Annotated in this window: 53 protein-coding genes and 1 riboswitch (2 of these 54 only partly in view); of the genes, 31 read left to right on the top strand and 22 right to left on the bottom strand. The window is 61.0% G+C overall.

The features are described from left to right. The 5 genes from DVJ77_RS18105 to DVJ77_RS18085 form a co-directional block, all read right to left on the bottom strand. A protein-coding gene (locus DVJ77_RS18105; RefSeq protein WP_162791558.1) for a TonB-dependent receptor crosses the window boundary here: on the bottom strand, positions 1-761 show its 5' portion. The gene continues 2,302 nt to the left of window position 1, outside the view; only the first 761 of its 3,063 coding nucleotides appear in the window; it begins with the start codon at positions 759-761; the stop codon falls past the left edge of the window. Positions 762-1,292: 531 nt separating this feature from the next. Then, on the bottom strand, positions 1,293-2,216 hold the full coding sequence (gene grxD / locus DVJ77_RS18100; RefSeq protein WP_114846926.1) for a Grx4 family monothiol glutaredoxin: 924 nt from the start codon (positions 2,214-2,216) through the stop codon (positions 1,293-1,295). Positions 2,217-2,321: 105 nt separating this feature from the next. Next, positions 2,322-3,179 (bottom strand): UDP-2,3-diacylglucosamine diphosphatase, encoded by an 858-nt coding sequence (locus DVJ77_RS18095; protein WP_114846925.1) that lies wholly within the window; start codon positions 3,177-3,179, stop codon positions 2,322-2,324. Between the two features lie 192 nt (positions 3,180-3,371). Then, a complete protein-coding gene (locus DVJ77_RS18090; protein WP_114846924.1) occupies positions 3,372-3,971 on the bottom strand; it encodes an SGNH/GDSL hydrolase family protein in 600 nt (199 codons plus the stop codon). Continuing rightward, the gene (locus tag DVJ77_RS18085) at positions 3,968-5,212 is read right to left on the bottom strand and encodes an aminotransferase class I/II-fold pyridoxal phosphate-dependent enzyme (protein WP_114846923.1); all 1,245 of its coding nucleotides are present in this window, start codon (positions 5,210-5,212) and stop codon (positions 3,968-3,970) included. Before DVJ77_RS18085 ends, DVJ77_RS18090 begins: the two co-directional genes overlap by 4 nt. Positions 5,213-5,373: 161 nt before the next feature. On the opposite strand from DVJ77_RS18085, the gene rsgA reads away from it, so the two are divergent. From rsgA to aceE, 4 genes are all read left to right on the top strand, one after another. Beyond that, positions 5,374-6,429 carry a ribosome small subunit-dependent GTPase A gene (rsgA, locus tag DVJ77_RS18080; RefSeq protein ID WP_114846975.1) on the top strand — a complete coding sequence of 352 codons (1,056 nt, stop codon included), beginning with the start codon at positions 5,374-5,376 and terminating at the stop codon, positions 6,427-6,429. A 271-nt stretch (positions 6,430-6,700) separates the two neighbouring features. Further along, on the top strand, positions 6,701-7,963 hold the full coding sequence (locus DVJ77_RS18070) for a peptidase MATCAP family protein (RefSeq protein WP_114846922.1): 1,263 nt from the start codon (positions 6,701-6,703) through the stop codon (positions 7,961-7,963). A gap of 430 nt (positions 7,964-8,393) precedes the next feature. Beyond that, positions 8,394-10,685, top strand: coding sequence for an NADP-dependent malic enzyme (locus DVJ77_RS18060; protein ID WP_114846920.1), 2,292 nt, complete (start codon positions 8,394-8,396; stop codon positions 10,683-10,685). Positions 10,686-10,879: 194 nt separating this feature from the next. Next, entirely contained in the window at positions 10,880-13,573 is a 2,694-nt protein-coding gene (aceE, locus tag DVJ77_RS18055; RefSeq protein ID WP_114846919.1) for a pyruvate dehydrogenase (acetyl-transferring), homodimeric type, read from the top strand. Positions 13,574-13,631: 58 nt separating this feature from the next. Here aceE and DVJ77_RS18050 read toward each other — a convergent pair whose 3' ends face one another. Further along, on the bottom strand, positions 13,632-13,964 hold the full coding sequence (locus DVJ77_RS18050) for a hypothetical protein (RefSeq protein ID WP_114846918.1): 333 nt from the start codon (positions 13,962-13,964) through the stop codon (positions 13,632-13,634). A gap of 241 nt (positions 13,965-14,205) precedes the next feature. Between DVJ77_RS18050 and DVJ77_RS18045 the strand changes: the two genes are divergently transcribed. The 4 genes from DVJ77_RS18045 (at position 14,206) to DVJ77_RS18025 (ending at position 19,005) form a co-directional block, all read left to right on the top strand. Continuing rightward, positions 14,206-15,165, top strand: coding sequence for an alpha/beta hydrolase (locus DVJ77_RS18045; RefSeq protein WP_114846974.1), 960 nt, complete (start codon positions 14,206-14,208; stop codon positions 15,163-15,165). A gap of 75 nt (positions 15,166-15,240) precedes the next feature. Continuing rightward, entirely contained in the window at positions 15,241-15,900 is a 660-nt protein-coding gene (gene bluB / locus DVJ77_RS18040) for a 5,6-dimethylbenzimidazole synthase (protein ID WP_114846917.1), read from the top strand. Between the two features lie 302 nt (positions 15,901-16,202). Beyond that, a complete protein-coding gene (locus tag DVJ77_RS18030) occupies positions 16,203-16,973 on the top strand; it encodes a helix-turn-helix transcriptional regulator (protein WP_114846915.1) in 771 nt (256 codons plus the stop codon). A gap of 136 nt (positions 16,974-17,109) precedes the next feature. Next, entirely contained in the window at positions 17,110-19,005 is a 1,896-nt protein-coding gene (locus DVJ77_RS18025; protein ID WP_162791557.1) for a M3 family metallopeptidase, read from the top strand. On the opposite strand, the gene DVJ77_RS18020 is transcribed toward DVJ77_RS18025, so the two are convergent. From DVJ77_RS18020 to DVJ77_RS18000, 5 genes are all read right to left on the bottom strand, one after another. Next, entirely contained in the window at positions 18,953-20,305 is a 1,353-nt protein-coding gene (locus DVJ77_RS18020) for a sensor histidine kinase (protein WP_114846913.1), read from the bottom strand. The genes DVJ77_RS18025 and DVJ77_RS18020 overlap by 53 nt on opposite strands. Continuing rightward, positions 20,292-20,975: a response regulator transcription factor gene (locus DVJ77_RS18015; protein ID WP_114846912.1), complete on the bottom strand. Its 684-nt coding sequence runs from the start codon at positions 20,973-20,975 to the stop codon at positions 20,292-20,294. The genes DVJ77_RS18020 and DVJ77_RS18015 overlap by 14 nt, the downstream gene beginning before the upstream one ends. Before the next feature lie 82 nt (positions 20,976-21,057). Continuing rightward, entirely contained in the window at positions 21,058-22,620 is a 1,563-nt protein-coding gene (locus tag DVJ77_RS18010; RefSeq protein WP_225428075.1) for a glucosyltransferase domain-containing protein, read from the bottom strand. An 89-nt stretch (positions 22,621-22,709) separates the two neighbouring features. Next, on the bottom strand, positions 22,710-23,387 hold the full coding sequence (locus DVJ77_RS18005) for a glutathione S-transferase family protein (protein WP_114846910.1): 678 nt from the start codon (positions 23,385-23,387) through the stop codon (positions 22,710-22,712). A gap of 65 nt (positions 23,388-23,452) precedes the next feature. Further along, complete coding sequence (locus DVJ77_RS18000) at positions 23,453-24,379, bottom strand: LysR family transcriptional regulator (protein WP_114846909.1); 927 nt, start codon at positions 24,377-24,379, stop codon at positions 23,453-23,455. A gap of 107 nt (positions 24,380-24,486) precedes the next feature. Here DVJ77_RS18000 and DVJ77_RS17995 point away from each other — a divergent pair, with 107 nt between their 5' ends. From DVJ77_RS17995 to DVJ77_RS17970, 6 genes are all read left to right on the top strand, one after another. Further along, positions 24,487-25,722, top strand: a complete 1,236-nt coding sequence (locus DVJ77_RS17995; protein ID WP_114846908.1) for an MFS transporter — start codon at positions 24,487-24,489, stop codon at positions 25,720-25,722. A 13-nt stretch (positions 25,723-25,735) separates the two neighbouring features. Beyond that, entirely contained in the window at positions 25,736-27,010 is a 1,275-nt protein-coding gene (locus DVJ77_RS17990) for an SGNH/GDSL hydrolase family protein (protein ID WP_114846907.1), read from the top strand. Between the two features lie 44 nt (positions 27,011-27,054). Then, complete coding sequence (locus DVJ77_RS17985) at positions 27,055-28,086, top strand: aldo/keto reductase (RefSeq protein WP_114846906.1); 1,032 nt, start codon at positions 27,055-27,057, stop codon at positions 28,084-28,086. 91 nt (positions 28,087-28,177) lie between these two features. Beyond that, the gene (locus DVJ77_RS17980) at positions 28,178-29,056 is read left to right on the top strand and encodes a LytTR family DNA-binding domain-containing protein (RefSeq protein WP_114846905.1); all 879 of its coding nucleotides are present in this window, start codon (positions 28,178-28,180) and stop codon (positions 29,054-29,056) included. A gap of 75 nt (positions 29,057-29,131) precedes the next feature. After that, the gene (locus DVJ77_RS17975; RefSeq protein ID WP_425480388.1) at positions 29,132-29,875 is read left to right on the top strand and encodes a hypothetical protein; all 744 of its coding nucleotides are present in this window, start codon (positions 29,132-29,134) and stop codon (positions 29,873-29,875) included. 100 nt (positions 29,876-29,975) lie between these two features. Continuing rightward, the gene (locus DVJ77_RS17970) at positions 29,976-30,428 is read left to right on the top strand and encodes a DUF6491 family protein (protein ID WP_114846904.1); all 453 of its coding nucleotides are present in this window, start codon (positions 29,976-29,978) and stop codon (positions 30,426-30,428) included. A 59-nt stretch (positions 30,429-30,487) separates the two neighbouring features. Here the strand turns inward: DVJ77_RS17970 and DVJ77_RS17965 are convergent, their stop codons facing one another. From DVJ77_RS17965 to DVJ77_RS17955, 3 genes are all read right to left on the bottom strand, one after another. Continuing rightward, complete coding sequence (locus tag DVJ77_RS17965) at positions 30,488-31,309, bottom strand: ferritin-like domain-containing protein (protein ID WP_114846903.1); 822 nt, start codon at positions 31,307-31,309, stop codon at positions 30,488-30,490. A 201-nt stretch (positions 31,310-31,510) separates the two neighbouring features. After that, positions 31,511-31,927, bottom strand: coding sequence for a universal stress protein (locus tag DVJ77_RS17960; protein ID WP_114846902.1), 417 nt, complete (start codon positions 31,925-31,927; stop codon positions 31,511-31,513). A 75-nt stretch (positions 31,928-32,002) separates the two neighbouring features. Then, complete coding sequence (locus tag DVJ77_RS17955) at positions 32,003-32,407, bottom strand: glycine zipper 2TM domain-containing protein (protein WP_225428074.1); 405 nt, start codon at positions 32,405-32,407, stop codon at positions 32,003-32,005. A 171-nt stretch (positions 32,408-32,578) separates the two neighbouring features. On the opposite strand from DVJ77_RS17955, the gene DVJ77_RS17950 reads away from it, so the two are divergent. The 12 genes from DVJ77_RS17950 to dapB all read left to right on the top strand — a co-directional run bounded on the left by DVJ77_RS17950 (position 32,579) and on the right by dapB (position 42,851). Continuing rightward, the gene (locus DVJ77_RS17950) at positions 32,579-33,046 is read left to right on the top strand and encodes a hypothetical protein (RefSeq protein ID WP_114846901.1); all 468 of its coding nucleotides are present in this window, start codon (positions 32,579-32,581) and stop codon (positions 33,044-33,046) included. 118 nt (positions 33,047-33,164) lie between these two features. Beyond that, complete coding sequence (locus tag DVJ77_RS17945; RefSeq protein WP_114846900.1) at positions 33,165-33,710, top strand: peroxiredoxin; 546 nt, start codon at positions 33,165-33,167, stop codon at positions 33,708-33,710. Further along, positions 33,710-34,195: a hypothetical protein gene (locus tag DVJ77_RS17940; RefSeq protein ID WP_225428073.1), complete on the top strand. Its 486-nt coding sequence runs from the start codon at positions 33,710-33,712 to the stop codon at positions 34,193-34,195. The genes DVJ77_RS17945 and DVJ77_RS17940 overlap by 1 nt, the downstream gene beginning before the upstream one ends. Positions 34,196-34,335: 140 nt before the next feature. Continuing rightward, entirely contained in the window at positions 34,336-35,049 is a 714-nt protein-coding gene (locus tag DVJ77_RS17935; protein WP_114846970.1) for a DUF2884 family protein, read from the top strand. A gap of 106 nt (positions 35,050-35,155) precedes the next feature. Then, positions 35,156-35,596 (top strand): PA2169 family four-helix-bundle protein, encoded by a 441-nt coding sequence (locus tag DVJ77_RS17930; RefSeq protein WP_114846899.1) that lies wholly within the window; start codon positions 35,156-35,158, stop codon positions 35,594-35,596. Positions 35,597-35,677: 81 nt separating this feature from the next. Then, positions 35,678-36,235, top strand: a complete 558-nt coding sequence (locus DVJ77_RS17925) for a DUF924 family protein (RefSeq protein WP_114846898.1) — start codon at positions 35,678-35,680, stop codon at positions 36,233-36,235. A 50-nt stretch (positions 36,236-36,285) separates the two neighbouring features. Continuing rightward, positions 36,286-36,558, top strand: a complete 273-nt coding sequence (locus DVJ77_RS17920) for a DUF2845 domain-containing protein (RefSeq protein ID WP_114846897.1) — start codon at positions 36,286-36,288, stop codon at positions 36,556-36,558. A gap of 152 nt (positions 36,559-36,710) precedes the next feature. Further along, positions 36,711-37,043: a DUF2845 domain-containing protein gene (locus DVJ77_RS17915; RefSeq protein WP_114846896.1), complete on the top strand. Its 333-nt coding sequence runs from the start codon at positions 36,711-36,713 to the stop codon at positions 37,041-37,043. 340 nt (positions 37,044-37,383) lie between these two features. After that, entirely contained in the window at positions 37,384-38,235 is an 852-nt protein-coding gene (locus tag DVJ77_RS17910; protein ID WP_114846895.1) for a mechanosensitive ion channel family protein, read from the top strand. A gap of 359 nt (positions 38,236-38,594) precedes the next feature. Next, the gene (gene aceF, locus DVJ77_RS17905; protein WP_114846894.1) at positions 38,595-39,950 is read left to right on the top strand and encodes a dihydrolipoyllysine-residue acetyltransferase; all 1,356 of its coding nucleotides are present in this window, start codon (positions 38,595-38,597) and stop codon (positions 39,948-39,950) included. Positions 39,951-40,124: 174 nt separating this feature from the next. Further along, entirely contained in the window at positions 40,125-41,912 is a 1,788-nt protein-coding gene (gene lpdA / locus DVJ77_RS17900) for a dihydrolipoyl dehydrogenase (protein ID WP_114846893.1), read from the top strand. A gap of 138 nt (positions 41,913-42,050) precedes the next feature. Next, complete coding sequence (gene dapB, locus DVJ77_RS17895; RefSeq protein WP_114846892.1) at positions 42,051-42,851, top strand: 4-hydroxy-tetrahydrodipicolinate reductase; 801 nt, start codon at positions 42,051-42,053, stop codon at positions 42,849-42,851. Here dapB and DVJ77_RS17890 read toward each other — a convergent pair. The 6 genes from DVJ77_RS17890 to DVJ77_RS17865 form a co-directional block, all read right to left on the bottom strand. After that, positions 42,848-43,528 carry a hypothetical protein gene (locus DVJ77_RS17890; protein WP_114846891.1) on the bottom strand — a complete coding sequence of 227 codons (681 nt, stop codon included), beginning with the start codon at positions 43,526-43,528 and terminating at the stop codon, positions 42,848-42,850. The two genes, dapB and DVJ77_RS17890, sit on opposite strands and share 4 nt — an antisense overlap. A 104-nt stretch (positions 43,529-43,632) precedes the next feature. Further along, entirely contained in the window at positions 43,633-44,724 is a 1,092-nt protein-coding gene (dinB, locus tag DVJ77_RS17885) for a DNA polymerase IV (RefSeq protein ID WP_114846890.1), read from the bottom strand. A 295-nt stretch (positions 44,725-45,019) separates the two neighbouring features. Then, the gene (locus DVJ77_RS17880; protein ID WP_114846889.1) at positions 45,020-47,413 is read right to left on the bottom strand and encodes a Tle-like phospholipase domain-containing protein; all 2,394 of its coding nucleotides are present in this window, start codon (positions 47,411-47,413) and stop codon (positions 45,020-45,022) included. A 23-nt stretch (positions 47,414-47,436) separates the two neighbouring features. Beyond that, positions 47,437-48,330 (bottom strand): ankyrin repeat domain-containing protein, encoded by an 894-nt coding sequence (locus DVJ77_RS17875; protein WP_114846888.1) that lies wholly within the window; start codon positions 48,328-48,330, stop codon positions 47,437-47,439. Positions 48,331-48,625: 295 nt separating this feature from the next. Continuing rightward, complete coding sequence (locus DVJ77_RS17870; RefSeq protein ID WP_191983722.1) at positions 48,626-49,540, bottom strand: ATP-grasp domain-containing protein; 915 nt, start codon at positions 49,538-49,540, stop codon at positions 48,626-48,628. A gap of 15 nt (positions 49,541-49,555) precedes the next feature. Continuing rightward, a riboswitch (S-adenosyl-L-homocysteine riboswitch) is annotated at positions 49,556-49,633 on the bottom strand. 101 nt (positions 49,634-49,734) lie between these two features. Continuing rightward, positions 49,735-50,079: an NIPSNAP family protein gene (locus DVJ77_RS17865; RefSeq protein ID WP_114846886.1), complete on the bottom strand. Its 345-nt coding sequence runs from the start codon at positions 50,077-50,079 to the stop codon at positions 49,735-49,737. Positions 50,080-50,237: 158 nt separating this feature from the next. Between DVJ77_RS17865 and DVJ77_RS17860 the strand changes: the two genes are divergently transcribed. The 3 genes from DVJ77_RS17860 (at position 50,238) to DVJ77_RS21195 (ending at position 54,218) form a co-directional block, all read left to right on the top strand. Beyond that, on the top strand, positions 50,238-51,557 hold the full coding sequence (locus DVJ77_RS17860; protein ID WP_114846969.1) for an APC family permease: 1,320 nt from the start codon (positions 50,238-50,240) through the stop codon (positions 51,555-51,557). Between the two features lie 49 nt (positions 51,558-51,606). Continuing rightward, positions 51,607-53,772: a beta-agarase gene (locus DVJ77_RS17855; RefSeq protein WP_114846885.1), complete on the top strand. Its 2,166-nt coding sequence runs from the start codon at positions 51,607-51,609 to the stop codon at positions 53,770-53,772. A 275-nt stretch (positions 53,773-54,047) separates the two neighbouring features. Then, entirely contained in the window at positions 54,048-54,218 is a 171-nt protein-coding gene (locus tag DVJ77_RS21195) for a hypothetical protein (RefSeq protein ID WP_162791555.1), read from the top strand. A 269-nt stretch (positions 54,219-54,487) separates the two neighbouring features. On the opposite strand, the gene DVJ77_RS17850 is transcribed toward DVJ77_RS21195, so the two are convergent. Together DVJ77_RS17850 and DVJ77_RS17845 are read right to left on the bottom strand one after the other, a co-directional pair. Further along, complete coding sequence (locus DVJ77_RS17850; protein WP_114846884.1) at positions 54,488-54,907, bottom strand: hypothetical protein; 420 nt, start codon at positions 54,905-54,907, stop codon at positions 54,488-54,490. 527 nt (positions 54,908-55,434) lie between these two features. Next, entirely contained in the window at positions 55,435-56,421 is a 987-nt protein-coding gene (locus DVJ77_RS17845; RefSeq protein WP_114846883.1) for a mitochondrial fission ELM1 family protein, read from the bottom strand. Positions 56,422-56,560: 139 nt separating this feature from the next. Here DVJ77_RS17845 and DVJ77_RS17840 point away from each other — a divergent pair, with 139 nt between their 5' ends. Next, on the top strand, positions 56,561-57,154 hold the full coding sequence (locus DVJ77_RS17840; RefSeq protein ID WP_114846882.1) for a malonic semialdehyde reductase: 594 nt from the start codon (positions 56,561-56,563) through the stop codon (positions 57,152-57,154). A 64-nt stretch (positions 57,155-57,218) separates the two neighbouring features. Beyond that, positions 57,219-57,671, top strand: the 5' portion of a protein-coding gene (locus DVJ77_RS17835) for a YceI family protein (RefSeq protein ID WP_114846881.1). Its footprint extends 141 nt past the window's final position; the window shows 453 of its 594 coding nt (coding positions 1-453); its start codon is at positions 57,219-57,221; its stop codon lies beyond the right edge, outside the window.

Here is a 57,671-nt window from a genome sequence, read left to right as displayed (position 1 = left end):
CAATCATTGGTGCCGCGCTTGGTCACCACGTTGATGACGCCGCCGGTGGAGCGGCCGTACTCGGCGCCGTAGCCGCCGATCAGCACTTGCTCCTGGTCGATCGCATCGTACGGTAGCTGCCTTGAGCTCACGCCGGTCAATGGGTTGGTGACCGCGAATCCGTTGATGTAATAAGCGTTTTCTGAAGCCGATGAGCCGCCGAACGACAACGCGTTGCCGTAGCCGCGAGCGGCCGGAACGGTGCCGGGAGCGAGCAGGGCGACCGAGCTGATCGAGGTGCGCGCGATGGGCAGTTGGGACAACTGATTGGCGTTGATGACCGTGCGCGAGTCGACTGAGGACACGTCGATGGCCGGCAGCGCATTACCTACGACTTGCACGGCGCTCAGGGTTTTAGCGCCCGCCTGAGTGGCTGCGCTGGTCACGAACGATACGTCCGTGCCCTGGCTGATCTGGGTTTGTACGTTGTCGCGGGTGCCGACTACCGCGCCATCTTTGAGCAGGCTGACTTTATAGGTGCCGATCGGTAGCGATGCCGCGCGATAGCGGCCGCTGGAATCGACCGTAAGGTCGCGCTTGAGGCCGGTACCGATGCTTTCGACACGAACCGTCTCCCCCGGTTCGGCCTGGCCGAAAATCACGCCAGTGGCGTTGCTTTGCGCCAAAGCGGAGCCGGAGCCATAGCCCAGGCTCAGCGCAAGTGTTACGGCAAAGGCTATGGCGCGATGTTTTGGCACCGCCATATGGTTTTGAAGCTTCATTAACTCACCCTCCATAATAAGCGTTGGGCACAGATAGGCCGCGCTTCCCCGAGAAACAGCTGATAAAGGCAGGTTTTTCTATTTACAGACCGAATGGGTCCACATCGCCCGGCAAGGCCATGGCAATGGGTCAATTGGCTGATTTAGGTGTTGCTCCCCTGTGCGCGATTACTTGTCAATAGGACGCAAGTAACCGGGCACGAGATGACGTTACGCCCTTGACAAACGTTATGCAACGGTTATCAGGTCGTTTATTTTTCGCACGAAAATGCGCCCAGTGATGGGTCGCCATGGCGAAATGCCGGCTTTAATTTGCGATTAATGCCGAATTTTGTGAGGCAGCAAGCGCTTATGTGTAATTAATTGCGATTAATGCGCATGTTTAATGGTTACTGCTGAAATTAAATTGTTAAATCGAAATATAATGCGCCAGATATAGGAAAAACTCCTATGGGGTGTTCCGAGTGGCTTTTTTCGCCCAAAAAAACGCCCGCACAAGGCGGGCGTTTTTGCTCAGCCAATCATGCCGGCTTAGTAGCGCGGCACCGACGAGTCGATCTCGCGCGCCCATGCATCCATGCCGCCTTCCACGTTATGCACCTTGCTGAAGCCGTGCGCGGCGAAGCGTTCGGCAACGCCCTGGCTGGAGATGCCGTGGTGGCAGATAAAGGCGATGGGGGTGTCCTTGGGCAGGGCGGCGAGCGCGTCGTAGCCTTCAACTTCCAGAACGCGCGCTTGAGCCAATGGAGCGGCCTGGGTGAGGCCCGAGGCCGGGCGAACATCGATCAGGGTAATCGTGCCGGCGGCAAGGCGGGCCTTTAGCTCGTGCACGGTCAGCGAGGTGATCTCCTGCGCGCCGGGAAACTTCAGGCTCAAGCCCTCGCCCTGCACGGTGGAAACCCAATCGATCACGATGCCCTTGGCGCGCTGTGCGCTACCTGGGTCAAAGTGCACTTCGATGCCATTGGAGGTGACCACGATGTCGTGATCGCCGGCCGGGGCCAACTGAAAGCCGGCGCTGTGATCCGGGCCGATCTCCAAATGCAGCACCACGCCTTGCGCGTTGGCGATGCCTTGGCCGATGACTTCAGCGGCTTTGTCGGTAATGGTGATCTGCGGGGGCGTGCGGTCCGGTGCCGCCGCGCCAAAGAGCTGGTGCAACTCGCCGCTGGTGTACATCTGACGAATGATGTCCGAGCCGCCGACCAGTTCGCCTTCCACATACAACTGCGGAATCGTCGGCCAGTCGCCATAGGCCTTGATACCCTCGCGGATCTCCGGGTCATCAAGCACGTTGACGGTGTGGTATTCGGGCAGCAATTCATTGAGCGTATTGGTGGCGGCGGCAGAGAAACCGCACATCGGCTGCTGCCGATTACCCTTCATGAACAGCACCACGCGGTGCTCCTTGAGCAGGGTTTCAATACGTTCGCGAGTGGTGGCGTCGAGGGACATGGGAGGGGTTCCGGCAAAGGGAGTCAATGATACGCCGATATGCCGGCATAGCCCCCAGGCTTCAAGGGTATCGACTGTCGCATGCCCGCCGGATGGGTTAGCCCGTCAGGCCGCCGGCCGCAACTCGGCCAGATCCCGCCGACGTCTGGCTAGTGGCGCCAGCGCCAATGCACTGGCCGGCGAGGGCAGCACCAGTTCGCGGCTGGCCCGGCCCAATGCGGCTGGCTGCTCGCTCCAGTGCAGCAGTTCCATCGTGCCCATCGCATCCTCGATCAGCGCGGTGCAATGCTCGACCCAGTCGCCGTCGTTGAGATAGAGCACCCCGTCCATCTCCAGCACGTGACCAAAATGGATGTGCCCGCAGATATGCCCGTCGAAGCCGCGTTCGCGCGCGTCGTCCGCCACGCGTTTCTCGTAGGCTCGGATATACGCCAGCGCTTTGCCGATATGCGATTTGACGATGATCGAAAGCGGCAGATAAGGCAGCTCCAGCCGTCGGCGCATGGCGTGAACCCGGCGGTTGGTCCAGCAGATGAAGCGGTGCATCACTTCGCCTAGCTGCACTATCCAGGTGCGACCGAGCTGTTCGGGGTCGAACTCATCGCCGTGACTGACGTGGTAGCGGCGGCCGTCCGCACCTTCGTGCACTGCATCGAGTTCGATCCTCACCCCGCCAAACGACTGACCTGCGAGGCCGCGTAGCGGGGCATCGTGATTACCGGGGATATAGATGACATCGACCCCGCGACGGGCCATATCCAGTACCTCGGCCAACACGGCTCCATGATCTGGATGCCACCAGGTGCGGTGGGCCAGTGCTTCCATATCGATGATGTCGCCGACCAGATAAAGCTTTTCGCAGCGCAGTCGGCGCAGGAAATCGAGCAGATATCCGGCTTTGCAGTCGGGCGTACCCAGGTGCACGTCGGAGATGAAAGCGCTACGGCAGTGAAAGGTCGCCATGGCGTGTACTCCCGGTGGATGTCCGGGACGCCAGCTTGGTCCTGTTAGGTCACGGGAGGATGGCGGAATGGTTGCAGTGTGATTGCGGGAGGGGCTTCGCTAGGTTGTCGCCTGCGGCGGGCTTTCGACCTCCTGCCGGAGGCCGAAAGCCCGCCGCAGGCGAACAACCTAGCGAGATAGCCCAATAAAACGCTACCTAAACACCCCGCGCACCACCGGCAACGCCACATCAACCCACAACCCATACTGCTCCACCGAAGGATGCAACCCATCCTCAGCCAGCAACTGCGGCTGTTGCCGCGACAACCCCGTGACATCAACCCAGCACGCCCGCGCTCGCTGCACCTCATCGCGAGCGATAGCATTAAAAACGTCCAACGCATAAGCGACATGCGCGATATCGCGCCCACAGCCATGCCCAAACGTAGTCGCACCCCAATCGGGAATCGACAACACCAGCACCCGCTGCGGGCAGCCGCCCGCCAGACAGATCGCGCCTGCCAGCAAGCGCTGAAACTCCTGGCGGTATTCGCCGGCGCCGCGGCCGCGATACTGGTTATTGACGCCAATCAGCAGGCTGACCAGATCGTAGGGCGGTGCCAGCGTGGCATGGTCCATCGCCGCGCTTAGCTCGTCGGTAGTCCAGCCGGTGGTTGCGATGATCTGCGGATCGGCCAGCGGTATGCCTTCGCGTCGCAGCCGTGCAGCCAGTTGCATGGGCCAGCGGCCGCTGGCCGGGACACCTTCGCCGATGCTGTAAGAGTCGCCGAGTGCGAGGTAGTGCAGCGTCATGCGACGGCCGAGGCGCGTAGCGATGGTTCGGCGCTCATGCGCTCTAATACGCGCTCGATGCGTGTGAACACTTCGCGCAGTTGCTCGGGGGGTGGTAGCAGGGTCAGGCGCATATGGCGGCTATGCGGCACGTTGAAGCTGCTGCCTGGCACCACCAGTACGGACTCTTCTTCGAGCAGGCGTAGCGCGAATACGTTGTCGTCGAAATGTTCCAGGCGGTCGGCACGCACGTGTGGGAATGCGTATAACGCGCCGGCTGGGGCGGCGAGATCCAGGTAGGCGCTGGCGGCGACACCTTTCAATACTTCGCTGCGTGCTTGATGCAGGCGGCCACCGGGCTGAGTCAACGCGTTGATGGTGGGCATGCTTTCCAGGGCCGGGGCTACCGCCCATTGCGCGGTGACGTTGGCGCATAAGCGCAGTGCGGCTAGCAACTGCAGCGCATCGCGATATTCGGCGCTGCGCTCAGGCGCGCCCGACAAGCTCAGCCAGCCGACCCGATAACCGCAGGCGCGATGAACCTTGCTCAGTCCGCCGAAACTGATACAGGGGAGGTCGCCGGCGATTTCGGCCAGCGGCTGAAACGGGGTGTCGTCGTACAAGATCTCGTCATAGATTTCGTCGCTGAGCAGCAGCAGGCGATGACGGGCGGCGACCGCCACGATGCGTTCCAGCAGTTGCCGCGGATAGACCGCCCCGGTCGGGTTATTCGGATTGATAAGTACCAGGGCGCGCGTGCGCGGGGTAATCAGCGCTTCGATCTCGTCGGGGTCGGGCAGGTGCTGGTTTTCGGCGAGGCAGCGGTAATAGCGCGGTTTGCCGCCATTGAGAATGGTCGCGGCGCTCCATAGCGGATAGTCCGGGCTGGGTAGCAATACCTCGTCGCCGGGCTGCAGCAGGGCGCGCAGGCTCAGGTCGATCAGTTCGCTGACGCCGTTGCCGACGAAGATGCGCTCCACCTCCACCCCACGGGCGCCGCGTGCGCGTTGCTGTGCGGCGATAGCCTCGCGGGCTTGTTCCAGGCCTTGCTCGTGGCCGTAGGCCTCGCTGTCATGCAGGTGTCTGGCGATGGCTTCGCGTAGGTGCGCTGGCGTTTCAAAGCCGTAGCGTCCGGGATTGCCGATATTGAGCTTGATGATCGGCAGGCCGGCCGCTTCGAGATCGCGTGAGCGTCGGGTCAGGGCGCCACGGATTTCATAGCGCACGTCAGCCAGGTGCGCACTGGGCTTGATCGAGGCCAAATCTCGTCGTCCTTCATGCTGGTTGAGCCGGCGCCATGGCCGGAGTGGTCGGCATGCTAGCAGCGGATCAGCGTCGGGCGCGAGGCGAAAAAGGGCGCGATGAGGGCGCGGATCAGGGTGCGATTGCAGGCGAAGGGGGCAAGCAGGGCATAATCGGCCTCATGACGGACGCCGAAACGATAGAACGCCTGCGCCGCATCGGTTGGCGCGGCGATAGCCTGCCCACCGATGGGCTGCGCTTGGCCCGTGTAGTGGCTCAGCATCGCGCAGGCTATGAACTGCATGATGGCGAGGCATTATTCGGCGCACAGCCGGCCGGACATTTTCTCAAGCGCAGCCTGGACCCGACCGAGCGTCCTGCGGTGGGCGATTTCGTCGAAGTCGAGGCTGGTACGCCACCGCATATCGTGAAGGTGTTGCCACGACGCACGGTGTTGTCGCGTGCGGCGGCCGGCGAGCGCTACGAGCGTCAGTTGATCGCGACCAATATCGATTACGTGCTGGTGCTCACCGGTCTGGATGGCGATTTCAATCCGGCCCGGATCGAGCGTTATTTGTCGCTTATAGAAGGCTCGGGCGCACAATCGGTGGTGTTGCTGAGCAAGCTCGACACTCGCGAGGATGCGGAGGAATCGATTGCCGCCTTGCGTGAGCGCCTGGCCGAAGGCACGGCCATTCATGCCATCAATGGCAAGGATGCCGATTGCATAGAGCTGCTCGCGCAGTACTTGCAGCCGGGCGATAGCGCGGTGCTGGTGGGCTCTTCCGGTGCGGGCAAATCCACTCTTACCAATACGCTGCTCGGTACCGAGCGGATGGCGACCAAGGCCGTGCGCGCGCACGACAGTCGCGGCCGCCACACGACCACGCACCGCGCCTTGCTGCAACTGCCCAGCGGCGGTTGTCTGATCGATACCCCCGGCATGCGTGAGCTGAAACTCACCGGCGACGAAAATCTCGATTTGTTCGCCGATATCGAAGAACTGGCCGAACAGTGCCGCTTTGCCGATTGCGGCCATGGCAGCGAGCCGGGCTGTGCGGTGCAGGCGGCGTTGGATAGTGGGGAGTTGCTGGCCGAACGTTGGCGGAATTTCCTCAAGCTGCGCGACGAGCGCGAGGATCAGGCCGCCACCCTGGAGGCGCGCCTGCGCCGGCAGCGCGGTGGTCGCCCTCCGACACGGCCGCATGGGCCACGCGGGTCGCGCGAAAAAGAATAACGGCGCGGGATTTATCTCTCTTTGTCATATGAGTCTTGCCGAGGTCTTTCAGCAGCGGCCTCGAATGGGCCGTGCCGCCCAGCTTGGCGAGCGCTCGATCGGTGGGCTCGATGCGGCTGCGGCGTCGTGCTGCCTGATCCTCTGCAGCCTGGCCGGGTCGATCCAGGGGCGGTGGCGCTGATGTGATGCCGGGCGGGCCAGATGTGGCCTTCATGCCGGATTTTGGCGTCGACCACCGCGGCAAGCCTGGGCTTTGCAGTACGCTTGGCCGATGATCGTCCGCCCCTTTCCCCCTGAACTCAGTCACTTTGCAGCACTCGATCAGCGCATGCTGGCGGCTGTGCGCGGTATTCGCATCTTGCCCACCGTGGCTTGGCCGGCTTCGCTCGAAGACCGCATGATCGAGGCCTATAGCAAGGGGCAATACACCTTGCCGGTGGTGAGCTATCAGCGGCCGGACTTGTCCGAAGCGCGCGCCGAGTTGGCGGCGATCGAGCGAGAGGCGGGCGACGATGATCCGCTGGGCGACTATCTGCAGCGCACTGCCGAATCCTGGCGGATTGCCGCCGAACTGTTGGAGGCAGCGGGCACCGATGGGGTGACCGCACCTTCGGTCACACTCTACGGCAAGCCGGGCGACCCGATTCCCGGCAGCGATCGCAGCAATCTGGACGCCGCACGCTATTTCGTCGAACTATCCGATGAACTGGGTGCGGATCTGGACGACGACGATATCCGCGCCAATATCCCCGCTGAAACACTGCGTGCCGATCTGGCCAAGGAGCTAGACGCCTTTTTCGGCGCCGGCACGATTGCGGTAACGGTGGACAGCGAACTGACCGCCAAGGCCGCGGCCGGCGCCACCAGTGTCCGCTTGCGCGGCGGCACCCGTTTCAGCGAGTACGACCGTCATCAGTTGCTTGCGCATGAAGCTTTCGTGCATTCGTTGACCGCCTTGAACGGCCGGGCACAGCCGCTGCTGGCTTCCCTGGCGCGTACCTCGCCGCGGGTCACGGCGACTCAGGAAGGGTTGGCCGTATTCGCCGAGCTGATGTCCGGCGCCATCGACATTGCCCGGCTCAAGCGCATCAGCCTGCGTATTCTGGCGATCGACATGGCGCTCAACGGCGCCGATTTCGTCGAGGTCTACAAATACTTCAGCGATTGCGGGCAGACGCCGGGGGACAGTTTTCACTCCGCCCAGCGCGTATTTCGTGGCGTCCCGCTGACCGGTGGCGCGGCCTTTACCAAGGACAACGTCTACCTGTCCGGCCTGATTGCCGTGCACACCTTCTTTCGCTGGGCATTGAAGCAGCGGCGGATGGATCTATTGCGTCATCTGTTTGCCGGCAAGCTGGCACTGCACGACGTACTCAGCCTGGAGCCTCATTTTGCCTCGGGCGCCATTCTGCCGCCGCGCTGGCTGCCGCCGTGGATGCAACACGTGCATGGGCTGGCCGGCAAGCTGGCGTTTTCGTTGTTCGTCAATCGCATCCGAATGGGTAAGGTGCAGGGGGACGAGTTGGCGCTGTGATGAAGTGGGGAACGGGGGATGGGGAACGGGGAACATGCGGCTTGGTGGTGGCTGTGGTGTTGCGTTCTTTTTAGGCGGGGAACGGGGAATGGGGAACATGAAGTTCGAGGGGATATTGCGGATCCGCGTTCTTTTTTGATTTTTGTTTGTTTTTGCTCTTGCTTTTTTGCTTCTGCTTTTTAGGCTCTTCCCCGTTCCCCGTTCCCCGTTCCCCGTTCCCCGTTCCCCGTTCCCCGTTCCCCGTTCCCCGTTCCCCGTTCCCCGTTCCCCGTTCCCCGTTCCCCGTTCCCCGTTCCCCGCCATCACTCAATGCGCCCGCGCATGGCGCAGTGCAACGGCTGATACGGGCTGGCCCTGCTAACATGCGGCGCATGCCACGCGCGACCACCGTGCGCAGCGCCCTTCCCCGACGACTCCCAATACAACGCCCATGTCACTCACAGAAGAACTGCGTTTAGCCGCCCTCGAATATCACCGTCTTCCGCGACCGGGCAAGATCACGGTCAGTGCGACCAAACCCATGGTGACCCAGCGCGATCTCGCGCTCGCCTATTCGCCGGGCGTGGCCTATGCCTGCGAGGCGATCGTCGCCGACCCGAACGCCGCCAGCGAAATGACCGCGCGCGGCAATCTGGTGGCGGTTATCACCAATGGCACGGCGGTATTAGGACTAGGCGATATCGGCCCGCTGGCCGGCAAGCCGGTGATGGAAGGCAAGGGCGTGCTGTTTCAGAAGTTCGCCGGCATCGACGTGTTCGATATCGAGCTGAATGAGCGCGATCCCGACAAGCTGGTCGATATCATCGCCTCGATGGAGCCGACGTTCGGCGGCATCAACCTCGAAGACATCAAGGCGCCGGAGTGCTTCATCGTCGAGCGCAAATTGCGCGAGCGCATGAAAATTCCGGTGTTCCACGACGATCAGCATGGCACCGCGATCATCGTTGGCGCGGCCATAATCAATGCGCTGGAAGTGGTCGGCAAAAAGATCGAAGACGTGAAGCTGGCCACGGCCGGCGCCGGTGCGGCCGGTATCGCCTGCCTGGATATGCTGGTGGCGCTGGGTCTCAAGCCGGAAAACATTCTCGCGTTCGATCGCGAAGGTGTGCTCTACACCGGCCGCGGCAACATGGACCCGGACAAGCAGCGTTACGCGCGCGACACCGACAAGCGCAGCCTGGCCGAGATCGTCGCCGGTGCCGACATCTTCCTGGGCCTGTCTGCCGGCGGCGTGCTGAAGCCGGAGATGGTGGCGGGCATGGCCGACAAGCCGATCATTCTCGCCCTGGCCAACCCCAATCCCGAGATCTCGCCGGAGGACGCCAAGCGGGTGCGGCCGGACTGCATCATCGCCACGGGCCGCTCGGATTATCCGAACCAGGTCAATAACGCGCTGTGTTTCCCGTACATCTTCCGTGGCGCGCTCGATGTGGGCGCCACCGGCATCAATGAGGCGATGAAGCTGGCCTGCGTGCGCGCCATTGCCGAGTTGGCGCGGATGGAAGCTGGCGACCTCGCCAGCGCCTATGGCGGTGAAGTACCGATCTTCGGGCCGGAATACCTGATCCCGCGTCCGTTCGATCCGCGCCTGCTGGTGATGCTGGCGGCCGCCGTGGCTCAAGCGGCGATGGACTCGGGTGTCGCCACCCGTCCGATCGCCGATATGGACGCGTACAAAGAAAAACTCGGCCAGTTCATTTACCGCACCGGCCTGCTGATGAAGCCGGTGTACGAGCGCGCCCGCGCCGACCTCAAGCGTGTGGTCTACGCCGAAGGCGAAGAGGAAACCGTGCTGCGCGCGGTGCAGACGGTGATCGACGAGAAGCTCGCCTTCCCGGTGCTGATTGGTCGCCCGGATGTCATCGAGACACGCATCGAACGCCTCGGCCTGCGCATGCGCGTAGGTGTCGATTTCGAGCTGACCAATATCAACGACGACCCGCGCTTCAACGATTACTGGCAGCAGTACCACGCGCTCACCGAGCGGCGCGGAGTGTCGCCGGCAGCGGCGAAAAATCTGCTGCGCTCGCGGCCGACCCTGATCGCCTCGCTGATGGTCGAGCGTGGCGAAGCCGACGCGATGATAAGCGGCCTGGTCGGGCGCTTTCACAAAAAACTCGGCTATATGCGCAGCGTATTCGGTCTCGATCCCGGCGTGTCGTGCACGTCGGCGATGACCGGCGTCATCAACGACAAGGGCGCCTGGTTCTTCCTCGACACCCATGTGCAGGTCGATCCCACCGCCGAACAGATCGCCGAGGCCACTTTGCAGGCCAGCTACCGCCTGAAGCTGTTCGGCATCGAGCCGAAGGTGGCCTTGCTGTCGCACTCCAACTTCGGCAGCCACGACAACCCCAGCGCGGCAAAAATGCGCAAGGTCTATCAGTTGCTTAAAGAGCGTATGCCCAAGCTCGAAGTGGACGGCGAAATGCAGGCCGATGCCGCCTGGGACGAAGGCGTGCGTACGCGCTTGTTCCCCAATACCACACTGACCGGCCGGGCCAATTTGTTCGTCATGCCCAACCTCGACGCCGCCAACATCACCTACAACATGGTGCGGGTGATGACCGAGGGCGTGGCCATCGGGCCTATCTTGATGGGCCTGGACAAGTCGGCGCATATCCTTACCCCGGTGGCGACGCCGCGCCGCGTGGTCAATATGACCGCGATCGCCGCGGTCGATGCGCAGATTCGCGCGGCTCAGAACGAGCGGCGTTCGTAACTGACTATCCCCTCCCTTGCTCGCAGGGGAGGGGAGTCGGCGCGGCACTCAATGCGCTCGCGCATGGCACCGCAATTGGCGGCCCAGCCGTGCGAAGGCTAGAATCAGACGGCTAGTTCGTCATCCCGTCGCATCCCCGGCGACGCGACTTCACCTCAAGTCAGCGCTTGATCGGCGCCGCGGAGAATTATTCAATGGATCAGCTCGACGACATCCTGCACCAGGACCTCGACCCCACCGAAACCCAGGAGTGGGTCGAATCGCTCGATGCCGTGATTAATCACGACGGCACCGAACGCGCGCATTTCCTGTTGGAACGGATGGTCGACTCGACCCGGCGCGCGGGCGGCTACCTGCCGTTCGATCCCACCACCGAGTACGTCAATACCATTCCCGCCAGCCAGGAGGCCAAGTGCCCCGGCGATGGGGCGCTGGAATGGCGTATCCGCACCATCGTGCGCTGGAACGCCATGGCGATGGTGGTGCGCGCCAATCGCAAGCCGGGTGAACTAGGCGGCCATATCGCCAGCTTCGCCTCGTCGGCGACGCTGTACGACGTCGGCTTCAACCATTTCTGGCGCGCGCCCAGCGCGGAGCATCCGGGCGATCTGATTTTCCATCAGGGCCATTCCAGCCCCGGCATCTATGCGCGCTCCTTCCTCGAAGGCCGCCTCAGTGAAGAGCAGCTCGATCTGTTTCGCATGGAGGTGGCCGGTCACGGCCGTGGCCTGTCGTCCTACCCGCACCCGTGGCTGATGCCCGATTACTGGCAGGTGCCGACGGTGTCGATGGGCCTGGGCCCGATCCAGGCGATCTACCAGGCGCAGTTCTGGAAATACCTCGAACACCGTGGCCTGATTCCCAAGACCGACCGTAAAGTCTGGTGCTTCCTCGGCGACGGCGAGACCGACGAGCCGGAATCGCTGGGCGCGATCTCGCTGGCCGGCCGCGAGGGCCTGGATAATCTGATCTTCGTCATCAACTGCAATCTGCAACGCCTCGATGGCCCGGTGCGCGGCAACGGCAAGATCATCCAGGAGCTGGAAGGTGTCTTCCGTGGCGCCGGCTGGAATGCGCTCAAGCTGGTCTGGGGCAGCTACTGGGATCCGCTCCTCGCCCGCGACACCAAGGGTGTGCTGCGCAAGCTGATGATGGAAACCGTCGACGGCGAATACCAGGCCTGCAAGGCTTTTGGCGGCGCGTATACGCGCGAGCATTTCTTCGGCAAATACCCGGAGACGCGCGAAATGGTCGCCAACCTGTCCGACGACGATATCTGGCGCCTGAATCGTGGCGGCCACGATCCGCACAAGGTCTATGCGGCCTACCACTCGGCGGTGAACACCAAGGGCATGCCGACGGTGATCCTGGCCAAGACGGTCAAGGGCTACGGCATGGGCGCGGCCGGCGAGTCGCAAAACCCGACCCATCAGCAGAAAAAGCTCGACGCCGATGCGGTGCGTCACTTCCGCGATCGCTTCAATATCCCGGTCAGCGACGACCAGCTCAAAGACGTGCCGTACTACCATCCGGGCAAAGATTCCCCGGAAATGCAGTACATGATGGAGCGTCGCCGCGCACTCGGCGGTGCCTTGCCGCAGCGTCGCCGCAAGACCGACGTCAAGCTGAAAGCGCCTGAGCTGTCGGCCTTCGAGCAGATCACCAAGGGCAGCGGCGAGCGCGAAATCTCTACCACCATGGCGCTGGTGCGTGGCATGAACCTGATGTTGCGCGACAAGCAGATCGGCGAGCGCATCGTGCCGATCGTCGCCGACGAGGCGCGCACCTTCGGCATGGAAGGCATGTTCCGGCAGATCGGCATCTATGCGCCGTTCGGCCAGAAATACCGCCCGCAGGACGCCGATCAGCTTCTGTATTACCGCGAAGACCAGAAAGGCCAGGTGTTGCAGCAAGGTATCAGCGAAGCCGGCGGCATGGCCTCGTGGATGGCCGCGGCCACCAGCTACAGCCTCAGCAACCAGCCGATGCTGCCGTTCTTCATCTACTACTCGATGTTCGGTTTCCAGCGCATCGGCGACCTGGCCTGGGCGGCGGGCGACATGCGCGCGCGCGGCTTCCTGATCGGCGGTACCGCCGGCCGCACCACGCTCAACGGTGAAGGCCTGCAGCACGAAGACGGCCATTCGCACTTGCTGTCCGGGGCGATTCCGAACGTCAAATCCTATGACCCGACCTTCTCCTACGAAGTCGCCGTCATCATGCAGGACGGCACCCGCCGCATGCTGCAAGAACAGGAGGACGTGTACTACTACATCACCGTGATGAACGAGAACTACAGCCACCCCGATCTGCCTGTCGGCAGCGAGGAAGGCATCATCAAGGGCATGTACTTGTTCAAGGATGCCGGCAAGCCGAAGAAAGGCGAGCCGCGTGTGCAACTGCTCGGATCGGGCACCATCCTGCGCGAAGTGATCGCCGCCGCCGAGTTGCTGGAGAAAGATTTCGGCGTCAGCGCCGACATCTGGTCGGTGCCGAGCTTCAGCGAAGTGCGTCGCGATGGTTTCGACGCCGAGCGCTGGAACCGCCTGCACCCTGAGGCGCAGCAGCGCGTGCCTTACATCACCGGCTTGCTGCAGGATCGCCAGGGCCCGGCCATCGCCGCGACCGACTATGTGCGTGAATTCGCCGATCAGGTCCGCGCCTTCATGCCCGACGGTATGCGCTATACCGTACTCGGCACCGATGGCTTCGGCCGTTCGGACACCCGCGAGCATCTGCGTGGTTTCTTCGAGGTCGACCGTTACTGGATCGCCCACGCCGCGCTGGCTTCGCTGGCGAAAGAAGGCAAGGTCAACGCCAAGGACGTCAGCCGTGCGATCAAGACGTACAAGCTCGATCCCGACAAGCCCAATCCATTGACCGTTTAAGCATCAAAAGAAAACCCGCCACAAGGCGGGTTTTCTTTTATGTATCCATCGCAGGCTTTCAATCGTTGTCGCGGCTACGAAGCACGCTGAACAGCAACAACGCCGCGCCTACCGCACCAGCCACAATCGCCGCGGTGGCGACCGGATGACGGCGTGCCTGCCGGCGCAAGCGGTTATAGCGATAATTCGCTTCGTCGGCAAAATCCTCTGCCGCGTTAGCCAGTTGTCGGCTGTAGTCGCGGCCACGTTGGCCAAACAGACGCCGCGCTTCGCGACTGCGCTGCAGCAGTTCATTGGCCCGACCGGCGGCCCCATCGGCATAGCTGCGCACGCGTTCACCGATGCGCTCGCCACTGCCATTGCTTTCCTCGATGTCGCGATGCCTCGCCATGATCGTCTCCTTGAGTTGATAGGCGTTTAAGCTGCCAGGGTAACCGTGAGTGGGGCGTTAACAGTGCTGCACGCAAGCAGGCAGTAGCGCTTTTGCGACTCTGGCCTGACTTGATGCCGTGATTTTGCTCCAAATGGGCGGTGCTGGCGTTTAAGGACGTCTCGTTTCGTTGCTCGGCGCTTGCTAAAGCGCCGGCGCATATCGACACTTGGCGGCCGGGTAGGCTCAGGCGATGTTGTTGATGAAAGAACGGTTCGCATTTCCATGGTTAACAGCCTGCTTTATCGCGTTGTCAGCCTGTTCGGCGGCCCAGGCCCCGGTGCCGTCAGCGCAGCAGGCAGTCAAGCCGGCCGCGCCGGCATCGACTGGATACGTGCTGAAAAATACCGAAGTTCGCGATATCGCATCGGCGACGCTGCATCGTGACTACCAAGTGTTTGTCAGCTTGCCACCCTCCTATGAAGAGCAGCCCACGCGTCGCTTTCCGGTGGTGTTCGTTACCGATGCGAACTACGCATTCCCCTTGATACGCAGCATTGCGACCCGCGTGGGCGATCATGGCAGCGGCTTGGAAGAATTTGTTCTGGTTGGACTTTCCTACGCCAAGGACGAAACGCCGACTTATAGCCGCCAGCGCGATTACACTCCGACACCCAATGGCCCGACGTCTAAAGATGCCGTCAGCGACATGCCCGGTCGCAGCCCGGTATATGGCGAGGCCGAGGCGTATCGAAAGTTCATTGCCGATGAAGTCTTTCCCTTCGTCGCCAAAAACTACCGCGTCGATATGCATCGCAAGATATTCTCGGGGCATTCGTACGGTGGATTGCTCGGCGTCCAGATGCTGTTGACCGAGCCGACCATGTTTGAGCGCTACATCATCAGCAGCCCGTCGCTGTGGTTCGACAACAAAGTCATGCTGGCGCGCGAACGCGACTATGCCGCCGCGCACAAAGATATGCCCGCCGATGTTTTGATGATGACCGGCGGCTACGAGACCATCAATCCGGCATCCAAGGACAAGCGCTACAACCACACCAGGGACATGGTGCGCGATATGCAAACCTTCGAGGCGCAGTTGAAGTCGCGACACTATCCCGGCTTGCATATCGAGTCGCAAACCATCGCCGACGAAGATCACCTGACGGTGTACCCGGACGCCATCACCCATGGTTTGCTGTGGGCGCTGCCGCCGAAGTAACGTAGGTTGGGGTGTCCCCAACGGGGCCCTTGCATCCTGGATAATCCCGGCTTGCCCTGACATAGATTTCGCAATGTGACGCATCGTTTTGACGACACCGATACCGCTGCGGTTTATCGCGCCATTTTCGAACGGCGCGATATGCGTCACTTCGTGCCGGGAGCGGTGGAGCCCGCAACGCTGATGCGCTTGCTGCGCGCCGCGCACCATGCGCCAAGCGTCGGCTTTATGCAGCCGTGGCGCTTTGTCCGTATCACCGATCCGGCCTTGCGTATACGTTTGCACGCGGCGGTAGAGCGGGAGCGGCAAGTGACCGCCGCTGCCCTCGGCGAGCGTCAAGACGAATTCATGAAGCTCAAAGTCGAGGGCATGCTCGAATGCGGCGAGCTGTTGGCCGTTGCGCTGATGGATCGTCGCGAACGGCATATTTTTGGTCGCCGCACCTTGCCGGAAATGGATCTGGCCTCGGCGGCCTGTGCGATCCAGAACATGTGGCTGGCCGCGCGCGCCGAAGGTCTGGGTATGGGTTGGGTATCGCTGTTCGATGTCGACGAACTGCGGCAACTGCTGCGGATGCCCGATGACGCCAAGCCGATTGCCTTGCTGTGCATCGGCCATGTCGATGCGTTTTATGCGAAGCCCATGCTGGAAGAGCAGCGCTGGGCAACCCGTAAGCCGCTTGAATCGTGCGTGTTCGAGAACGAGTGGCGTGAGGATGAATTGCCGGATGATTGAGTGGCATCGATCGATCGCTAACGAGTTTGGATCTGGCGTTTAACTTCTTTTCAAAGCAGTTCCCGGCGCTTCCGCCGCCGCCAAACGTTCGGCTTCATAGCCACGCTGATCTTCGCTACGGCCTATATTCCTGCCGCGAAAATGGTCTGGCGCCTATTCACCTTTGGCTGCTGGCAGTCATCGTGGCGGTCGTCCTGGTCGGTGAGGGTTCCTTTGCGGTACCCAGGGTGCACTAGCTTCATCTACGCCTGAGTTACGTCTTAATATGCGGTCGTGCAAACCCGTTACTGAGATTGCTCGCCATGAACCATTCGCATTCGTTGCAGTTGCATGTCTCACGTTATTTGCCGAACAGCGCGATGGCGGCCCATCGGCATGACGAGGCATGGTTATGTCTGGTGCTGGGTGGCAGCTATCAAGAGCAAATTCATGCACGGCAGCAGGAGCATGGCCCTGGCGACTTGCTGTTCTGCCCGGCACACGCTGTGCATCAGCAGCGCTTCGGGGTAACCGGAGCGGTCAAGATACTGTTCTCGCCTAGTCCGCAGTCGCAGGAGTATTTGTTGGAGCGGGGCGTAGCCCTCGATTGCGCGCCCAGCTTGCGGGGCTCGCCGCAGTTGTTGCAAATCGGCACGCGACTGGCATGTGAGTTAAGCGTGGACGATATCTTTGCGCCGTTGGCGGCAGAGGGCTTGGCATTGGAGCTTTTGGCTGCACTGGGTCGTGGCGAAGAGCGAACGCTGGCTGCGCAACCACCGCCTTGGCTACGCCGGCTGCGTGAATGTATCGATGAAGGCCCGGCAGTCGCATGGTCGCTCGACGATCTGGCGCGGCAGGCCGGACGACATCCAGTGCATGTCGCTCGAAGTTTTCGCACGTGGTATGGCTGCACCATGGGCGAATATGTTCGGCGCATGCGCGCCGAGAAAGCGGCGTTGCTATTGCGCTTCACGCGCCGGCCTTTGCTGGACATTGCGTTTGAATGCGGCTTTGCTGGAGCGGCGCAGTTCTCTCGTTCTTTCAAGGCCGCTTTGGATATGACGCCTTCGGCGTATCGCCAAGCCATGCGCTAAACCAGGGTAAGGACGCTTATCGCGGTCAAGCACGACATCATCGCGACTGTTAGCTTGTCGTCGATGGCGTCATTGGGCGCCACGTCACGGGATCGGCATGAACAGAGCAATGGCGTGTGTAGGCTTGGCTTGGCTGATGAGTATGTTTCCGGCGATCAGTAAGGCTGAGCTGCCGGCCGGTGTTGGCGCAAGTGCAGCGACACATCATATCGATCAGACAGCTTATTTCGAGTCGTCAGCGGTCGAGCAGGCGCAGCGCGAGCATTTGCTCGCCGATATGGCTGCATTCGCCGCGCAGTCGTCAGCGGATGCGCAAGCACTTTTGAATTACCTGCATCATGCCGAGAGCTTACTGGTCGCTTGCCGGCGCCACAGCGCCTATTTGCATCTGCGATCGGCCATGGATATCGAGGATCGGGTTACGGCGGATGCGCTGGATCAAGTGGACAATGCCGCTGGCCGTTTGGCGACGGCAACGCGCACCACGCTGCGCGGACTCGGTACGGCGGGCTTTGCAAAAGTGGTGGCTGCCGAACCTGCCCTGGGCCGCTACGCCTATCTGCAGCAACAAGCCGTGCGCGGTTTACCGCACGAGCTTCCCGAAGCGCAGCAAACCATCTTGGACGAAGTGGCCGATCCGGCGACAACGGCATTCTGGACTCTGTATCAACAGACCCGGCGCAGTACCGATTTCGGCAAGGTGCGTATGGCAGACGCTGAATGGGATGTAGATAAGGATGCCAAGGCACTGGCGATCAACCCGGATCGAGCTGTGCGTCGAGATGCCTGGCAGCGCCGTTGGGACGGCTATGCCGGGCGGGCGGACATCTATGCGGGCATTCTATTAAGTGTTGTACGGATGAATGATCGAACCGCCCGCTTGCAGCATTACAAGGATGCCCCAAGCGCTGCCTATTTCGAGCGGCAGCTCAGTCGCGAGGCAGTGAACGACACTCTGATGGCGGTGGCCGCGCAGGCCAAGGTCATGCAGGCTTATCAGCGCTTGCGAGCCGCCAACGTGACAGCGATGACCGGTATCAGCGAGGTGCGCTCTTGGGACTTGGCGTTGCCGGCGCCTGGGTTTGCTGCCCCGCAGTTTACCTTCGAGCAGATTCGCGTGACTGCATTACAGGCTTTGACGCCACTCGGACAAGACTATGTGGCGGGATTCGGGGCGTTGCTCGATCCGTCGCAAGGGCGAATGGACCTGGTCGCCGAGCAGGGCAAGCGCGTTGACGATGGCTTCTCAATCAGTGCCCCCGGTGTTGCCACCGGTTTGTTCGTTGGCCGATACAGCGGCGATCTCGCTGGTGCGCGCGTGGTTATCCACGAGGGCGGCCACGCGATGCACGCCCAACTGATGAACGAGCAGGGTGTATCGCCGTTCTACGAACACGGGCCCAGTTGGATGTCCGAAACGATCGCCATCCTCAACGAGCTGTTGCTCTATGACCATCTGCATCGCAGCGCCAGCGATCCGCGGGCCAAAGCGTATTACTTGCAGGCCCTGCTTGACGACATGACGTTCCAGATATTTACCTCGGCCGAAGAGAGTGATCTGGAGCAGTCCATCTATGATGGCGTCGTGGCGGGAAAGCTCAAGAATGCGAGCGATCTCGATGCTCTCACGCTAGCGACGATGAGCAAATACGAGATATGGCCTGCCTACGAGCCGCAGCTTGCCCACACCTGGATGACCAAGCGGCTGATGTATCAAGACCCGCTTTATCTGGTGAATTACCTCTATGCCGGATTGCTGGCCACCAAAATGTTTGCTATGGCCCAGCACGACCCTGCCGATTTTCAGCGGCGTTACATGGCTTTGTTGCGCAACGGTTTCAATGCTCCACCTGAAGACATGCTGCGCACTTTCTTTGGCCGCGATGTGCTGCCACGCGAATGGGTGGCCGACGATATGGCTGTGCTCAAGCAAAAGATCCAGGTGCTAGAGCGGATCTACAAGCAGATCGAGCCCGGCGCTAACGCGCAGACCAGGATAACGACACCCGACACCCCGGCGCGGCATCAGTGATATCGATTTTCATATCGTGCAGGTGCGCGATGACAGCGACCAGACTTAGCCCGAGCCCGTTGCCTGGGGTGCTGCGGCTTGGCTCATTGCGGTGAAAGCGGTTGAGCACGGCCTTGCGTTCACTGGCTGGAATGCCGGGGCCGTTATCGGTGACGCTGATGGCGCGATGCTCCGCATCCAGTCGCACCTCGATGTGGCCGCCGGCTGGGACAAACTTGATTGCGTTGTCGATCAGATTGGCGCATGCGTCGAATAGCAGGCTGGCGTCGCCCCACAAGGTGATATCGGTGGGCGATGCGGTGCCGCTGAGTTGCAGGGTGAGGTTTTTCTCCTCCGCCAGCGGTTGATACAAGTCGACGACATCGGCCAGCACCTGCGCGAGCGCGACGTCGCTGAAACCGGCACGCCGGGCGCCGGCTTCAAGCTCCGAAATACGCAGCAGGGCGTTGAAGGTTTTCAACAGCGCGGCGATTTCTTCAGTCGCGCGGGCGGCCGCATCGCGGAATTCTTCAACGGTGGAGGCCCTGCGTTGGGCGCGTTCAAGGCCACCAAGCACGCGGGTCAGCGGCGTGCGCAGATCGTGAGCAATGCCGTCGCAGACACCTTTTACCTCGTGCACGAGGCGCTCCAGGTCATCGAGCATGCCGTTGACCTCCCGCGTGAGGCGATTCAAGTCGTCGCTACCGCCTTGTACCGGCAAGCGTTCAGTAAGCGCGCCGTTGACGATGCGCCGGATCGCCAGGGTAATGGCGTCGATACGGCGCATCGACGATGCGCCCAACGCCACCGCGCCGGCCAGGCCAAACAGCAGGGTCAGCAGGCCCGCGCTGAGCATCGCGCGCAATAGCAAGGCCTCGAATTCGCGTGGCTCGTGCACGTTTTGCGACACGGCCAGCCAGTGGCCATCCGGTAATTGGGTGGCATAGCCGCGAAACGGCACGGGGGCGCCGGCGCTGGGAAGTACGAAGTCCACCGGCTGATGGGCTTGACGCAACTCGGCAGGCAGCACGGAAAGATTGCCGACCAGCCATTGACCGTTGGCCGCGAATTCGCCGGAGGGGCGGCGGGTACCGGGATCGTTGCGTGGGTGCTCGCGCAGGCGCTGTACCCGATCAGCGGGTGAGAGCGTGCTGTAGAAGGTCAGTTGGCGTTGCAGAAACTCGTCCTGGTCGCGACGCATATAGCCCACGGTCTGCCAGTAGACGAACGCAAACAACAACAGCGAGCAGGTGCCGAATAGCGCCAGAAACATCAGCGCGAGGCGAAAGCTGGTGGTGCGCGGTAGCTCAGTCAGCCGCATGCAGGATGTACCCCGCGCCGCGCACGGTCTGGATTAGCGAGGGTTGTCCCGCCACTTCGATTTTTTGCCGCAGCTTGCTGATGTGCACGTCGATGACATTGGTGCGCTCTTCGGAGCGATAACCCCAGACTTCCTCGAACAACATAGTGCGGGTCACCACTTGGCCGGCGTGGCGCATCAAAAAGGCCAGCAGATCGTACTCGCGCGGCAGCAGGTTGATCGTTTCGCCGTTGCGCTGCGCGTTGCGGGTCAATAGATCGATTTCCAGCGAGCCTGCACGCAAGCTGGTTTCCTGCGGCAGCGGGTAGCGGCGACGCAGCAGCGCGTCGAGTCGTGCGGTGAGTTCGACCGCCTCGAAAGGTTTGGTCAAGTAGTCGTCGCCACCGGCGCGCAGTCCGCGCACGCGTTCGTCGAGCGCGGACAGGGCGCTGAGAATCAGCACCGGCATCGGGACACCGGTAGTGCGCAACGAAGCCAATACGCCGAGCCCATCGGGGGTGCCGGGCAACATCCGATCGAGCACCATGGCATCGAAGCCGCCGGCCATGGCCATCGCCAATCCTTGCCGGCCATCCGTTGCATGCTCAACAGTGAAACCATGATCGACCAGGGCATCGACGATTTCCGCAGCGGTCGCGGCGTCATCTTCGACCACCAGAATGCGTGACATCGCTATCTCCATCTGCAGGACGCCAGCGGCCGATTATCGGTGATGTTGCGCATGGCGTCGCGGAAAGCTCGGGTTCGCAGATTCAGGGTACCGCTTCAAGCGGTGGCGCACACGAAGCGGGGCGATCGGCCGGAAAAGTGACTATGGCGGCATCGCCGACTATTCGCAGCGTGTAGTTATTGCGGGTGAGCAGCGCTGGAAGTTTGCAGGCCTGCATCAATAGCGGCGCGGCCACCGCATTGGAATCGTCCAGCCAGCGGATGTCTTCAACACCGGTGGTGTAATGCGATATGAAATTTCTGGCATTGAAGCTGTATCCCTGCAGATAGGGATTGATGAGCTGACGGATCAGATGAAAGCGCTCCGCCGCATGAGCAGCTACCGGCGACAGCCCATTGCTGCCGTCCAGCAGCAGGCGGTGCAGGCCATGAGTGGTTTTCAGCTCGGCCAGGTCATCGGCGAGGCGGGCGCCGATGCGATCTTCGTATTGCTTCTGGCTGGCAAGCGCATTGCCGTAGACATTGGCGAATACCACCATGCCTGCCGTCCACAGTCCGGCGACGGCGAAACTCCAGCGCGGCGAGCGGCGCCAGGTATCCAAAGCGGCATGCATGATGATGAGCGCCGCGCTCAGTAGCGCGCCTACCCCGACGAACACGCGCGGTACGATAATCAGATCCCGCGCCAGGATCATCGGGCCGGCGATGCACGCCATCGCTGCCAGCGGCAGCAATCCACTGCAGAGGAGCAAGAGGGCGGTCAGCCAGAGCGGGCGCTCGCGACGGCCGGACATGGCATAACGAACGCCCACCACGATAGGGACCAGTAGAGCGAATACGGCCAAAGGCGCGAATATCAGCATCCAACTGGCGTCAAAGGCATTGGCGAGATAAGCGCCGAGGTTCACGACATTCGTACGCACGATACCTAGCTGCTGCGTACTGCTAATCATCACGCTGTGCATTTTTACCCAGCCGACGATCGATGGGGCAACGGTCAGTTGATAGGCCGCGACGGCGAGCATGGCCTGCAGGCCGCGAGATACCAGTTCAATAAGCAGCTCGCGCGGGCTGATCCGCTGGATCTGACCATGGACGATATTCAGCAATACGAAAATCAGAAAGATATTGATCGCCGGCTGATAAAAACACAGGCAGGCCAGCAGCGACAGCGCACCCAGCCACCATCCGTGACGACGAATAAGAGGCGTGGTCGTAATCGGCAGTAAGGCGAACAGCACGGCCAAGGCCATGGGCAACGCATCGAACCGGTACGAGATATTTTCGAGAAAGAACGGTTGCGCACCTAGCGGTAGCGCAATCATCACCCCCAGCGATAGCGAGCGAATGGCATAGCGTTGGGCGATCAGCACGCCGGTCCAGGCCAGTAGCGCTATGGCCAGTAGCTGCGGCAGCGGCGAAATATCGACCAATTGCGCGGCATTGAACTCCAGTGCCCGCATGACCAGGGCCGATAACGGTCGTCCGTTATCGATCCAGATATAAGGCCCCCATAGGGCTCGCATCAGGTCATCGTTGTTATAACGATCGGCGCGCAGGATGGGGTAGAGGACAAGTAGCAGATAGACGGTAAAAAGCGCGCCAAAGAGGACCTTTCGATTCAGTGAATCCGTTCGGCTCTGCATTAATGATGACTCACAGGGAGGGGCGCTTTGCTTGGCTAAGAGTGACGTTGATTTGCAACGTCGGCGTGACAGCGGGCAGCCAGGGAAGACTAACCCATGATCGCCATGGCGTATTCGCCACCGCGCTCGATCGCGCGTCGGTAGGCCGGCCGGGCATGGATGCGTTGCAGGAAGTTCCATAACTGCGGCCGGCTGGCATCGAGGCCGGCGCGGGCGGCTGCGGCTTCTAGCGGAAAGCTCATCTGGATATCCGCCGCGCTGAACTCATTACCGGCAAACCAAGCGGTCTTGCTCAGCTCGCCTTCGAGATAATCCAGATGCAACTGCAACTGCGGATCGACGAAGGCATGCTGCACCTTGCCGGCCATGCCGCGCAGTACGGGTTTGATGAAGAATGGCGCCGGGCTGGCCGCAACCCGCTGGAACACCAGCTTGAGCAGCAGCGGCGGCATGGCCGAACCCTCGGCGTAGTGCAGCCAGTAGTTGCAGCGCAGACGTTCGGGTGTGCCTGCTGCCGGTAGCAGGCGACCGTTGCCATAGCGGTCGGCAAGGTACTCAATGATCGCACCGGATTCGGCCAGAGTGATCTCGCCGTCGCAGATCACCGGCGACTTGCCCAGCGGATGAATCCGGCGCAGTTCCGGCGGCGCCAATAAGGTCTTCGGATCGCGCTGGTAGCGCTTGATCTCGTAGGGCAGGCCCAGCTCTTCCAGCAGCCACAGAATGCGTTGCGAGCGCGAGTTATTGAGGTGGTGAACAACAATCATGTGTGCGCTCCATGGGGTTGAGGAATAACTGCGGCGGCGGCCTACGCTGAACTGATCGAAGCATCCTAGGGCTTCAGCGACAGGTCGCGATCCCAAATGGGATGCTCACCGAAATGTTCGGCCAGGAAATCGGTGAAGGCACGCACGCGTTGCGGCACCAGTCGCCGCTGCGGCGTCACGGCATAGATACCGGTATCGGCGATCGGATAGTCGGGCATCACCACTTGTAACCGGCCGGCGCGCAGATCGTCGCCGACATGCCAGGTCGAGTGCTGGGCTATCCCCAGCCCGGCCACGGCGGCATCGCGCAGCAGTTCGCCGAAATTGCTTTCAAAGCGACCGTTGACACGCACCGCTATGGCCTTGCCTTCGGGGTCGGTCAGTTGCCAGACGTCTTGACGCCCCTGGCTGCCGACGAGCATCAGGCATTCATGCTGGGCCAGTTCGGCCGGAGTTTTGGGCGAGCCGTGCTGTCGCAGGTACTCCGGCGACGCGCACAACGCGCGCCGATTGGTCGCCAGGCGCCGCGCGATGAGGTTGGAATCGTCCAGGGCGCCGATGCGGATCGCCAGATCGAAACCGGAGCTGATGAGGTCAACCACTTGGTCGGTGAGATTCACATTGACGCGCACGCAGGGATAACGCGCCAGAAATTGCGGCAGCAGGGGCGAGACGTATTGACGGCCGAACGAGGCGGACAAGGTGACGCGCAAGGTGCCGGTGACACTGCTATGAGCTTTGCGCAGGCCGGAGGTCAGTGCGTCCAGATCTTCGATCAAGGCGCGCCCTTGTTCGGCCAGCACCACACCCTCGGGCGTGGCGTGTAGCTGACGCGTGGTTCGATGCAGCAGACGCACGCCAAGTTCGCGTTCCAGCCGTTTCAGGCGCTGGCTGGCGACGGCAACCGATAGATCCATGCCACGGGCGGCGGCGCTGATCGAGCCCAGATCGAGTACGCGTAGAAATAACTGGATGTCGGCGATGTGGTTCATGAATGCCACTATCAATGAAATATTGATAGTGATTATTCCACTTGATGGTTGTTGGATAATATAGGCAGGCCTACGCTGCGCCATCCTTTCTATACGAATGACGGCACATGGCCACCCTCGCCAGCCCAACCCCTTCCATCGCGCGCACGCCGCTGGCGCTGTATGCGCTCACTGCCGGTGCTTTCGGTATCGGCACCACCGAATTTGTAATTATGGGCCTGCTGCTGCAGGTAGCCGCTGATCTGCATGTAACGGTCGCCGTCGCCGGTTTGCTGATTTCCGGTTACGCCTTGGGCGTGTTCGTCGGTGCGCCGTTGCTGACTACCGCGACCAGCCGGATGCCGCGCAAGGCCGTATTGGTCGGCTTGATGGTGATCTTTACGATCGGCAATCTGGCCTGCGCCATGGCGCCTGGTTACGGCTGGTTGATGGCGGCGCGGGTAGTGACCTCATTGGCGCATGGCACCTTCTTCGGGGTGGGCGCGGTGGTTGCCACCGGCATGGTACCGGCCGAGCGCAAGGCATCGGCGATCTCCACCATGTTCACCGGACTTACCGTGGCGACCTTGCTTGGTGTGCCGGCGGGTGCGTGGCTGGGCTTGCACTTCGGCTGGCGTGCGACGTTCTGGGCGGTGGCCGCGATAGGCGTTATCGCCACGGTGATTATTGCGACCCTGGTGCCTGCCACACAGGGCGCGCGTGAGCGGGTGACCCTGGCCGATGAAGTGAAAGTGATCGCTCGGCCGCAGGTGTTGCTTGGCCTGTTGATGACGGTGCTTGGCTTTGCCGGCGTATTCACGGTGTTCACTTATATCCAGCCCATCCTGACTGAGGTGACCGGCTTTGCCCAAAGCACGGTGTCGCCGATCTTGCTGATCTTTGGCATTGGCCTGATTGTCGGCAATGTGCTCGGCGGTCGGCTGGCCGATCGCAAGCTGGTGCCGGCCCTGCTTGGTACATTGCTCGCGTTGGCGCTGGTGCTTGGTTTCATGACCTTCGCCTTGCATAACAAGTTTGCCGCGATAGTGTTTATCGGCTTGCTGGGGATTGCTGCGTTCGCCACGGTGGCGCCGCTGCAGTTACGCGTTCTGCACAAGGCCGAAGGCGCCGGCCAGAGCCTGGCATCGAGCTTCAATATCGCCGCCTTCAATCTCGGCAATGCGCTGGGTGCCTGGCTTGGCGGTGTGGTGATCGTGCACGGCATGGGCTTTGCCGCGCTGACCTGGGTGGCTGCCTTGGTGACCTCGACGGGGCTGTTGATTGCGTTGTGGAGTGTGCGCCTGGATCGTCGGCGCGCTGTCGAAACCTTGGCACCGCCTCTTTGCGTGGCCGGCCAGTCGTAACCGGAGCGACTTTATGTACAAAAACGCACGACATGCACTTTTTCTACGCCTGTTCGCGGCGCTGGCTTTCATGCTGATCGCCACCGCGCCGTTGCAGGCCGCTCAGCCGGTAGATAGCTCACGTTGGATCGCCACCTGGACGGCCAGCCCGCAGCCCCTATGGGAGGGTGATTTCGCGCTGCCGATCAATCTGCCTTCCAGTCTATGGAATCAGACGGTGCGCCAGGTCGCACGAGTCAGCGTGGGTGGCCGGCACGTTCGGGTGGTGCTGTCGAACGAGTACGGTTCACGACCGTTAGTGATCGGCGCCGCGCATATCGCGCTGGCCAGCGCAGGGGCAACGATCACGGCTGGTTCCGATCGCACGTTGACCTTTGGCGGCCAGTCGTCGGTAACGATCCCGCCAGGGGCGCCGGCGATAAGCGATCCTGTCGATCTTGACCTTGGGGCGCTGGGTAGCGTGGCGGTCAGTGTGTATCTGCCCGAGCCCACCGCCCCTTCGACCTTTCACTGGGATGGCCGGCAAACCGGTTATGTCATCGCCGGCAATCAAGTGGCTGCCGCTGCGATCAAGGCCGATGCCACGCTGACCACGCGGGTTTTTCTCAATGCCGTCCTCGTCGATACCGCAGTGAATACGCGCACCGTAGTCGCGTTCGGCGACTCGATCACCGATGGTGCTGGTTCCACGCCGGACCGCAATGCGCGTTGGCCGGACTTTCTCGCGCAACGCCTGGTCGGCGACCACATTGCGGTACTCAACGCCGGTATCTCTGGCGCCCGTGTGCTGCGTAACAAAATGGGCGTCAATGCATTGGCTCGCTTCGATCACGATGTATTGGATCAGCCGGGTGTCAGTACGGTGATCGTGCTGATGGGCATCAACGACATCGGCTGGCGCGACAGCGCGCTCGGGCCGCAAGAGCCGGCGCCGACAGCAGATGAACTGATTGCCGGCTATCGACAATTGATCGCTCGCGCACATGTACGTGGTGTGCGCATCGTGGGTGCCACGCTGACGCCGTTCGAAGCCGCGCTGCAAGACACGCCGATGAAGGGTTACTACAACCTGGACAAAGAGCGGGTGCGCCAAGCGGTCAATCGCTGGATACGCGAAAGCCATGAGTTTGACGCGGTAGTCGATTTCGATGCCGTAGTGCGCGACCCGGCACATCCGCAACGCTTCTTGGCGGCCTATGACTCTGGTGACCATTTGCATCCTGGCGATGCCGGTTATCAGGTGATGGCCGCGGCCGTCGACACGCAGGTATTGTTCGGCAGTCATTGAGGTATGGCGCGGTGACTCAACATTACGACTAGGAATCAAGACTCATGGAATATCGCTTTTTAGGCGCGTCGGGTTTCAAGGTGCCGGTACTCAGTTTCGGCGCGGGTACGTTTGGCGGCAAAGGTCCGCTGTTCAGTGCCTGGGGTAATACCGATGTGGCCCAGGCGCAGCGGCTGATCGACATCTGCCTCGATGCCGGCGTGAATATGTTCGATACCGCCGATGTTTATTCCGATGGCGTGTCGGAATCGATACTGGGCGCCGCGATCAAGGGGCGGCGCGATAAGACCATTTTGTCGACCAAGCTCACCTTGCGCGCGGGCGAAGGCCCGAACCAGGTCGGCGCCTCGCGCCATCATTTGATCGAGGGTGTCGACAAGGCGCTCAAGCGCCTCGATACGGACTATATCGACTTGCTGCAACTGCATCACTTCGACGCGATGACTCCGGTCGAGAGCGTGATGTCCACGCTGGACGATCTGGTACGTGCCGGCAAGGTGCGCTATCTGGGCGTATCCAACTTCTCCGGCTGGCATTTGATGAAGTCACAAGCCATCGCCGATCGCCATGGTTATTCCCGTTACGTCGCCAACCAAACCTATTACTCGCTGATTGGCCGCGACTACGAATGGGAGTTGATGCCCTTGGGTCAGGACCAAGGTGTGGGTGCCGTGGTATGGAGCCCGCTCGGCTGGGGGCGGCTTACCGGCAAGATTCGCCGTGGTCAGCCCTTGCCGGAAGGCAGCCGCTTGCACGACACCGCCAGTTTTGCGCCGCCGGTCGACGAAGAGCGCTTGTATCGCATCGTCGATGCGCTCGACGGCATCGCAGCGGAAACGGGTAAGACGATTCCGCAGATCGCCCTGAACTGGCTGCTGCAGCGCCCCACGGTTTCGACCATCCTGGTCGGCGCGCGCAACGAAGAGCAGTTGCGGCAAAACCTTGGCGCTGTCGGCTGGAACCTCACGCCGGAACAAGTCGCCAAGCTCGATGCTGCAAGTTATGTCGTGCCGCCGTATCCGTACTACCCCTATTGGAATGGGCAGTTCACCGAGCGCAACCCGCCGTTGGTGTAATCCATGCGTACGGGGGCGATGCGTGGATACGAATCGCCCAGGTACGCCTTACGCCAGTACGAATCCACTCCGGCGCCGATAGAATCGCCGCATGGCGAATCGCGGCGGTTTCGATTATCGGAATTTTCAACCCTGGCAACGGTCGTTCGAGATCGGCTATTGGGTGTTGATGCTTGTCCTCAATGCCTTGTTCAACAGCATCAATGCGCATATCGAGCATCCCGAACTACCGGCCTGGCGGCCCGCTGTATGGGAGTGCAGCAGTGCGCTGATGCTGTTGGCTTTGGTGCCCATGGTGGTGGCGATAGAGCGGCGCTGGCCGTTTCGCTTCGATAGCTGGCAGCGCAGCTTGCCGTGGCATATACCGGCCAGTGTGGTGTTCAGCCTGTTGCATGTCGGCGGCATGATTGCTTTGCGCGTACTCGCCTATGGGGTCGCTGGGTATCACTACCACTTTGGTCCGTGGTGGCCTGGCCTCGGCTATGAATACTTGAAGGATGTGCGCACTTACGCAGGTTTCATCGTCGCTATGTGTCTTTATCGGTTGGTGCTGATGCGCTTGCAGGGCGAGGCACGTTTGCTGGCGGAGCCCGATGAAGGTCCGCCGCTTGAGCCGGTGGAGCGGCCCGAGCGGTTTCTGGTGCGCAAGCTGGGCAAGGAGTTTTTGATTGCCGCGCGTGAGATCGAATGGGTGCAGGCCAGCGGCAACTATGTGAACTTGCATGTACGTGGCCGTGACTACCCGCTGCGCGCCACCATGGCTGGGATCGAGGGGCGATTGGACCCGGCGCGGTTTATACGAGTTCATCGCAGTTACTTCATCAATCTGGATTATCTGCTTGAGATCGAGCCGCTAGAGACCGGCGATGCCCGCCTGCAATTGCTCGACGGCACCAAGGTTCCGTGCAGCCGCCGTTATCGGGCGCAACTGCGCGAACGCTTTGGTGCGGTGCCGATCGTTACGGTATGAGTTGCATCGAGATGAGTTGCATCAAGCCACCGGCTCGTTCCACTCTAGGCGCCTATCCGTTGCCAGGTTCGACCGATGAAGCCGATGTCCCGCTGTACCGTCCTCGCCAGCTTGGTTGCCGCACTTGTGCTTGCCGGCTGTTCGCAGCAGGGCGACTCCGCTACCGATAACGCCCAGGCGCCTGCCCAGGCGCAGGCCGATGCGGCGGCGAAGAAACTCGACACGTATCGGCAGCTTGTGCGCATTAATAATGACGAGATGGCAGTGAGCATGGGCCATGACATCCTCGACCGCTTTGCGAACAGCGATGCGGCCAAAGAGGTGCAGCAGAGCCTGCCGGCGATCGAAAAGCGCTACAAGGAAAATAGCGAGAAAAACCGTCTGCAGGGCATGTGGCTTTATCAAGTCTCGCCGATGCAGGGCGGTACTCAATCCACCGCGACGGCCTATAACACCTCGCCCAGCAACCACCGCGTGCGGCTGGTATTGCGCCGGCATACCGAATGGGGTCAAAACGCTTTTTTGTATAGCGACGAGCGTGGCTTTGTCTGTAAAGCCAACTGCACGCTGGCGGCTACTGTCGATGGCAAGCCGACCGGCATCAAGGCGTTTGCACCGAGTACGGGCGAGCCGGCCTTGATGATACGCGACGACAAGGCGTTCATCGCGATGCTGGAAAAAGCGAAGAAAATCACCCTGGACGTGACCCTGCAAGATGGCGAGAAAAAGCTGCAGCTAGTGTACGAAGTCGGCGGTTTCGATGCGGCCAAGTGGGCGCCCGTAGGCAAGGGCGGTGCCGCCAAGGCGAAGAAGAAATAAGGCTTGGCAACGTTCGGGACGTCTACGCGGCAGGGGTTCGCGCGTTAAATATCAGTGCCATCAGGATGAACCCATCAAGATGGGCTCAGGAGGACAGATCATGTCGACATTACGTTTGATACTCGGTGGCAGCCTTGTCGTATGGCTCGCCGCATGCTCCAACGTCCCCTACGCCCAGCGCGTCAGCGAGCGTCAGGCGGCTTATGCGGCGGCGGCGGGTACGCCGCAACGCAGCTTCCGTTTTTTCAATCTGTATTCGTGGGAGCCGCTCGGTGGGGCTCAGTTGGCCGTCTATACGCGACCTAACGAGGCGTATCTGCTCGACCTGGATGGTGGCTGTCCGAATCTGGAGTACGCCAACAGCATCGGCCTCACTTCCAGCATCAACGAGGTTTCGGTTCGCTTCGACAGGGTGCTGACCGGGCCGGGTTATTTCCCCTGCACGATCACTCAAATTCGCCCGATCGATGTGACCCAGCTAAAAGCGCAAGAGAAGGCGCAGCGGAAGATCGAGGCCAAGCCTCGCCCGCCAGAGCATGCGGCACAGGGTTGACGCTGATAAGCATTATGCGCGGATCGCACACCGGTAGTGTGCGATCCGTGTCGTGGGCATCAGTGCAAAAGCAGTTTTTCGGCGATTTTCGCTATCGGCTTTTCCACCAGGTTTTGCATGCGCGGCGGTAAGTCCAGCGGTTTGAGCAGCATTTTCACCGTCATTTCGGCCGGTAGATGGCGACGCAGCAGCCCCTGGGCGCGACCGGTGATGCGCTTGAACTCGGCCTCGTTGCCCTTGTGCTGCGGGTAACACAGGTTGAATACATGGCGCAGCGCGATGTCGCTGTCTTCGCTCTTGATCTCGTTGACCCGGCGAAGCAGGGTGCGGAATACCTTGTAGCGGCCGAAGCCTTCTCGCTCCCGGTACACGCGAAAGTGCTGATAGAAGTGCTTGTAGTGCCGCACCTCGTCACTCTTGATGTGGTTGGTCAGTCGCCGCAATACGGGCTCGTCGGTGATCTCGTTGAGCGCGCGATACAGGCTGGCGGTGCTGGTTTCGACCACGCAGCGTGCGGCCAATTCAAGGCCGCGGCTGGGTTCTAGCTGCTCGGCGGTGCATACCGCGCCGTACTCCTGCCAGAACGCCTGAAAGCCGCGCTCCCAATCGAACTCGGGCCATACGGTTTTTACATAGGCCGCCAGGGCTCGGCCATGCTGCAGCTCCTCGTGCACCCAATGTTGACTGAGCCAGGTTTGCAGCGCTTCATCGCCAGCGAAATGGTCGACCAGGTTATAGGCGTAGAGATCAGACCCGCTCTCGACGAAGGAGGCGCCGCTGAGGAGAAAAAAGAGATCTTCATTGTGACGGACGCGCTCGATATCGATCCGATCGAGGTCCAGACTGTCCAAGGTCCAGGGCAACGATGTGGTGTAGCTCACTCGGGGGTTCCTGTGCGGGGCATCGCCAAGCCGTCGCAATCGCTCTGCCGGGCTACCATGACTTTATTGTGACAACAGGATACGACGGGTTTGCCGTGATGTGATTAATGCCGGCCGACCTGCCGAAAGGCAGGGCAGGGCGGGTACGCAAAACTTTGCGCGGCAGAAGGGTCGCGGGGCCAGGCCGGCGACCTGTCAGGGTCAGCGCACCACGGTCACAGGCACATGCGCGCGAGCCAGTACTTCATCGGAAACCGAGCCGAGCAGCCAGCGCGCAAGCGTGCCGCGTTCGGTATGGCCGATCACGATATGGTCGATGCCATATCGTTGCACCTGGCTTAGCAGCACATCGCCGGGGCCGCCGGGGACGACCTCCAGGTCGACCATGTTGTCCGGGTAAGGCACGATGGTCTTCAGTTCGGCCAACAGTTCGGTGGCGCGCTTGGCGCCGGAGTCGGCCATCAATAATGCACAGACGTCGGCTCCGGCCTCGGTGACCTGCAGGGCCGACACCACCCGCACCCGGCCATGGCAGGCGTGGGCCAGTTCAATGGCGACCTGGAACGCCCGCCGCGAAGAGTTGGAGCCGTCATAACCGACCAGTGAATACTTGAACATGTGGCCTCTGTTCCATAGCGGTGGCTGGTGACCGTTATGGGTGATTCTGCCCCATTCAAACCCCGGCGATAACAGTCAGCGGGTGACCTCGTGGCAACGCCGCTCGACGTGCGTATTCTTCGCCTGCTGATGCTCCTGGATGACCTTGCCGGCATAGCCGCCACCTACCGCGCCTGCCACCGTTGCCAGGGTGCGGCCTTTGCCGCTGCCGATCTGATTGCCGAGTAGTCCACCGGCCGCGCCGCCGGCCAACATGCCGATGATCTGATTGGAGTCTTTCGGTGCATCCTGCACGGTAACGTCTTCGCATACCGTTTGGGTTTGCGGCGTAGTGTGTTTGACGTGGTGTTTGGTTTTGGTGGTATGAGGGGTGCTGGTGGTGGAGTTTGTCGGTGCTTGGGGTGATGTTTGCGCGTATATCGCGGGACTCACCATCAACACACAGGTCAGGCCGACCATGAATGCCTTGTGCGTTTTCATCACATCACCTCAGTGTGCGATCAGGTGAATTAAGTTTGCGCGGTGATTTGTTAGATAAACATCAAAACTGAATGTGTTTATCGGTTTGGCCGGCCTGGACTTACGCGGTTCAGGTAAGAAGGCGAAAACTTGCGAGGCAGGATCCCCCAATCGGCAACAAAGGAGATGACGATGATTAAGCGCACCCTGGCTCTGGCTGCTCTAGTGGTTTGTGTAGGTGGCATGACGGCATTGCCGGTTGCCCAGGCACGGGCTGCCGAGTCGAAAGCCGTCGAGGCCAAAGTGGATTGCGAGCTGAAGTACAAGCTGGCTGGTTGGTCGATTCTCTACAAACATGCCGAAGGCTCCGGTGAGATCACCTGTAACAACGGTCAGCGCGCGAGTGTGAAGATCAAAGTGGTCGGCGGTGGTCTGACGGCCGGCAAGTACCGCATTGACGATGGTCGCGGTGCGATCAGTCACGTACGCAGCATCAGCGACGTATTTGGTGACTACGCTCAGGCCAGTGCCGAGGCCGGCGTGGTCAAGAGCGGCACCGCACAGGTGCTGACCAAGGGCACCACGTCGCTGGCGCTCACGGGTACCGGCGAAGGCGTGAACCTTGGCTTGTCGGTGGGTAAGTTCACGATCAGCAAGTAACCATCGGCAAGTAATACGTCGATCGTTTGGATTTGAGCAAAGAAGGGCGCCACATGGCGCCCTTCGTTTTGCCGGGGGTACACTCCATGCCTCTTGTTTCCCCACTCGGAGTATTTTCATGCGCCGTAACGTACTGCTGCTTACGCTTACCCTGTTGCTGGGGATGATCGCCCCGGCGTTCGCCGATGCTCCGGCGGCTACGACCCCGCAGGTCGGCCAGGCCGCGCCGGACTACCGTTTGCAGGATCAGAACGGCAAATGGCAAACCTCCGCCGACCATCGTGGCCGCTGGCTGGTGCTGTATTTCTACCCCAAAGACTTCACCCCCGGCTGCACGACCGAGGTCTGCACCTTTCGCGATGACGTCCTCAAGTTGCGTCAGGCTGGCGCTGATGTGGTGGGTGTGAGTCTGGACGACGTGAAATCGCACGCCGAGTTTGCCGCCAAGTACAAGGTGCCGTTTCCGCTGCTGTCCGATGCCGACAGCAAGGTGGCCCAGGCTTACGGCGTATTGGCCTCCAAGGTCGGCTTTCACTATGCCAAGCGCGTGACTTTTCTGATCGACCCGCAGGGCAAGGTGGCCAAGGTCTATCAGGACGTCGATCCAGAGAAAAATTCCGCTCAGGTGATGGCTGATCTGGCTACGTTGAAGGCTGCAATCTGATGCCGTTGATGGTGCGCCGCGATGCGGCGAAGCAGGGGCTTTTGGCGCGTAATTTTTCGGTCTGGGGCATCGCGCTATGGGTCGTGTTGTTGCTCGCTGCATTCGGCGCACTGCAGTATCTGAAAATTGCCGCCTACCTTTATCTTGCTGTGGCCTTCGCGATCATCGTGGTTTGCGCAGGCTGTGTTTTGCGGCAGGAATGGGCGCGTCGAACCATGTGCGTGCTGGCTCCGCTGATCGCGCTGTGGATGCTGGTCAGCGGCGGCCAGATGCTGGCGGCCTGGGGGCAATTCGCCGCGGCACGCGAGTCAGCCATGGCGCAACCGATGGCTGATGTGGTTATGCCGATGATCGATCAGGCGCAGCGTACCTATCTGCTCGGCTTGATCTTCAAAGGGCTGGAGATACCGTTGTTGTTGTGGCTGGCCTGGCGTCTCGGCCGGCCGGCGGTACGGGCGCAGTTTCATCAGCGACAGCGAGGCTGATTCAGCGGCGGTTGCCACGCGACAGGTTATCGCTGGCAACCTTAAGTTGTTCGGAGTACCTCATGCGTCGTTTTCTGTTGGCACTACCTGGCCTGTTTGCCTGCGTGGGTCTGTATGCGCAAGATTTGGGCAGGCCAGAGATGACCGGGCCGGATTCAATCAAGCAAGATCTGGCCAGTGTCTGCCAGGCCAGCAGCAGCTATGACCTCACCCTGGGGGCTCGTGGCCTGCTATTCGATCGTCCCCAGCCGGCGCCGTACAAAGTCGAATTGCAAGACGGCACGCTGCTTGCCGATGGCGCCAGCGTGCGTTTGAGTGCCGAGCAGCAGGATCGCGTCGCATTGTTCGAGCGCGAATTGCGCGCATTGGTGCCTCGGGCAAAGGCGGTGGCGCAGAACGGTATCGATCTGCTGGCACAAGCCATGCGCGAAGAATCTACTGGGCTGGCGCTGAGCGCCGATACTCAGGCCGAGCTGAGTCGCCGACTTGCCGCGCGAGCCGCCGAACTCAAGCAACGCATCGCTGCCAGCAACAGCACCCGTGATTGGCAAGGTGATATGGCCGACCGGTACGCCGATCAGCTCGCCAGCGACTTGTTGCCCTTGCTCGCCGGCGATCTTGGCCAGCAGGCGATTAGTGCGGCGATGAGCGGCGACCTGCAGGCCGCGGCGAGTCTGCGCGATCGCGCCACCGATCTAAGCACCCAGCTACAGCCGCGGCTTGAGCGGCGCATGCAGGCCTTGCGCCCGCAGATCCAGGCCCTATGCCCGGCAATTCAGCGCTTGGCCGAGTTGCAGCAAGGCGTGCGGATGGGGAATGGGCAGCCGTTGGGTCTGTTGCATATCGGCCAATAGCAACGCTAGCTGAGTGATTGTTTCGGAATGGACAAAGGTTAATCTTTCGCTAAGTGGTCGAGGGTGAAGATGGCCCATCCCGCTCACCCGCCTGGAGGCGACTGCCGTGTCGCATACAAGCCACCGGCTCTATAACACGTTGATCCGTCGTGGCATCGATGACCGCAATCTATATCGAGATGCGGTGTCGCAGGTGCGCGAACCCGGATTGCGCGCTTTATTGAGCGAGAACGCACAAATGCTCGATGCGCTGATCGGCGATCTGCAGGCGCAGGTGCGCGCTGGCGGTAGAACGCCCGCTTCGCACGGGACGCTTGCCGGCTCAGTGCACCGCGCGATGACATCGATGCGTGCGCGACATTCGGCGCATTGCGATGCAGCCTGGGTGCAAGGTTTGGCCAGTCACGAGTGCGCGCTGCTCAATTGCATCGAGCGACAGATTCGGCATGCTTCGGCAGAGACGGTGAGAGTCTTGGATCGCCAACGGTCACGCTTGCACGGCATCCATCACGATATGCATTGTCTGGCCGGCACCACGCATAGCTGAACCTGCCGAGTCGGTGCGGTGATAGGGTGATGCACCCGCTTTTCATCTGAACCCTCTCCCCAGGGCGGCAAAGGCCAGAGCATGCTTCCGACAGCGCAAGATGTGCTGAAATTTTGGTTCGATCCAGCCAGCCAAGCCCATTGGTTTGCCCGTGACGATGCCTTCGATGAGCAGATTCGCACGAGTTTTGGCGCGGCCTTGGAGGCCGCGCATGCCGGTGCGTTGGATGACTGGGCGCGGACGCCGCAGGGCTGGCTGGCATTGTTGATTTTGCTCGATCAGTTCAGCCGCAACTGTCACCGCAACGATCCGCGCGCCTTTGCGGCCGACAGCCACGCGCAAGCACTCGCCATGGCCGGCATCGAGCGCGGTGACGACGTTGCGCTTGAGCCGCACCAGCGCATGTTTGCCTACCTTCCGCTGGAGCATGCCGAGGATATGCATTTGCAGCGGCGCTCGGTGGCGTTGTTCACTGCGCTAAGCGAACAGGCGGGCTTTGAGAATCTGCTCGATTACGCTCAGCGCCACTACGACGTGATTGCACGCTTCGGCCGGTTTCCACACCGCAATGCCGTGCTCGGCCGCATCCATACGCCTGCAGAAAGCGAATATCTGGCGCAGCCAGGGGCAGGTTTCTAAACTCCACCTCAAGCCCCATCCCACATCCCCCGTCGGTCAAGGAGTCCGTCATGCGTCGTTATCTCGTAGTTGCATTGCTCTTGTGCAGTTTGTCCGCCCAGGCGGCAGATACTTTGCGTATCGGCAGCAAAGTGCTGACGGTAGGGGATAGCGCGGTGCGCGCGATCGACTTGCTCGGCAAGCCGGATTTCAAAGAGCCGCTGGAGGACGAGTACGGCGCTTATCGCGGTGAGCGTTGGCAGTATCAGGCCGACAAGGGGCATATCACCACGGTGACCATTGTCCAAGGCAAGGTCAGCGAGATCGTCGATAGTTCGCGCTGAGTCGGCTCGCGGGTGATGAGCTCGGACGATGAGCTAAGTCCGGCACACGATGATCCCCTACAGACGGCAGCGGCATCCGGTGACAGCGACGCACCGGTCGGATGCTTATGCTCGTCTAGCCGCTGTTGGGCGGATAAAAGAGGGAGAGCCGCATGCTGCGCTATGGAGTGGCCGTACTGCTGATGTTCTGCTGCGCGGCGCATGCCGGCAACACCTTGCGGGTGGATAGCCAAGTACTCACGACGGGTGACAGCGCGGCACGGGTAGTCGAGTTGCTGGGCAAGCCCGTGCACAAATCCAGGCCCGGTAAATCCAGGCCGGGCCCATCCAAGCGCGGCGCATCGAGCCGCCGTTCTCGTGGGCGAGTAGCTATGGATGACCGCAGGGTCCCGGCTGAGCGGTGGCAGTATCGGCACCGTGGCCGCAGCATCATCGTGACCATCGTCGACGGCAAAGTCAGCGATATCGACGACCGCCCTCGTTGATTGAATGAGTAAGACAGGCCCTGCTATTGGCAATGGAGTGAGCGGCCATAGGCATGACCGATGGCAGGGGTATGACGCATGGCCCATGTCCCGATGACGCAGCGGGCTCATGTTGGTCGATGGGGCGATCCCGCACATCACCCCCTGCACTGCGAGCCCCCTCGCAGGTCGCGTGACAGAAAAGCATGACAGGGCGGGTTCTTTAGTGTTGTCCGCTCTTCCAGGCGTGACGCTAGCGCCGCGCACCCGCTCACCCCGGACGTGGCGTTTTTTTATAGCGTCGCGGGTAACAAGGCCCAACTGTTAGGCTTTGCGCGGTATTCCGCCTGGATCTCGTTTCATGCATGACTATCTCGCCAGCCTGCGCCTTTCTGAAAACCTCATCAGCATCATCACCAATCTGACTTGCGCGTTGCTGATTCTGCTGGTCGGCATCTGGCTGGCTGCGCGGCTGGCCAATTTTGCCCAGCGCGCGATGGCGCGAGCCAAGCTCGATGTCACCTTGATCGGTTTTCTGCGCAATCTGATCTATGGTGTGTTGATCGCCGTATTGATCGTCATGGCGTTGCAGCAGGCTGGGGTTCCGTCGGCGCCGTTGCTCGCCGCATTGGGAGCTGGCGGTCTGGCGATTGGCCTCGCTTTGCAAGGCTCCTTGAGCAATCTGGCCTGGGGTGTGTTGCTGATCGTGTTCCGGCCGTTTCGCGTTGGGGATTTCATTCACGCCGGCGGTATCGATGGCACGGTGGAGAGCATCAACCTGATGCATACCACCCTGGTGTTGCCGGACAATCGTGAGGCGGTGGTGCCGAACGCGAAAATCGGCGCCGAGGCGATCATCAATTTCAATCGCCGCGGTACCCGTCGCTTCGAGTTGAAAGTCGGCATGGGCTATAAGGACGACATCGGCAAGGCGATGGGGGCGATACGGCAGTTGTACGAGGCCGATGCGCGCATCCTGCAAGACCCCGCACCCGGCATCTGGACCGAGAGCCTCGGCGAAAGCTCGGTGAACCTGGTGCTACGCGCCTACGTGCGCAGTAGCGACGTCTGGGCGGTGCAGACCGACCTGTTGCGCGCGGTGAAAGAGCGCTTCGACGCCGAAGGCATCAGCATTCCCTATCCGCATCGGGAGGTGGTGGTGGTTAATAAGAGCGGGGAACGGGGGATGGGGAACGGGGAACATGTGGCTTGAGTGGTGGCTGTGATGTTGCGGTCTTTTTTAGGCGGGGAACGGGGAGCAGGGAATGGGGAACATGAAGTTCGAGGGGATATGGCGGATCCGCGTTCTTTTTTGATCTTTGTTTGTTTTTTCTCTTGCTTTTTTGCTTCTGCTTTTTAGGCTTTTCCCCGTTCCCCGTTCCCCGTTCCCCGTTCCCCGTTCCCCGTTCCCCGTTCCCCGTTCCCCGTTCCCCTCCCAACCATGCATACGTATGCGAATGGACGTCGTAATGGCAATCAGGCCAGACGAAATCGCAGTCGTTCGCTATGATGTGAAGCCTTGCGCGGCCGCTATCCCCGGGCGGCGCGCCATCGCCATCTGTAGGAGAACCCATGGCCGACCTCAAAGAAGCGCGCGTCCCCGACATTGGTAGCAGTGACGTACCGGTGATTGAAATCCTGGTCAAGGTGGGCGACACCGTCGCCAAGGACCAGGGTCTGGTGACGCTGGAGTCGGACAAGGCGACGATGGAAGTGCCTGCGCCGTTCGCCGGTGTCATCAAAGAGCTCAAGGTAAAACTGGGCGATGCTTTGTCCGAGGGCAGCGTCATCGCGGTGATCGAGACCGCTGGCGAAGCCAGTGCGCCAACACCCGCCAAGGCACCGGCGCCGACCGAAGCGAAGCCGGTAGCCGCCGCCGCGCCTGCCCCGGCAACGCTGGTCGAAAAGCCCGCGCCGATCGGTGGCCGCAGTGTGCTGCCCGGCAACGCACCCGAGGGTGACGTATCGCCGCAAGCGCGTCCGCCGTTCGATTCGCGCATCGTCATGCCTGGCGACGCGCCCTATGCCAGCCCGGCCATACGCGCATTCGCGCGTGAGTTGGGTGTGGATATTCAGCAGGTGAAAGGCTCCAGTCGTGGTGGCCGGATCGTGCGCGAGGACGTCAGCGCCTACGTCAAGCACGCATTGGCCTCTGGTGCGCGCCCGACCGGCGCCGCGCAGGCATCGGTCGGTGGCCTCAACCTGTTGCCGTGGCCCAAGGTCGATTTCAGCAAGTTCGGCGAGGTCGAGGAAAAGCCGCTGTCGCGCATCCAGAAGATCTCTGGCGCCAACCTGGCGCGCAACTGGGCGATGATTCCGCATGTTACCCAGCACGACGATGCCGACATCACCGAGCTGGAGGCTTTCCGCAAGAAGCTGGGCGAAGAAAACAAAGACCTCAAGATCACCCCTCTGGTATTCCAGATCAAAGCGGTGGTTGCGGCGCTGAAGAAATTCCCGCAGTTCAATGCTTCGCTCGATGAAAGCGGCGAGAAGCTGACCCTCAAGAAATACTTCAACATCGGTATCGCGGTGGACACGCCCGATGGCCTGGTGGTGCCGGTGATCCGCGATGCCGACAAGAAGGGGCTGCTCGACCTGGCGGTAGAACTGGGCGAGATCTCGAAGAAGGCGCGCGATAAAAAGCTTGGGCCGGCCGAGATGTCGGGTGGCTGTTTCTCGATCTCTTCGCTGGGCGGCATTGGCGGCACCGGCTTCACGCCGATCGTCAACGCGCCCGAGGTGGCGATTCTTGGCGTCTCCAAGGCGCAGATCAAGCCGGTCTGGAATGGCCAGGAGTTCGCTCCGCGCTTGATCCTGCCGTTGTCGCTGTCTTATGACCACCGTGTCATCGACGGCGCGCTCGCGGCGCGTTTTGCAGCCTTCCTGGCGACCCAGCTCGGTGATATCCGCCGTTTGCTGCTCTGACCCGATAGCGGCAGCGGTGTTGGCAAAACCTCTGTTTTCATAGGCCACATGCCCGCGCCGGAGACGTCAGAGCGGCTCCAAGGCGCGGCAGGTGGCTCAGATGCAGGCCGATATCTCTTCCCATGATGCGAACGCCATTGTTGACGCTCGCTCCCCGTATTTAAGGAAAACAGCATGGCCAACACCATCGAAATCAAGGTTCCCGACATCGGCGGTCACGACAACGTGCCGGTGATCGAGGTGCTGGTGAAAGTGGGCGACAAGGTTGAGAAAGAGCAAAGCCTGGTCACGCTGGAATCGGATAAGGCGACCATGGAGATTCCCTCCAGCAGCGCCGGCGTCATCAAAGAGCTGAAGCTCAAGGTAGGCGATGAAGTATCCGAGGGTGCGGTGATCGTTGTGCTGGAAGTGGCCGGCGATGGTGCCGTTGCCGCTCCTGCCGAGAAACCGGCCGAGGCGAAACCAACCCAGCCGGCCGCCGCACCGACACCTGCTCCGGCCGCTCCGGCAAGCAAAAGCATAAGCGCAGCCGGCGCTACCGGTCGCAAGGCCGATCTCGAATGCCAGTTGGTGGTCCTCGGCTCCGGCCCTGGTGGCTACACCGCGGCTTTTCGCGGCGCGGATCTTGGCCTGGACACCGTGCTGGTCGAACGCTACGCCACGCTGGGCGGTGTTTGCCTTAATGTCGGCTGCATCCCATCCAAAGCTCTGCTGCACGCTGCTGCCGTCATCGATGAGGCCGAGGCGATGGCCGCGCATGGCGTCAGCTTCGGCAAGCCGAAGATCGACATCGACAAGCTGCGTAGCTTCAAAGATAAAGTGGTCAACCAGCTCACCGGTGGCCTCAGCTCGATGGCCAAACAGCGCAAAGTACGCACGGTCGAGGGCGTCGGCATGTTTGTCTCGCCGCACGAGCTGGAAGTACAGACCAAAGATGGCGTCAAGCTGATCCGCTTCGAGCAGGCGATCATTGCGGCCGGTTCGCAGTCAGTGAAGCTGCCCTCATTCCCCTGGGATGACGAGCGCATCATCGATTCCACCGGCGCCTTGGAACTGCGCGACGTGCCGAAAAAGTTGCTGGTCGTCGGCGGCGGCATCATCGGTCTGGAAATGGCTACGGTATATGCCGGTCTCGGTAGCGAAGTCACCGTGGTCGAGCTGGCCGATCAGATTATTCCGGGCGCCGACACTGACTTGATCCGACCGTTGGCCAAGCGCCTGGGGCAGCGTCTCAAAGGCGTGCACCTGAAAACCAAGGTGGTTGCGGCGACGGCGCAAAAGAAAGGCATCGAAGTCACCTTTGAAGGTGAAAGCATGCCTGAAACCAACGTATTCGATCGCGTACTGGTCGCGGTCGGCCGTTCGCCGAACGGCGGCAAGATCGGCGCCGACAAAGCAGGCGTGGTTGTCAGCGAGCGCGGCTTTATCAACGTCGATACGCAGATGCGCACCAACGTGCCGCATATCTTTGCCATTGGCGACTTGGTCGGCCAGCCGATGCTGGCGCACAAGGCCACCCATGAGGCGAAGGTCGCCGCTGAAGTGGCGGCGGGCCATAAGAGCTATTTCGATGCGCGCGTGATCCCGTCGGTGGCTTTTACCGACCCCGAGATCGCCTGGGTCGGGGTGACCGAGCGCGAAGCGAAGGAGAAAGGCCTCAAGATCGGCGTCGGCAAATTCCCGTGGGCCGCCAGCGGTCGCGCCATCGGCATCGACCGCACCGAGGGCTTCACCAAATTGTTGTTCGACGAAGAAACCCACCGCATCGTCGGTGGCGCCATCGTCGGCCCGCATGCTGGTGACCTGATCTCTGAAATCGGCTTGGCGATCGAGATGGGCAGCGAAGCTTCCGATATCGGCCTGACCATTCACCCGCACCCGACCTTGGGTGAAACGGTGGGCATGGCGGCGGAAGTGTACGAAGGCACCATCACCGATTTGTACATGCCGAAGAAAAAGTAAGTGCCGACTTGACCCGGTCAGCAAAAAGCCTGGGCTTATGCCCAGGCTTTTTCGTATTTGATGCTGGCGCATCGGTTGGCATCGGCTTGCGCAGCCCAATGTAGAAGCATGCTTAAGCACCCTTCGAGGAGATCTTTCATGGCTTTGAATGTATGTGTCGCCGGCGCCACCGGTTGGGCAGGCTCTGAATTGGCCAGGGGTATCGCCGATGCCGATGATCTCGCCTTGATGGCGGCAATATCACGCAAACATGCAGGAAAAAACCTGGGTGACGTGCTGGCCGATGCTCGTTTGCAGGCACCGATATACGCCGACGCCGCGCAAGCATTGGCTCATCCCTGCGATGTCTTCGTCGAATACACCAGGCCGGATACGGCCAAGGCGAATATCCTCGCGGCGCTGGAGAGTGGCGCGCACGTGGTGGTGGGTACGTCGGGTCTTAGCGACGAGGACTATGCGTATATCGACGCGGTAGCGCGCGAGCGGCAGCGAGGCGTGCTCGCCTGCGGCAACTTCGCGCTTACCGTGGTGCTGTTGCAGAAGTTTGCCGAGATGGCGGCGAAGTACATCCCGCAGTGGGAGATCATCGACTATGCCTACGACGGCAAGCCGGATGCGCCCAGCGGCACCGTGCGGGAGCTGGCCGGCCGCCTGGGCAAAGTGCGTCAACCCGAGTTGACGGTGCCGTTGGATAAGACGCTGGGCGTGCCGGAAACCCGTGGCGCCAATTTGTCTGGCACCCAGGTGCATGCGATCCGGCTACCGGGTTTTGTGATTGGGGCCGAAGTGATCTTTGGTATGCCGGACCAGACACTGACTTTGCGCCACAACGCCGGCAACAGCGCGCGGCCTTATGTGGATGGCGCACTGTTGGCGATTCGCAAAGTTTCCAGCTTGATCGGCGTGCACCGTGGCCTGGATACCGTGCTCGATATCTAGCTTTTGGCGCGCTCCGTTTCGACATGCAGCGCATGCGCCAACTGCGCTTCCATCTGTTGCAAATGAGATTGGGTTTGCGAGGCGGTGCCGATCATCTGCTGCAGTACCGCGACAAATTCGACCGGCTCGACGTTGACGCCAAGATTGAGCTCGGTGCGCAGCGTGGCCATGCGCGGGGCATTGAGAAAGAGTGTGCTGTCGTGAGTCATCCAGGCGGCGGCATCGCGTTGGGCGGCATAGGCCGTCGCATAGGTGCGCAAGTCAGCGACATTCAGCCAGGTGGCGGATTGATTGGCGACGGCGACATCCCAGGCCTGGCTGGCCAGAGTAGGCCAATCGAGACTGAGTCTGAACTGGTCTTTGGCCGCCTGAATATGCTGATTGATGGTGATATTGGACACACCGTTCTTGATGTCCTGGGTCAGCGTTTCATTCATTTGCTGCAGCGGTTTCAGATGCTCGGCATTATTTTGCAACGAGGTCTGCACGCTAACCAGGTTAGCCCGCAGTTCGGCCTCGATCTGCTGGCCGGCAAACGCCGCAGCATGGTCGTGGTGAGTGCGTTCGATCCATTGCTCCAGACCAAGCGCGGTAAGAATGCTGAGCACGATCATCAGATAGTGCTTGGTAAATTCCTTGAACGAATGCAGCTTGGTTTTCGGTACCTCGAAGTGCATGCGATGCTCCGGCGGGCGGGGGCAGAAAGTAGCGGGTCGATGGAAATGCAGCGTACTTGAAGATCGACCCGTCGCAAGTGTGGCGGCGCTGTTGAGCAGGCGAGCTATGGCGATGGGAACGCCGCGAAAAGATCGGGTTGCGCCTCGTAGCTGTCGCGATCGACGAAGCCGGCCAGACCGACCCCGACGAGCCGGTAGCGGCTTTCGGCCGGCCGGTCGACGCGCGCGCGCAAGGCGCAGGCGATATCGCTCAACTCAGTCACCGATGATGGGCGAACGGTGGGCGTCAGGCTGCGGGTCAGTGAGTGAAAGTCCGATGTCTTGAGCTTCAGCACCACGGTGCGCGCCACGCGGCCATACTCGCGCTCATGGGCCGCCCAGGTTTTTTCGGCAAGCCGGCGGATATGCGGTTCGAGTTCGTCCAGCGTCAGGTCGTGCTCAAAGGTGTCTTCGGCCGAGACCTGCAGGGTAGGGCGATCCGGTTGCACGCTGTGCTCGTCGATGCCCCATGACAGCTCATGCAGGCGGCGGCCCCAGCGACCGAAGCGTTGCTCCAGCTCCAGCAATGATTGTGTGCGCAGTTCGCCGACGGTGGTAATGCCCAGCACGCGCAAGCGCGCTTCCATCACCTTGCCGACACCGGGCAATCGACCGATCTCCAGTGGTGCCAGAAAGGCTTCGACCTGGTGCGGGCGGATGACAAACAGGCCATCGGGCTTGTTCCAGTCGGAGGCGATCTTGGCAAGGAATTTATTCGGCGCCACGCCGGCGGAGGCGGTGAGCTGGGTTTCTTCGCGAATCGCCGTACGAATCGCTTCGGCGGTGGCCGTGGCCGAGGGCAGGCCGGTCTTGGTGATGGTGACGTCGAGATAAGCTTCGTCCAGTGACAGCGGCTCGATCAGGTCGGTATGCCGGGCAAAAATTTCGCGCACGTGGCGCGATACCGCTTTGTAGCGCAAGAAATCCGGCGGCACGAAGATCGCCTGCGGACATAGCCGCTCGGCGCGTATGGCTGGCATGGCCGAGCGCACGCCATAGACGCGTGCTTCGTAGCTTGCCGCGCAGACCACCGAGCGCGCGCCACGCCATGCCACGACCACCGGCTTGCCTCGCAACGAAGGGTCGTCGCGCTGTTCCACCGACGCGTAGAACGCGTCCATGTCGACATGCAGGATTTTACGAGGCGAGGCGGGCACGGGCGGCAGTGTGGGTAAGTCGAACTTGATTCTAAAGCCCCTCTCCTAGGGATACTCTGATCTATTGGGCGCGGGCAGACAGCTACGGCCCTCAAAAGTATGTTGTGAAAAGACGGGGTGATGTCCAGATCAAGCCATTTGGTTTGATAGAAGTAAAAGTTTAAAGAGCCTTCGTAGAGGCGATAAAGCGCTCTGTAGTGCCCCCATACCCTGCGCTGTCACCCCCTCATGTATGAAAAGCCGCCCCCGCAGTTCAGCAGAGGGCGGCTTAAGAGCCAACTAAGCTGGTGGAGCGCTATCTGGTCATGGTCGGCCCGTTCGATTGCTGCGTTTGCTGGTTCTGCTGAATCTGGGCTTGTGTCTGGGCCTGGGTCGCCTGCTGCTGATTCAACTGATGCATCGCTTCCGTGCTTTTTTCGAGAGGCGTGTTGATGGCCTGTGTGACTTCTACATGAGCAGTGTTCGTCAAGGCGCGTGGGATCACGTGATGGGCGGCAAAGGCGCGCGTAGCGTCATTACTGAGTACGACCCCATCGACTCGCTTCAAACCGCCAGCCTTGGCCGCCACCGTCAACGCGCCCGCCAGATTCTCGCTGCGCTGATCCGGCGCGCGCCCTTGCTCAGCGTCCATCTGATGCACCGATGCACGTGCCTGTTTGAATAATGCGTGATCGGGATGATCTGGATGATCGAGGCGGGGGCGCGCTGCTGCCGGCTTGTTCTGATGTGCGGGCTCAGTATGCTCAGGCGTTACTTGCTGCAGCGATTTCCGCGCACTCTGTTCGTGTTGTTCAATGTGGTTGTCCAGGCTAGGCAGCACACTAGCCTTCATCAGATGCCGCTCGAACGCCTCGCCTCCCGCCTGCTTGCCCTGTGCTGCCAGTAGACCGACCTTGGCCAGATTGGGATACGCCGTCGGATTGAGTGGATTGAACTGCGCCGCCGCCGCTACGGTGCCCGCTGTCACCCCGCCTACCATCGCGCCCTGGGTTGGTGCATGACGTGTCATGCCCTCGGCAAAATGGCCGGTTGCATCGAGTCCGCTACCCACGACGCGACCCGCACCCGCCATGGCGTCGTGCTGAAGGTCTCCAGCACGCTGAGCGGTCTGTCGCACTGTGGACTCCGCTGCATGCGTCGCACCACGAATGGCCGCTGCGTCGTTATGGCTGCTATGGCGCTGCTGATTGGCTGCATCCTGAAAGGCGTGGTTCACCATTTCGCCGGTCTTCTCGGTTTGCTCGGCCTGGGATTTCACCCAGGTACCCGCGCTCCCAGGCAAGATGCTGCCCACGCCCCGCATCAGGGCCGCATTCACCGAAGCTTCCGACTGTTGCTTGAGGCCCTCCTGCTCGGCCATGGTCGCCATGACTTCGCCGCCGACTTCGCGCGTCTTGGCTAGCGTCGCGCCCGCAACATGCACGCCCGTGGATACCACCGCGCCTTCGACGTGTGTCTGGGCACGCGATACGTTCCCACTGACCTCACCTACCGTGCGGCTGGCGTCGGCCGAAAAATGCAGCCCTTGCTGGGTGGCCTGGCCTCCGGCTTTCATCGCCTCACCGGCCCGTTCCCCGACGTGTGCCCCCAGCGCGGCGATCTCCATGGTCGCCATCACTGGCCCGGCCAAATGGGTGATCTCCGGCAATGAACGTACCTGTGTGCGTGCCACCAGTGGGCTGTTCGGGTCGTCTAGATTCTTCCGCGTCATCGGCGCCAGCGCTGGCTGCACATTACCTGCGGCGAGTGGCAGTTCACGCAGCATCTTGTCGGTATCGCCAGTCGCCAGCTTATCCACGAAGGCGTGTACGGTGCCCTGCGAATCGCGCGGCACGCCCTTATCCAGTGCCTGCTTGAGCATGGCGCGGCCTTCGGGCAGTTCTCGTAGCAATTGGCTCGTCTCCTTGAGCACGCCGCCCAGCTCTGTACGCTGGACCATGTCCATGCGGTGGATATTGTCCTGCACGCCGTTGCTTAGCAGTTCGCCTTGCACTTGATAGGCGGTGACGCGGTGGCTGACGTCGTAGACGGGCAAGCCATTTTGCTCGCCGAACCGCTGAGCTGTGATCGGGTGCAGGCCAGCGGCGTTGTAGGTCGTTGCGGGCATGCCAGTTACTGCTGAAGCCGCCGAGGCCATGCCACCGGCCAGACTGTGGCCTGTAAGTTCAAAGTCGAGATGGCCTCGCTCCTTCAACGCGACCGCTAGCTGCATTGCCCGGTCGTAATAGTCGGTCTCTAGCCCCGCCGCCTGCGGAAAGTTGTTGGCGACAAAATCCTCGGCGGTGGTGTCGCGCAGACCATGAGATGTCATCACTTCACCAGACGAGCCTTTGAATGCTAGTACTGGCTTGTAGCCAGGTCCGAGCACTGTGGAGTCAGGCAGGTAGATTTCAGCGCGAAAACCCGATGAATCGGGATGAAGCATTTCTTTCAGTTGCGCATCAGACATATTCAATTGCGGCGCATACGCGTGCAGCTTGTCCAGATGTTCGCTGGCTCGAACCCAGCCCGGCGGTGGATGACCGCTGTTCTTGGCTGCTTCGTACACATCCGCGCTCAAGCCGCCCAACTCGCGGCTGTGATAAAGCGTCTGTAACTGTATTGCTTCCTGTGACTTCGCAGGTTCGCCGCTAGCACGTAGTTGTTGCAACAGGGCTCGGTCTTGCTGATGTTCAGTCGCTGTAGGCATGGGTCAATCCTTTGTCCGTAGGTTCAGAGCAATGGGATATCTTTTTCTTCGTAAGGGAAACCGAGGCTCTTGCGCATCTCTCGATAATTTTCTGGCATCGATGGACGCACATATCCATGCTGCAAGAGCCATTGCTGACACTTGCGCTGCCATTCTGGATTCTTTGGATTGCCGGGATGCCAGAAGATCGCTTCAACGATGGAGTTGTGTTTTGGTAAAGGTGGGGGCTCGCCCTCTCCGGGATCGGCACCATGCTGCAATAACCAGTAGCTCTGCTCGAACCCTCCACGCCCAGCGTAATCGAAGAGGATAGAAATGCCCTGGCTTTTGGCATTCACGTCCGCCCCTCGATTCACCAGTAGTTGCACGTTCTGCCATTGGTTATGCCAGATGAATGCTTGGAACAGCAGATTTTCGTCGTTGGTGTTGCGGGTATTCGGATCGCCGCCATGATCCAGCAGCAGCTTTAGGTATATGGGATCGTCCTGTTTAGCGGCCCAGACCATCGCATTGCTGTAGTCGAAATGATCTGCAACGCTGCCGTCCTCAAATTTTGTGACGTTCCGTCCCGGTTTACGTGCGTTGGGATTGGCCCCGTTCTCCAGCATCGCCTTCAGGCCGTCTGCGTTGTGCGTGAACACAGGCCATGCGACTAACGGCATACCGCTATCGTCACTGCTGAATATCACATCAGGATTCACGCTCTCCTGTTTCATCAACCGCTGCACTTCTTTGGTGTTGCCATGCTCTGCCGCTAGCGCCAACGCCTGGGCTTTTGGGTCTTTGAAGGTCGCGCCTAGGTTGTACTCGGATTCTTGAGACGGGGTGGCCGACGAAGACGGCATATTGCAGCCGACCAGCAGCAACAGCAGCAACAGCAGCAACAGCAGCAATAAAAGGACAAGGCGTTTTTGCATGGAGCCGCTCATTTAATGGTGTAGGGATCGCGTAGCTGCGGTCTGCCCAGAACCCAAGCTTTTACTCAAGATAGCGTGGGAGGTTACCCCGATCCTAGCCCGCAGCTTTGTAGGAAATTTCTGAAATTCTTGAAATTCCTGTAGGTGTAGTGATTCATCAATCCCTGTGGCCCCTAACACAGCAGAGGTTTTCGCAAGTGTTCACCCCCTCCCAGCCTCCCCCTGCAAGCCCCGAAAAAGGGACTCCCTTCGGTCGCAGGGGAGGGGAAAAACATCTGCCGAGATTCGATGCTAATCAGGCTACGTGCAAGGGAGGGGCGGCGAAGGCCTGGCTTGCAACCTTTTCGGTGAGCCGTGCGGCGATATGCTCGGCGAAGCGTTCAGCGCCCTCAGGCCGTATCGCCAAATGCAGGAACGGCTCGATCAGCTCCAGCTCCATGATTAGAAAGCGTCCCGCGCAGACCACGCCGTCCACGCGTACATAAGCATGATCGGCATGGCCTATCGCCGCGACGGCGGCCAAAGCCTGGTTCGCCGCGGCCAGAATGTCCGCGCCAGGCATGATGGCTTCGGCGGTGCCGCCGTATTCGTTTTGCACGCGGTAATCGCCTGCAGCCGGGCGCTTGATGACCGCATGGCTGAATTCACCGGCGAAATACATCAAAGACCATTCGCCATCGCTGATAATTTCCGGCACGAATGGTTGCAGCAGATAGCGAAAATCCGTCGGTAAGCGCGCCACTGCTTGTTCGAACGAGGCCTCGCCTACCGTGCCGCGCACCGTGTGCCAGGCGCTGCCGCTGACGGTCGGCTTGATGACGATCTCCTGGGCTTGCATCGTCCGCAACACATCGAGCAAGCCATCGCCATTGACGATCTGTGTGGGGATGATGGCGACGCCATGCTGCGCCAACTCGGCCAGATAGCCTTTTTCGCTGTTCCAGCGCACCAGTTGGCTGTCGTTGATAAGCGGTACGCCGAGTCGATCGAGCTGGTCCAGCCATGACAGAAACGCGGCGTAATGCTTGAAGTAATCCCAGGTGGTGCGCACCAGTACGGCGTCGAACCGCGACCAGTCCACCGCGGGGTCGTTCCATAGACAGGCCGTTACATGAACGCCGTGGCGTTCCAGCGATGCGGCGAAATGGGTGTCATCGGGATGGATGCCCGGACATAGCGAAGACGTGGCAATAGCAAGATAAGCAGACACGAATACACCTCTCAATGTTGAGGGGCGCCCTTGCCTGATAGCGTCGTGAGCCGAGCGTGGCGGATCTGGTCCGTCGCAGCACCCCTCGACTCCGGTGCGTCATGGCATGCCATGACGCTGGGGGTGGTTAGTGTTTCGGCTAGGTCGGGGGGCTGTCAATGGTGGAGCGCACGGTGTGCGCAAAAAAAGCGTGCTTATGCATCATGCGCCTGCATGGCCGGTATGCCGAACGTACCTTTTACCGTTTCGACGAAGCTGCGCTCCTCTCGCAGAATAAAGCGCAGTGTTTGCGCCATGGCGAAATTCGCACGCCCTTCCGGGTCGGTCTTCAATCGCGCGCGATAGGCTTCGTAGGCGGCCAGGCTGTCGAACGCGATCAGTCCCCAGGCCACATCGTTGGTACCCTCGTGCGGCAGGAAATAGCCGACGAGATGACCGCCGCAACGGGGGATGATGCGGCCCCAGTTTTCCGCATAGGTCTTGAAGGCCTCGCGCTGAAAGGGGTCGATCTGGTAACGGATCAGGCAGGTGATGGACATGGGCGGGCGCCGGTAAGTAAGTGTCAAGCACGTTACCAAGCCATTCGCGCTGATGTTTCGTTCCACATCGAAGCTTTGCCAGGGCTGTGCCGCAAGGCTGATACATGCGCCGGGTAAAGTCGCGCTATCGTTGCCGCGACCACGGCAGCGGCGAAACCATGAGCAACGAACCCTCTCCTTCGTATCTGCGCCGTCTCGGCACCTGGGATGCCACCGCGATAGTGATTGGCGGCGTGATCGGCGCCGGCATCTTTCGCAGCGCCGCCACGGTGGCCGAGCGCACCTCCTCGGGTTGGCAACTGCTGCTGCTATGGGCAGTGGGTGGCTTGCTCACACTGGCCGGGGTGCTTTGCTATGCCGAACTGGGTGCGCGGCGACCGCAGGCGGGTGGCGTCTACATCTATCTGCGCGAAGCTTTCGGTCAACTGCCGGCGTTTCTGTTTGGCTGGACGATGGCGTTGATTAACTACCCCGGCAGTGTGGCGGCCGTGGCGACGACGTTTGCCGATTATTTCTGCGCGGCGACCGGGTTGCCGTTGCCATGGGTGAAGCCGATAGCGGTAGGCGCGATTGCCTTCATCGTCGGCGTGAATCTGTTTGGCATTCGCGCGGGCGCGCGCATGCAGAACCTGTTCACCCTGCTCAAGCTGACGGCGATCGTCGTGTTGATCGTCGCCGGGCTGGTGCTGGTGCGCGGTCAGTTGGGCATGGCCCTGGCTACGGATACGGCCCATCCGGTGCCGGCGTGGTCGTTTCTCGGCGCGTTGTTGCCGGTGTTATTCACTTATGGCGGTTTTCACTATCTCAACGACCTGGCTGGCGAGGTGCGCGAACCGCAACGCACCTTGCCGCGCGCGCTGGGTCTTGGGTTGGCTGTGGTGGTGATTTGCTATGTGTTGGTCAACCTGGCTTATCTCGCCGGGCTGGGGCATGCCGGGCTTGCCGCCAGTCATGCGCCTGCGGCGGATTTGATGCGCCGATTGTTCGGCGAGCATGGCGCCACCTTGATCGCCGTAGGCATTGCCTGCTCCACCTTCGGTTATTGCAGCATCGCGATTGCCGGTGGCGCTCGCGTGCTGCAGACGATGGGCGCCGACGGCATGTTTTTTCGGGTGGCTGGACATATCGAACCACGCACCCGTGCGCCGCAGGTGGCACTGGCCGTACTGGGCGCCTGGGCCGTCGTACTCACCTTGTCGGGCAGCTTCGGTCAGTTGCTCGACTACACCACGGTGGGCGAATGGCTATCGCATGCCTTTGGCATCGCCACCCTGTTTTGGTATCGCCGCCGTTTTGCCGATGAGCCATCGCCGTATCGAGTGCCTTTCTATCCATTGCTGCCGTTGCTCTTCGTCGGCACGGTGTTCGGCGTGATTATCGCCACGACGATTCATGCTCCCGGCGATGCCGGCATGAGTTTGTTACTGATCGCGGTAGGGGTGCCGGTTTATTACCTCTGGCGCCGTGTCCATGTGTGAGTAAGCGCTGACGAGTGCGCTCTTAGGGTGGCGGGGGCATACTCGGAGCATGAAACGAATCGCTTTTCTCTCACTGCTTGGTCTACTGGGACTGACCGCTTGTCAGGCCGCCACGGAAACGGTGGTTGCCGACCTCAGCCAGATAACGCCCAATCCACAGCTTACGTTGCAGCACGTACAGCGCGGGGCTGCGCCGGAGCCGGTGCAGGGCGCAACGCCGCTGTTGCGTTATACGTTTGAGCCTGCCGCACAGCCGCAGCTAGTGATGGCGCCGAAGCAAGGTGCGTGGGACTGGTCGCGACAAGGCGAACTGCGCCTGATCGTGCAGAACGCGATGCCATGGGCGGTGACCTTGACCGTGGATATCGATGGTGTCGGCGATGCTCAGCATTTGCACGCGACGATGGGCTTGCCGGCTGGGCCGGTACAAACCATCGTCGTGCCGCTGCAAGCGACGTCGCCGCGTGTCCAGGGCATGCAAGTCGGGCCACCCATGCCGTTTGACGAGCAGGGACAGCGGGTACTGCTGGCAACGACCGTGGAAGGGACGCTTGATCCGCGGCAGGTGCGTGCTGTGCGAATCGGCATGCCGGCGCCACAGGCCGCTCAAGCATTGCTGCTCGGCCGCGTCGAAACCTCCGCAGGCAGTGCCACGTTGAATCATGCCTACGCCGGCATCGTCGATGCCTGGGGTCAGTACACGCGCGGCAGTTGGCCCGAGAAGGTCGATTCCGATGCGGTCTTGCGTGCCGAACAGGGCAAGGCACAGGCCGGGCTGGCTGCGGCACGGAAACAACAGAATCCAGCGGACCCTTATGGCGGGCGTCTGGACGTTCCGGCATTCAAGGCCAATGGTTGGTTTCGCACTGAGCGCCGCGACGGTCGCTGGCAATTCGTTACGCCCGATGGACATGCGTTTTTCTCGCTCGGCGTCAACGCGGTTACTGCCGAAGGTGGGCGCAGTTATGTCGAGGGGCGCGAAAGCATGTTCCGTGAGCTGCCTTCCGCCAGCGGAGCATGGGCGTCGTTCTACGGCAGCGATGACAGCCGCCAGCCCGGTGCGGGTTCGCGTGCGGGTATCGCCTATAACCACGGCCGCTGGTTCGATTTCTATGCGGCCAATCTGTATCGCGCGGATGGTTCACATGCGCTGGACGTGTGGCGCACGCGAACACTGGATCGACTGCAAGCCTGGGGTTTCAACACCGTGGGTAACTGGAGCGATACCGCGCTAGGTAAGGCGCATCGCATGCCCTATACGCGCTCGATCGCCGTCGCCGGTGTTTTTGGCAATGTGTCCAGCGGCTACGATTATTGGGGGCGCATGCCTGATCCCTTTGATCCACGTTTTGCACAAGCCGCCGATAGCGCGGTGGCCAAGGTGGCGAACGAGGTGCGCGACGATCCCTGGTTGCTGGGCTATTTCGCCGACAACGAACTGGCCTGGGCCGGGCAGGGGCCGCAAGGGCGCTGGGGCTTGGCTACGGGCACCTTGCGCGGCGAAGCCATCAGCGATGCCAAGCAGGCATTTATCGGGGTACTGAAGAAAAAGTATGGCGAGCCGGCAAAGCTGGCAGCGGCCTGGGGCATCGCCCTGCCGTCATGGGAGGCATTGAGTGCCACCGGGTTTGCGGCTCCTGATCCGAATGAGGCTCATCCCGCGATTGCCGATGACTACAGCGCGTGGCTACGCCAGTATGCCGACACCTATTTCCGTGTGGTCGCCGAGGCGATTCATCGACACGATGCACACCATCTGTTTCTCGGCGGCCGCTTTGCAGTGAACACCCCTGAAGCTGTCGCGGCCTGCGCGGCTTATTGTGATGTAGTGAGTTTCAATACCTATACCGATGTGCCGCAGCATGGCTTCGACGCGCCTGCTTTGGCCGGGCTGGGTAAGCCGGCCCTGATAACCGAGTTTCATTTCGGCTCCAACGATCGAGGCCCGTTCGGCAGCGGCGTGATCGCGGTCTATAACGAGCAGCAACGCGGTGAAGCGTATACGCGTTTCATCGCTGCGGCAGCGAACGACCCGAATATCGTCGGCGCGCATTGGTTCCAGTATGCCGATCAGCCCGTCACGGGTCGCTTGCTCGATGGCGAGAACGCACACATCGGCCTGGTCGGCATTACCGACCTTCCGTTTACGGATTTTGTGCATGCGGTACGCGAGGCGAACGAGCGCGTACGTTTTCGTTTTAGGGCGCAACCGTAGGTTGGGGTGAGCAAGGCGAACCCCAACGTTGCGCGATATTGGGGTTCACGGTGAGCCTCAAAAGCACGCATGTTTGATATCACGGCGAGCTTCAAAGCTGCGCAACGTTGGGCATCACTTTGTTCAGCCCAACCTACGTTGGCGCGCGAAGACTACAGACATTTGTCGCCAAATTTTGACCGAAGGCAATCTGGTCGCCCCCTACGAGGAATCCCTCACCACCCTCACTGGCATCATCACAGGGGTGCTTACCCTTGCACGTATTTTGGCCACCAGTGAATCGTTCCGCATTCAATACGAATGCAATATGGATCAGCCGCCCGAAGAAACTCCCCTTCGATCCGCTGACCACCGAAGGCTTGTTTATCGCCCTGTATTTTTTGAGTGAACGGGTGGAATCGGTAGCTATGGGCTTGCTGGAGAGGCAAGAGAAACAAGCGAGGTAAGCCGGTAACGTACGAGCCCCGCCAGTGATGAACTGACGGGGCTCGTTTGTATGAGTTCGTTTCTCAACCGTCGTAGGTTAGGGTGAGCGCAAGCGAACCCCAACGATCCGCAAACCATGTCGCCGGCATCACATCGCAAGCGAGGCTGGTATGGCATGAGACATCGCTATAAGCGCAGTGGCGAATACCTTCGTCGAACTACGCCTTCCGCGTTATAGCCGATGCCTGATCCAAGTGCCAGATAATGACTCTGGTACCTTTGTTTGCCCTCACTTGCGCGGTTGATCCAGCACCACCTCTCGGCTGACCGGATCGACCCGGACTTTCACCGTGGTGCCAGGTACGATCTGGGCAACCCGCACCGGGCTCAGCGGCACGACGATCTCGATCACGAATTCCTCCACCCCTTCGGTCGCCGCGACCTGTAGCTGCAAGCGCGTCAGGATGAAAATGGCATCGATGCGGCTACCGGTATCGGCGGCGTCGAGCACCTGCGCGGTTGTGGCGACGCCCTCGCGGTGGAGACGCTGCTCCAGTGCTTTATTGGAGACCTTGTCGATGATCCGCCGCTGCTCTTTCAGAATCTTGTTGGAGACCTTGTTGATGATGAACCACGCCAGCGCCGACATCGCCAAAGCGCAGACGACGATCAAAAACAGCAGTCCCCCGATAGCAGACAAGGTCGTCATCCGATGCATTCTCCAAGGCGCTTGAGCTATGAGCATACTCAAGCGCGGTACGGATGGCGAAGCTCGCTGGAAGCCAGGGCATCAGGACAACGGGGGGTAAGTAAGGGGTCGGGTAAGTAAGGGGTCAGTGGCATTATCGAGAGCTTAGGTTTTCGGCCGGCCTCGCGGTCGAACCGTAGTAACTCGCTCAAGTTCAGCTTCAATCGATGTCTGAAAGCGACTTGTCCCCCATGTACGTTGCTGCTGCACATAAGCGCGTATCTCGTTCAATCGATCCTCCCTGATCGCCTCTCGAAACCATTCACCGTAAGCCGCTCGTTGTCCGTCCGGGGTGTTTCCAAGCGCTAGATATTCTGCGTGTGGCCGTACCAGACGATCAACGCGTCCAAGGTGATAACTGCTCCGGGGGACGGCATTCAGACACTTTTGTCCAAGAGGGACTTGGACAAATTTAAAATACAAGGTTGGTGTGAGTGCGGCGAACCCCGGCGTTGCGCAACGTTGGGCATCACTTCGTTCAGCCCAACCTACCGATGTGCGTCGGTGGCTCGCTGATGGGTTTCGATGCGCTTGCATAACTCCTCGGCAATCGCCGCTATCTCGCGCAATGGTTTTTGCTGTGCCGGGGGCGTGGCATCCAGGTCATGCAGCAGTCCGGTTTCGCGTAATGCACGATGAAAGTGTTCGATTTTCGCCGGTAGAGGTGCCACGACCAGGGTGTGTACCGGGCAACCGACGGCGCAGGCCTCGGAGAGCATGTTTACCGAATCGGGGGTGACCACGAGGCGATCGGCCCAGCCAAGCACGCCGGGAAAGGGGTTGCGGCCATCGTCGCGACCGGCCCAGATCAGGCCGGGGACGTCGCTGAGCATCGCGCGCATGATGTCGATCGACGCATGCGGCGTGCGGCGCGAGGCGAGTACGAGCAGGCTGCCGCCTTCTTTGCGATAACGCGCCAGCAGGCGCTCGGCGAGCTGTTGCGTGTAGGCGGCGTCGAAGGGAATGCCTTGGCGCGGCCCGCCCAGCAGCACGCCGACGCGTGGACGCGGCAGGTCGGCCAGGGTGGGGCAGGATTCGCGGCCATCGTCCAGCCAGGCGGCGTCGACGGCATGCAATGAACCCAGCGTTCGCAGCACATTGGGGCCATTGAGGCGATCGTGCGCGGGCGCGATCACGCTATCCCAATGGACCGGATCGATCCGCGGGTTGAGAATTTGCACGGTGTAGCAATGGCCCCCGGAAAGCGTGCGCAACCTGCGGGTGAACAAGGCAGCGGCGCGTCCGCAACCGATAGCCAGGCGCGGCCATGGTGGGGAGAATTGTTCGCGTTGGGCGGGGGTGAGGGCGTATCGCATGCCGGGAAGCAGCCGTGGCGCGAGCCAGGACCAGGGCGGCCGAGGCTCCAGGATCAGATGGCGTATGGGTAATTCCAACTGTTCGGCCAACGCCAACGCCTGCCGCTGGTTGCCTGCGGCATGGTCGGTAATGACCCAGCATTCCCCGTGTAGTCTCATCGTGCAGGCAGCGGGACGAGCATTGTTTCTTGAAACAGCACAGTACGTTCCTCAAACCGTAGGCCTACGTGCCGTCGCACGCGTTTACACTTGACGATCGTAGCGCCCTCGGCGGCGCGCTTGTCAAAAAAGGATACCTATGAGCGAGATGCTTTCAGAGACGGCCCTCGACCAGTTGTTCCGTACTGCCCGCACGTTCAACGCCTGGCTGCCCAAAGACGTCAGCGATGAGCAACTGCATCAGCTTTACGATTTGGCCAAGTTCGGCCCCACCAGCGCGAACTGCTCGCCGATGCGGGTGGTGTTCGTGAGGTCGAAAGAGGCGAAGGAGAAGCTCTCGCCGTTCATGTCCGATGGCAATCGCGCCAAGACCCTGGTGGCGCCGGTCACCGCGATTATCGCCATCGACTATGAGTTTTACGAACAGCTACCCAAGCTGTTTCCACATGCCGATGCCCGTAGCTGGTTCGCCGGCAACCAGCCGTTGATCGATGCCACCGCATTTCGTAACGCCAGCCTGCAGGGCGCCTACGTCATTGCCGCGGCTCGCTCGCTCGGGCTCGATTGCGGGCCGATGTCGGGCTTCGATCAGGACGGCGTCAACGAGGCGTTCTTTGCCGGCACCAAGATCAAGTCGAACTTCATGATTAATATCGGTTACGGTGATGCCAGCCGTGATTTGTTCCCACGCAGCCCGCGTCTGTCGTTCGACGAGGCTTGCAAGATCGTCTAAGGCTAGTGTCTTGGCGGCGTGCGCCGTCAGCCTTTAAGCAGCCCCACCTTCAGAGGAATACCTAATGCGTGCATATCGTTATCTGCTCATTACCGGTTTGCTTGGCGCCACTGTCGCCGCCCACGCCGATCCGGTGACCTACAAGCTCGATCCGGCACACACCAATGTGCTGTTTAGCTGGAGCCATTTCGGCTACTCCAACCCGAGCGCAAACTTTGGTCTCGGCGACGGCACCTTGGTGTTCGACGAGAAAAACCCGGCCAAGTCATCGGTTGAAGTGACCTTGCCACTGGCCAACTTGGACACGCACGTGACCAAGCTCGACGAACATCTGAAAAAGCCGGACTTTTTCGATGCCGACAAATTTCCCACCGCTACGTTCAAGAGCACCAAGGTGCAGCCGCTCGGCGGCGGCAAGTTCAAGGTTACCGGTGACCTGACCGTGCACGGCGTGACCAAGCCGGTAGTGCTGGACGCCAAGCTCAATAAGAGCGGCGAGCACCCGATGCTGAAGCAG

Origin of the sequence: Dyella tabacisoli, from assembly GCF_003350925.1 — a bacterium.
GTDB classification, from domain to species: Bacteria; Pseudomonadota; Gammaproteobacteria; order Xanthomonadales; family Rhodanobacteraceae; genus Dyella_C; species Dyella_C tabacisoli.
This window is presented reverse-complemented; position numbering and strand designations above follow the sequence as displayed.

Bases quoted from the DNA above. Each gene is read 5' to 3' on its own strand.
- DVJ77_RS17940 (WP_225428073.1), top strand. From the start codon at position 33,710: ATGCCGTTGATGGTGCGCCGCGATGCGGCGAAGCAGGGGCTTTTGGCG.
- DVJ77_RS18060 (WP_114846920.1), top strand. From the start codon at position 8,394: ATGTCACTCACAGAAGAACTGCGTTTAGCCGCCCTCGAATATCACCGT.
- DVJ77_RS17850 (WP_114846884.1), bottom strand. From the start codon at position 54,907: ATGACGACCTTGTCTGCTATCGGGGGACTGCTGTTTTTGATCGTCGTC.
- DVJ77_RS17860 (WP_114846969.1), top strand. From the start codon at position 50,238: ATGAGCAACGAACCCTCTCCTTCGTATCTGCGCCGTCTCGGCACCTGG.
- DVJ77_RS17875 (WP_114846888.1), bottom strand. From the start codon at position 48,330: ATGCAAAAACGCCTTGTCCTTTTATTGCTGCTGTTGCTGCTGTTGCTG.
- DVJ77_RS17910 (WP_114846895.1), top strand. From the start codon at position 37,384: ATGCATGACTATCTCGCCAGCCTGCGCCTTTCTGAAAACCTCATCAGC.
- DVJ77_RS18005 (WP_114846910.1), bottom strand. From the start codon at position 23,387: ATGATTGTTGTTCACCACCTCAATAACTCGCGCTCGCAACGCATTCTG.
- aceF (WP_114846894.1), top strand. From the start codon at position 38,595: ATGGCCGACCTCAAAGAAGCGCGCGTCCCCGACATTGGTAGCAGTGAC.
- DVJ77_RS18095 (WP_114846925.1), bottom strand. From the start codon at position 3,179: ATGGCGACCTTTCACTGCCGTAGCGCTTTCATCTCCGACGTGCACCTG.
- DVJ77_RS17880 (WP_114846889.1), bottom strand. From the start codon at position 47,413: ATGCCTACAGCGACTGAACATCAGCAAGACCGAGCCCTGTTGCAACAA.
- DVJ77_RS18050 (WP_114846918.1), bottom strand. From the start codon at position 13,964: ATGGCGAGGCATCGCGACATCGAGGAAAGCAATGGCAGTGGCGAGCGC.
- DVJ77_RS17960 (WP_114846902.1), bottom strand. From the start codon at position 31,927: ATGTTCAAGTATTCACTGGTCGGTTATGACGGCTCCAACTCTTCGCGG.
- DVJ77_RS18045 (WP_114846974.1), top strand. From the start codon at position 14,206: ATGAAAGAACGGTTCGCATTTCCATGGTTAACAGCCTGCTTTATCGCG.
- DVJ77_RS17925 (WP_114846898.1), top strand. From the start codon at position 35,678: ATGCTTCCGACAGCGCAAGATGTGCTGAAATTTTGGTTCGATCCAGCC.
- DVJ77_RS18000 (WP_114846909.1), bottom strand. From the start codon at position 24,379: ATGAACCACATCGCCGACATCCAGTTATTTCTACGCGTACTCGATCTG.
- dapB (WP_114846892.1), top strand. From the start codon at position 42,051: ATGGCTTTGAATGTATGTGTCGCCGGCGCCACCGGTTGGGCAGGCTCT.
- grxD (WP_114846926.1), bottom strand. From the start codon at position 2,216: ATGTCCCTCGACGCCACCACTCGCGAACGTATTGAAACCCTGCTCAAG.
- DVJ77_RS17865 (WP_114846886.1), bottom strand. From the start codon at position 50,079: ATGTCCATCACCTGCCTGATCCGTTACCAGATCGACCCCTTTCAGCGC.
- DVJ77_RS17980 (WP_114846905.1), top strand. From the start codon at position 28,178: ATGGCGAATCGCGGCGGTTTCGATTATCGGAATTTTCAACCCTGGCAA.
- DVJ77_RS17975 (WP_425480388.1), top strand. From the start codon at position 29,132: ATGAAGCCGATGTCCCGCTGTACCGTCCTCGCCAGCTTGGTTGCCGCA.
- DVJ77_RS17990 (WP_114846907.1), top strand. From the start codon at position 25,736: ATGTACAAAAACGCACGACATGCACTTTTTCTACGCCTGTTCGCGGCG.
- DVJ77_RS17970 (WP_114846904.1), top strand. From the start codon at position 29,976: ATGTCGACATTACGTTTGATACTCGGTGGCAGCCTTGTCGTATGGCTC.
- DVJ77_RS17950 (WP_114846901.1), top strand. From the start codon at position 32,579: ATGATTAAGCGCACCCTGGCTCTGGCTGCTCTAGTGGTTTGTGTAGGT.
- DVJ77_RS17915 (WP_114846896.1), top strand. From the start codon at position 36,711: ATGCTGCGCTATGGAGTGGCCGTACTGCTGATGTTCTGCTGCGCGGCG.
- rsgA (WP_114846975.1), top strand. From the start codon at position 5,374: ATGACGGACGCCGAAACGATAGAACGCCTGCGCCGCATCGGTTGGCGC.
- DVJ77_RS17840 (WP_114846882.1), top strand. From the start codon at position 56,561: ATGAGCGAGATGCTTTCAGAGACGGCCCTCGACCAGTTGTTCCGTACT.
- DVJ77_RS17995 (WP_114846908.1), top strand. From the start codon at position 24,487: ATGGCCACCCTCGCCAGCCCAACCCCTTCCATCGCGCGCACGCCGCTG.
- DVJ77_RS17890 (WP_114846891.1), bottom strand. From the start codon at position 43,528: ATGCACTTCGAGGTACCGAAAACCAAGCTGCATTCGTTCAAGGAATTT.
- DVJ77_RS17845 (WP_114846883.1), bottom strand. From the start codon at position 56,421: ATGAGACTACACGGGGAATGCTGGGTCATTACCGACCATGCCGCAGGC.
- DVJ77_RS18030 (WP_114846915.1), top strand. From the start codon at position 16,203: ATGAACCATTCGCATTCGTTGCAGTTGCATGTCTCACGTTATTTGCCG.
- DVJ77_RS18010 (WP_225428075.1), bottom strand. From the start codon at position 22,620: ATGCAGAGCCGAACGGATTCACTGAATCGAAAGGTCCTCTTTGGCGCG.
- DVJ77_RS18090 (WP_114846924.1), bottom strand. From the start codon at position 3,971: ATGACGCTGCACTACCTCGCACTCGGCGACTCTTACAGCATCGGCGAA.
- DVJ77_RS17920 (WP_114846897.1), top strand. From the start codon at position 36,286: ATGCGTCGTTATCTCGTAGTTGCATTGCTCTTGTGCAGTTTGTCCGCC.
- DVJ77_RS18015 (WP_114846912.1), bottom strand. From the start codon at position 20,975: ATGTCACGCATTCTGGTGGTCGAAGATGACGCCGCGACCGCTGCGGAA.
- DVJ77_RS17985 (WP_114846906.1), top strand. From the start codon at position 27,055: ATGGAATATCGCTTTTTAGGCGCGTCGGGTTTCAAGGTGCCGGTACTC.
- DVJ77_RS17955 (WP_225428074.1), bottom strand. From the start codon at position 32,407: ATGAAAACGCACAAGGCATTCATGGTCGGCCTGACCTGTGTGTTGATG.
- lpdA (WP_114846893.1), top strand. From the start codon at position 40,125: ATGGCCAACACCATCGAAATCAAGGTTCCCGACATCGGCGGTCACGAC.
- DVJ77_RS18070 (WP_114846922.1), top strand. From the start codon at position 6,701: ATGATCGTCCGCCCCTTTCCCCCTGAACTCAGTCACTTTGCAGCACTC.
- DVJ77_RS17935 (WP_114846970.1), top strand. From the start codon at position 34,336: ATGACCGGGCCGGATTCAATCAAGCAAGATCTGGCCAGTGTCTGCCAG.
- DVJ77_RS17855 (WP_114846885.1), top strand. From the start codon at position 51,607: ATGAAACGAATCGCTTTTCTCTCACTGCTTGGTCTACTGGGACTGACC.
- DVJ77_RS18025 (WP_162791557.1), top strand. From the start codon at position 17,110: ATGAGTATGTTTCCGGCGATCAGTAAGGCTGAGCTGCCGGCCGGTGTT.
- DVJ77_RS17945 (WP_114846900.1), top strand. From the start codon at position 33,165: ATGCGCCGTAACGTACTGCTGCTTACGCTTACCCTGTTGCTGGGGATG.
- DVJ77_RS18020 (WP_114846913.1), bottom strand. From the start codon at position 20,305: ATGCGGCTGACTGAGCTACCGCGCACCACCAGCTTTCGCCTCGCGCTG.
- aceE (WP_114846919.1), top strand. From the start codon at position 10,880: ATGGATCAGCTCGACGACATCCTGCACCAGGACCTCGACCCCACCGAA.